The organism is Trichocoleus sp. DQ-U1 (genome assembly GCF_039961925.1).
Classification (GTDB): Bacteria; Cyanobacteriota; Cyanobacteriia; order Cyanobacteriales; family FACHB-T130; genus FACHB-T130.
Genome location: NZ_JAMPKB010000039.1, coordinates 1 through 55,983 on the forward strand (window position 1 = coordinate 1; position 55,983 = coordinate 55,983).

41 protein-coding genes and 2 pseudogenes are annotated in these 55,983 nt (G+C 47.8%); 20 read left to right on the top strand and 23 right to left on the bottom strand.

The genetic code is table 11. From position 1 onward, the window contains the following. Positions 1-415 precede the first annotated feature (415 nt). Positions 416-727, top strand: a complete 312-nt coding sequence (locus NDI34_RS16935; protein WP_190411315.1) for a chromosome segregation ATPase — start codon at positions 416-418, stop codon at positions 725-727. A gap of 68 nt (positions 728-795) precedes the next feature. On the opposite strand, the gene NDI34_RS16940 is transcribed toward NDI34_RS16935, so the two are convergent. Then, a complete protein-coding gene (locus tag NDI34_RS16940; RefSeq protein WP_348233250.1) occupies positions 796-3,936 on the bottom strand; it encodes an MFS transporter in 3,141 nt (1,046 codons plus the stop codon). A gap of 1,232 nt (positions 3,937-5,168) precedes the next feature. Between NDI34_RS16940 and NDI34_RS16945 the strand changes: the two genes are divergently transcribed. Next, the gene (locus NDI34_RS16945) at positions 5,169-5,462 is read left to right on the top strand and encodes a hypothetical protein (protein WP_348233251.1); all 294 of its coding nucleotides are present in this window, start codon (positions 5,169-5,171) and stop codon (positions 5,460-5,462) included. Here NDI34_RS16945 and NDI34_RS16950 read toward each other — a convergent pair. Both NDI34_RS16950 and NDI34_RS16955 read right to left on the bottom strand, forming a co-directional pair. Next, entirely contained in the window at positions 5,423-10,090 is a 4,668-nt protein-coding gene (locus NDI34_RS16950; protein ID WP_348233252.1) for a CHAT domain-containing protein, read from the bottom strand. The genes NDI34_RS16945 and NDI34_RS16950 overlap by 40 nt on opposite strands. 199 nt (positions 10,091-10,289) lie before the next feature. Beyond that, positions 10,290-12,161, bottom strand: a complete 1,872-nt coding sequence (locus tag NDI34_RS16955) for a tetratricopeptide repeat protein (protein ID WP_348233253.1) — start codon at positions 12,159-12,161, stop codon at positions 10,290-10,292. A 481-nt stretch (positions 12,162-12,642) separates the two neighbouring features. Between NDI34_RS16955 and NDI34_RS16960 the strand changes: the two genes are divergently transcribed. Continuing rightward, on the top strand, positions 12,643-13,437 hold the full coding sequence (locus NDI34_RS16960) for a DUF2993 domain-containing protein (RefSeq protein ID WP_348233254.1): 795 nt from the start codon (positions 12,643-12,645) through the stop codon (positions 13,435-13,437). A gap of 185 nt (positions 13,438-13,622) precedes the next feature. After that, positions 13,623-14,915 (top strand): APC family permease, encoded by a 1,293-nt coding sequence (locus tag NDI34_RS16965; protein ID WP_348233255.1) that lies wholly within the window; start codon positions 13,623-13,625, stop codon positions 14,913-14,915. A gap of 36 nt (positions 14,916-14,951) precedes the next feature. On the opposite strand, the gene NDI34_RS16970 is transcribed toward NDI34_RS16965, so the two are convergent. The 3 genes from NDI34_RS16970 to lepA all read right to left on the bottom strand — a co-directional run bounded on the left by NDI34_RS16970 (position 14,952) and on the right by lepA (position 19,515). Beyond that, the gene (locus NDI34_RS16970; protein WP_190411322.1) at positions 14,952-16,343 is read right to left on the bottom strand and encodes a UDP-glucose/GDP-mannose dehydrogenase family protein; all 1,392 of its coding nucleotides are present in this window, start codon (positions 16,341-16,343) and stop codon (positions 14,952-14,954) included. A 108-nt stretch (positions 16,344-16,451) separates the two neighbouring features. Then, a complete protein-coding gene (locus NDI34_RS16975; RefSeq protein ID WP_190526465.1) occupies positions 16,452-17,411 on the bottom strand; it encodes a UDP-glucuronic acid decarboxylase family protein in 960 nt (319 codons plus the stop codon). Positions 17,412-17,703: 292 nt separating this feature from the next. After that, positions 17,704-19,515 (bottom strand): translation elongation factor 4, encoded by a 1,812-nt coding sequence (gene lepA, locus NDI34_RS16980; protein WP_190411324.1) that lies wholly within the window; start codon positions 19,513-19,515, stop codon positions 17,704-17,706. Positions 19,516-20,288: 773 nt separating this feature from the next. Between lepA and NDI34_RS16985 the strand changes: the two genes are divergently transcribed. From NDI34_RS16985 to NDI34_RS17010, 6 genes and pseudogenes are all read left to right on the top strand, one after another. Then, the gene (locus NDI34_RS16985; protein WP_190411356.1) at positions 20,289-20,519 is read left to right on the top strand and encodes a type II toxin-antitoxin system CcdA family antitoxin; all 231 of its coding nucleotides are present in this window, start codon (positions 20,289-20,291) and stop codon (positions 20,517-20,519) included. 188 nt (positions 20,520-20,707) lie between these two features. Beyond that, positions 20,708-21,982: pseudogene (locus NDI34_RS16990) on the top strand (ATP-binding protein); the annotation flags it as partial. 312 nt (positions 21,983-22,294) lie between these two features. Beyond that, positions 22,295-22,474 carry an ATP-binding protein gene (locus tag NDI34_RS16995; RefSeq protein ID WP_199299671.1) on the top strand — a complete coding sequence of 60 codons (180 nt, stop codon included), beginning with the start codon at positions 22,295-22,297 and terminating at the stop codon, positions 22,472-22,474. 153 nt (positions 22,475-22,627) lie between these two features. Continuing rightward, a complete protein-coding gene (locus NDI34_RS17000; protein WP_190436810.1) occupies positions 22,628-23,278 on the top strand; it encodes a DUF3386 domain-containing protein in 651 nt (216 codons plus the stop codon). Positions 23,279-23,408: 130 nt separating this feature from the next. Further along, on the top strand, positions 23,409-23,651 hold the full coding sequence (locus NDI34_RS17005; protein ID WP_190411328.1) for a NifU family protein: 243 nt from the start codon (positions 23,409-23,411) through the stop codon (positions 23,649-23,651). A gap of 150 nt (positions 23,652-23,801) precedes the next feature. Beyond that, entirely contained in the window at positions 23,802-26,033 is a 2,232-nt protein-coding gene (locus NDI34_RS17010; protein ID WP_190526463.1) for a glycoside hydrolase, read from the top strand. 47 nt (positions 26,034-26,080) lie between these two features. Here NDI34_RS17010 and NDI34_RS17015 read toward each other — a convergent pair whose 3' ends face one another. Beyond that, positions 26,081-26,752 carry a GNAT family N-acetyltransferase gene (locus NDI34_RS17015; protein WP_348233256.1) on the bottom strand — a complete coding sequence of 224 codons (672 nt, stop codon included), beginning with the start codon at positions 26,750-26,752 and terminating at the stop codon, positions 26,081-26,083. Positions 26,753-26,878: 126 nt separating this feature from the next. Next, positions 26,879-27,955, bottom strand: coding sequence for an RNA 3'-terminal phosphate cyclase (gene rtcA / locus NDI34_RS17020; protein WP_190526459.1), 1,077 nt, complete (start codon positions 27,953-27,955; stop codon positions 26,879-26,881). A gap of 59 nt (positions 27,956-28,014) precedes the next feature. On the opposite strand from rtcA, the gene NDI34_RS17025 reads away from it, so the two are divergent. From NDI34_RS17025 to NDI34_RS17035, 3 genes are all read left to right on the top strand, one after another. After that, on the top strand, positions 28,015-28,893 hold the full coding sequence (locus NDI34_RS17025; protein ID WP_190411332.1) for a Tab2/Atab2 family RNA-binding protein: 879 nt from the start codon (positions 28,015-28,017) through the stop codon (positions 28,891-28,893). Positions 28,894-29,094: 201 nt separating this feature from the next. After that, positions 29,095-30,411, top strand: coding sequence for a TldD/PmbA family protein (locus tag NDI34_RS17030; RefSeq protein WP_348233257.1), 1,317 nt, complete (start codon positions 29,095-29,097; stop codon positions 30,409-30,411). A gap of 90 nt (positions 30,412-30,501) precedes the next feature. Then, positions 30,502-33,255, top strand: coding sequence for a chloride channel protein (locus NDI34_RS17035; protein WP_190411334.1), 2,754 nt, complete (start codon positions 30,502-30,504; stop codon positions 33,253-33,255). A gap of 31 nt (positions 33,256-33,286) precedes the next feature. Here the strand turns inward: NDI34_RS17035 and ftsE are convergent, their stop codons facing one another. From ftsE to alaS, 7 genes are all read right to left on the bottom strand, one after another. Then, positions 33,287-33,946, bottom strand: a complete 660-nt coding sequence (ftsE, locus tag NDI34_RS17040; protein WP_190411357.1) for a cell division ATP-binding protein FtsE — start codon at positions 33,944-33,946, stop codon at positions 33,287-33,289. Positions 33,947-34,115: 169 nt separating this feature from the next. Next, positions 34,116-34,856: a WecB/TagA/CpsF family glycosyltransferase gene (locus NDI34_RS17045; protein ID WP_190411358.1), complete on the bottom strand. Its 741-nt coding sequence runs from the start codon at positions 34,854-34,856 to the stop codon at positions 34,116-34,118. Between the two features lie 551 nt (positions 34,857-35,407). Beyond that, a complete protein-coding gene (locus NDI34_RS17050; protein ID WP_190677913.1) occupies positions 35,408-35,575 on the bottom strand; it encodes a hypothetical protein in 168 nt (55 codons plus the stop codon). A 42-nt stretch (positions 35,576-35,617) separates the two neighbouring features. Then, a complete protein-coding gene (locus NDI34_RS17055) occupies positions 35,618-35,986 on the bottom strand; it encodes a VanZ family protein (protein ID WP_190432312.1) in 369 nt (122 codons plus the stop codon). Positions 35,987-36,262: 276 nt separating this feature from the next. Further along, entirely contained in the window at positions 36,263-36,523 is a 261-nt protein-coding gene (locus NDI34_RS17060) for a hypothetical protein (RefSeq protein ID WP_190411337.1), read from the bottom strand. A 43-nt stretch (positions 36,524-36,566) separates the two neighbouring features. Next, positions 36,567-38,309, bottom strand: a complete 1,743-nt coding sequence (locus NDI34_RS17065; RefSeq protein ID WP_348233258.1) for an adenylate/guanylate cyclase domain-containing protein — start codon at positions 38,307-38,309, stop codon at positions 36,567-36,569. A gap of 158 nt (positions 38,310-38,467) precedes the next feature. Next, complete coding sequence (gene alaS / locus NDI34_RS17070) at positions 38,468-41,110, bottom strand: alanine--tRNA ligase (RefSeq protein WP_348233259.1); 2,643 nt, start codon at positions 41,108-41,110, stop codon at positions 38,468-38,470. A 702-nt stretch (positions 41,111-41,812) separates the two neighbouring features. Between alaS and NDI34_RS17075 the strand changes: the two genes are divergently transcribed. Together NDI34_RS17075 and NDI34_RS17080 are read left to right on the top strand one after the other, a co-directional pair. Beyond that, positions 41,813-42,016, top strand: coding sequence for a heavy-metal-associated domain-containing protein (locus NDI34_RS17075; protein ID WP_190411340.1), 204 nt, complete (start codon positions 41,813-41,815; stop codon positions 42,014-42,016). 620 nt (positions 42,017-42,636) lie between these two features. Then, a complete protein-coding gene (locus NDI34_RS17080) occupies positions 42,637-43,626 on the top strand; it encodes a diguanylate cyclase (RefSeq protein WP_348233260.1) in 990 nt (329 codons plus the stop codon). Positions 43,627-43,893: 267 nt separating this feature from the next. Here the strand turns inward: NDI34_RS17080 and NDI34_RS17085 are convergent, their stop codons facing one another. After that, the gene (locus tag NDI34_RS17085) at positions 43,894-44,580 is read right to left on the bottom strand and encodes an ATP-dependent Zn protease (protein WP_348233261.1); all 687 of its coding nucleotides are present in this window, start codon (positions 44,578-44,580) and stop codon (positions 43,894-43,896) included. Positions 44,581-44,659: 79 nt separating this feature from the next. Beyond that, positions 44,660-45,493, bottom strand: a complete 834-nt coding sequence (locus NDI34_RS17090) for a M15 family metallopeptidase (RefSeq protein ID WP_348233262.1) — start codon at positions 45,491-45,493, stop codon at positions 44,660-44,662. 240 nt (positions 45,494-45,733) lie between these two features. Here NDI34_RS17090 and NDI34_RS17095 point away from each other — a divergent pair, with 240 nt between their 5' ends. Then, a complete protein-coding gene (locus NDI34_RS17095; RefSeq protein WP_190432292.1) occupies positions 45,734-46,675 on the top strand; it encodes an AEC family transporter in 942 nt (313 codons plus the stop codon). On the opposite strand, the gene NDI34_RS17100 is transcribed toward NDI34_RS17095, so the two are convergent. Continuing rightward, positions 46,661-47,188: a phosphoribosyltransferase gene (locus NDI34_RS17100; protein ID WP_348233263.1), complete on the bottom strand. Its 528-nt coding sequence runs from the start codon at positions 47,186-47,188 to the stop codon at positions 46,661-46,663. The two genes, NDI34_RS17095 and NDI34_RS17100, sit on opposite strands and share 15 nt — an antisense overlap. A gap of 132 nt (positions 47,189-47,320) precedes the next feature. On the opposite strand from NDI34_RS17100, the gene NDI34_RS17105 reads away from it, so the two are divergent. Continuing rightward, positions 47,321-48,769, top strand: coding sequence for an MFS transporter (locus NDI34_RS17105; protein WP_348233264.1), 1,449 nt, complete (start codon positions 47,321-47,323; stop codon positions 48,767-48,769). Positions 48,770-49,444: 675 nt separating this feature from the next. Here the strand turns inward: NDI34_RS17105 and NDI34_RS17110 are convergent. Continuing rightward, a pseudogene (locus NDI34_RS17110) lies at positions 49,445-50,818 on the bottom strand (aminopeptidase P family protein); the annotation flags it as partial. Positions 50,819-50,906: 88 nt separating this feature from the next. Next, the gene (locus tag NDI34_RS17115) at positions 50,907-51,338 is read right to left on the bottom strand and encodes an NUDIX hydrolase (RefSeq protein ID WP_190411757.1); all 432 of its coding nucleotides are present in this window, start codon (positions 51,336-51,338) and stop codon (positions 50,907-50,909) included. Positions 51,339-51,519: 181 nt separating this feature from the next. On the opposite strand from NDI34_RS17115, the gene malQ reads away from it, so the two are divergent. Continuing rightward, the gene (gene malQ / locus NDI34_RS17120) at positions 51,520-53,031 is read left to right on the top strand and encodes a 4-alpha-glucanotransferase (RefSeq protein WP_190411758.1); all 1,512 of its coding nucleotides are present in this window, start codon (positions 51,520-51,522) and stop codon (positions 53,029-53,031) included. On the opposite strand, the gene NDI34_RS17125 is transcribed toward malQ, so the two are convergent. Genes NDI34_RS17125 through NDI34_RS17135 form a run of 3 tightly spaced genes read right to left on the bottom strand, consistent with a single transcriptional unit; the run spans position 52,987 to position 54,790 of the window. Continuing rightward, the gene (locus tag NDI34_RS17125) at positions 52,987-53,202 is read right to left on the bottom strand and encodes a hypothetical protein (RefSeq protein ID WP_348233265.1); all 216 of its coding nucleotides are present in this window, start codon (positions 53,200-53,202) and stop codon (positions 52,987-52,989) included. The genes malQ and NDI34_RS17125 overlap by 45 nt on opposite strands. After that, positions 53,202-54,005 (bottom strand): RodZ domain-containing protein, encoded by an 804-nt coding sequence (locus tag NDI34_RS17130; RefSeq protein WP_190411760.1) that lies wholly within the window; start codon positions 54,003-54,005, stop codon positions 53,202-53,204. The genes NDI34_RS17125 and NDI34_RS17130 overlap by 1 nt, the downstream gene beginning before the upstream one ends. After that, a complete protein-coding gene (locus NDI34_RS17135; RefSeq protein ID WP_348233266.1) occupies positions 54,002-54,790 on the bottom strand; it encodes a pseudouridine synthase in 789 nt (262 codons plus the stop codon). The genes NDI34_RS17130 and NDI34_RS17135 overlap by 4 nt, the downstream gene beginning before the upstream one ends. 176 nt (positions 54,791-54,966) lie before the next feature. Between NDI34_RS17135 and NDI34_RS17140 the strand changes: the two genes are divergently transcribed. Both NDI34_RS17140 and NDI34_RS17145 read left to right on the top strand, forming a co-directional pair. Then, positions 54,967-55,686, top strand: a complete 720-nt coding sequence (locus tag NDI34_RS17140; RefSeq protein ID WP_190526424.1) for a DUF2993 domain-containing protein — start codon at positions 54,967-54,969, stop codon at positions 55,684-55,686. 162 nt (positions 55,687-55,848) lie between these two features. Continuing rightward, a partial coding sequence (locus NDI34_RS17145) for an IS630 transposase-related protein (protein WP_348232470.1) occupies positions 55,849-55,983 on the top strand: 135 nt, incomplete at its 3' end.

Here is a 55,983-nt window from a genome sequence, read left to right on the forward strand (position 1 = left end):
CGGACAGCGATGTCTTTCCGTTTTATGGAGTGGGTGAACGCTAATCGAGATGTATTCTCAGCCTATAAAGCTGCTTTGGGTTTTATTTGGGCTTGAAATCTGTTTAAGTCCCGCTAACGAAAAATTATTTTCATTTATTCCAAGATATTGAAGAAAATGAAGCTTTCCCAGACTCCTGCTACACTATTGTGGGGAATGAAGCTATGAAATATTTTCTGGAGGCTGAATTAGTTACTGACTTGTTAATAATGACTTTCAAAAGTTTTAATGAGTTATTAATTGCCTAAAGCTAATTGAAACCATTTTTATGAATGGTGGAAGCCAGTTTATTCTTCTTAGCGGGGGCACTGCCATGCCGTGTCCCTAGCGCTCCCTCCATCAATTTGCCGTCACCCAATCTCCCTAAATCTATACCGTGCAGAACATACCTCAAGATGATTCACCGAATGTTCCTGTCCAAAGAAATTGGTATTTAGTGACATTAACTCAGGTGTCGAAGCGTGAATTATTTTGCAAGCAAATTTTACACGCGATAGAACAAGAGAAGCTACAAGATGTGATTTTAAGAGTGGAAATGCCAAAAGAATCTGTATATCAGAATTTGGTATTGCTGGAAACAACGAGTTTCAAAGCTCTACGCGATCGCTTGCGACAGCTAGACTACGATCCCAAAATTTCGCCTAAACCTTTAACTTCCGAGCAAGTTAACCGGATGTTGGGCTTATAAAAAAGCAGTAGGGGCAGGAAAACAATCCTGCCCCTACGTTTATGGATTAGCGGAGAAAATCGGTAACTTTAACGACCGGAAACGGCTAAAGCGCCAGCGATCGCGGAAACGATCCCAGACACAGTTGCCGTACCAAACAGCCACCAAGCGGCAGAGGCAGCAGCTTTGCGAGTTTCTTCTGCCTGCCGCTGCGCTTGATACTTCACTTCGTCTAAGCGGCGTTGCGCTTCCTGTTGGAGGCGATCCACCCGTTGCAGGACGCTGTTGCGTGCGCCTTCAATTTGATCGACGAGCCGGTTAGCATCTTCCTCGGAGATGTCCTCGCGGGAAGACATGATGGCAACCAGAGTATTGCGATCGAAATGGGAGAGGCGATCGCGCAACGCATCAAACCCAGCTTGCGGATCGTCAAACAACTTGCGAACATCTTTCTTGATGCTGTCATAGTTGAGTTCTGGGCGATCCAGCGAGTTGAGGTAGTTGCGAATTTGAGCAAAAATCCCGTCAATCGTCTGTTGAATTCGCCGTTGAATGCTGCGAATTTGCTCCACAAATTGATCGCGTACCGAGAGGACTTGATCCACAATTCGGGCAGCTTCTTCCTCAGAGATATCCTGCCGTTGCGACAGCAGAGAGATCATCGTGTCGCGGTCGATGTGAGATAGGCGATCGGTCAGACTCTCAACTCCGGTGCGCGGATCGTGCAGCAACAACTGCAAATCGCGCTTAATTGCTTCTGGGTTGAGTTCGTCTTTGCCAGTATTCCGCAGGTAGTCTTGTAGCGTGCTTTGGAAATCTTGGATTTGTGCCTGCGTCCGGGTGGCAAGGCGACGAGGCGCTCTGACGATGTTTTTGATCGTACCCTGCACCTGATCGATGACCTGATTTACTTGCTCTTCGCTTAGGTCTTGCCGTTGACTCAGTAGCTTCACCAGGGTATCGCGGTCTACTTGAGATAGCCGTTGCCGCAGTGCCGTCGCACCTTCTCTGGGATCGGAGAGCAGCCTGGTCAAATCCCGCTGGATGCCTTCGGGATTCAGTTCGTCTTTACCAGTGTTCCGCAGGTAATCTGCTAGAGCCGTGCTGGTTTTGTCTACCTGCTCTTTGGCTTTATCTACGACCATTTGCGGTGCTTGGACAACGCTGCTCCAAGAATGTTGCACCTGATCGATGATTTGATTTACCTGGTCCTCGCTCAAGTCTTGTCGCTGACTCAGTAGCTGGACTAAGGTATCGCGGTCAAAGCGAGAAGCTCTCGACCGAAGTGCCCACATTCCTGCCTGCGGGTCGTTCAGGAGAGTTTTGATATCTCGCTGGATGCCTTCAGGATTCAGTTCGTCTTTGCCAGTGTTCCGCAGATAGGACTCTAAATTGAGCCACACTGCCTCGGTTTCCGATTGAATTCGGTCTCGGAGGGCTTGGGATTCGATCAGCACCCGATCGCGTGATTGTTCTAAATTCGTAGCGATCGCGTCAGCTTCTGTCTCGCCGATGTCTTCGCGTCCCCGCAGCAATTGCATCAAGGCATAGCGATCGTACAAAGCAAGACGACGCTCAAGGGTGTCATGGTCGGCATCTGCGTCTTCTAGCACCTTTTTGAAATTGTCGTTAACGCCTTCTGCGCTCAGTTCTGTCTTGGGTGCTGTTCGGATATAATCTTCAACTCGGCGGCGCAGGTCTTGCGTCCTTTCTTCTTCTTCAGCTGCCCGCACTGTCACCAAAACTTCTTGCCGGATGCCTTCCAATTGATCGGAAATGTCGTTGATTTTGTCTTGGGTAAAGACGCCCCGTTGTTGCAACAGGTTGGCAAAATATGACTTGTCTAGTTGCTCCAATTCCCGGCGAATTGTCCCCGGATCTCCTTGGGGGTCGTAGATGACTTCTTTGAATTCCCGGTTAAGTCCTGGTCGGGTAATCTGCCAGGAGTACGTGTTGAGCAGGTAGTTGTCTATATCTGCTCGAATGGTGCTGTAGGGGAGTTCTGGTTTAACTCCTGCTTGAGTCGCTAGTTTGTCGGTTTGCTCGGTTACTTTGTCTTTAGCTTTAGAGAGGGAACTTAAGATGGTTTGCACATCTAAATCTGAGAGATCTGTGCGTCCCATTGCTAATCCCATCAGGGTCGTTAAACCCTGCTGAACGCTTAGCTGAATTGGACCAGGAGCTGCGTCGTCGGCTGCTTTTTGATCGGCTTTTTTAGAGTCGCGCGTCTCTGCAATCAGCTGGTCGAGTTTGGCGTTGATATCATCTGACTTCACTTGACCCGGTTGTGCAGACTTGAGATAGTTGAGCAGTTCGCCCATCCGATCGGTTTGTTGTTCTCGCGATCCCACGGCTTGCCGCCATACGCCTTCGAGTTGGTCTACGATGCGGTTAAGGTCTCGTTTCGAGAGGTCTGTGCGATCGCTTACCAAATTTACAAATGTTTGGCGGTCGATGTTGCGAAGATTATCGGTGTTAGCGATCGCTTTTAGTTGCGGGTCGTTGAGCAATCTTTCAAATTCACCCCGAATCTTTTGTATATCGAGTTCAGGGGGACGCAAGGACCCTAAATAATCCTCCAGCGTCTCGCGGATGCTGGCAGGATCGATTCCCGATCCCAGTTCTCGCCGCACAGCTGCTGCTGCTGCCTCTGCGGTTGACACAACTTGATTATTTACAGCTTGTGCGCCGATTGCTGCGGTTGCTGTGCCGACAATTGCTTGGAAGCCGCTGGTTGCAGTATTAACAACTGAACCCACTAACGATCCCACTGTCGTTGAACTTACCCAGAATAGCAGGCAGAAGTAGGTTGCCCAAATTACCAGACCGATAATGGCACCCAAGCCGCCACTGCTAATCAAGCTCAGTTTCACTGCCAGGAAACACGCGATCGCTAACGCAATGGTGACTGTCACCAGCGTCCAAATTCCGACTGCTGTCCCTATTTTGCGAATTGTCCCTCCCAAACTTCCAGATTCATCCCGATCGGAATCTGAATCTGATTGATGACCCAAGTAAGAGATCCCGGCGGCGACTGAGAGGTTGGTTAACAATAATTGCAACGCAAAAGCTAACACTATCCCAGAAATCAGCGCTACAAAAAATTGAGGCCCTGAAAAGACAAGTGCCGCTTCTTCTGGAGTATTCACCGTTGGATCGACTGGTGTAACTTGAGCGAGCCAAAATAGGGTTTTGTACATTCCCATGAGTATTCCCGTACTCTCAAACATGATATTTTCTTCCTCAAAGCAAATCCCGCGCAAATTATAAATTAAGGTATGTTGAGTGGTCAAAATCTGCAAAAAAGACCACACTCTGAAACACCCGTTTGTCAAAAAAACGGGTGATTATCTTTCTGGTTTCTTTGTACTCATCTACTTAAGTAGTAACTCTGTATGTATCGCCTAACTCCTCTCTGTACGCCAGAATCGTCGAATCGGTCACTACAAAGCATCCTCCTGAGGTCTGAAATGTATACCTATGGCAGGATGGAGAGAGTAAGGGAGTAAGCCGCGAGCAATAAAAATACATTTGCAGACCTTTTCCTAAAACACGCTGCTGCTTCTTTCCATAAGCACCTTTATCTAGGCGATCTGCTCCGAAACCATGACGTACAGTTTAACTTAAGGAGTGGAGCAATAACCTTTAATGAAAGTTTATCTTCTATCCAAATTTTAGGAACTGAATCAGAAGCTAGAGATACTTAGCTCAGGGCTTAGACTGAACGAATAAAGTAATATATCAGATGCTTTTATGCAAGCCCCTATCGGTGTAAAATCGTTAAATATCTGAGAAAACACCAGGAATTCATTGTTACAGGATTGTTTCTGATTCGTGAAGTAACCGCCCATTTTCTGAGATTTTTTTGAGAGAAGGTGCAAACGGAGCTTGCAAAAGTAACAGGTATTCTCCATATCTTTAGAACTATAATGCTTGATTCATTCTTATCATAAATATCAAATTTAAATGCAATATGGTCATTAAGTAGAATTCCCTTAAAAGGTATAACTTAATTTTTAAGCTAATTATCCAATATTGCCAGCACCTATATTATCAGTTATTTCGATTTGGTAATTTTAGTAGATGTATTGAAATTTTCAATTGTATTTCTAAATAAAGATTTAACTCTTGTTAGTTTTGATGGTTATAAACGTCAAAATTAACTGATAACCTTGGAACTTAACGAACATTTTAATATCAAAGGAATAATTTTATATTACTTGAAGTAAAAGCTGGTGAGGGGTAATACGGTTTGGTTAGAAAAAGAACGTGAAAAAGTGATATGTCTCTATATCTATAGCGTTTCTCAGATGGCTTGAACATATTGTGGTTCTCATGTTCGGTAGCAGATTTTTGATTGCCATTCCCGTGCCGATGTATCTCGTACCAATTCTCTGTAAAGATGCGCTTAATAATAGAATAATAGAGCTTCAGTGGCAGGCGAGCGATCGGGTGAAGTGGAGTGAGGACTTTGTGGGAGGCATCTCGATGGCAAGCTGTTGACGAGCGCATCGGACTAGTTAGTGCTTGCCAGCCTGTTTTCAGCGTTTGCCTTTGCTCGTTTGCGATCGCTCTTGACACGCAAAACACTATCTATTTATTAAGCGCATCTTTAAAAAGAATTGGTATCACCTCTTTTTTCCTCAGCCCTTTTTTCCTCACCTCTCAGTCCTCAGTCCTCACCTCTCAGCCCTCAGTCATCTCTCCTCCCTTCTCTTACCAAGGGTTGCCAATCAACGTGAAAGCTGCCCAGTAGAAAGGATGCTCAAGACTTCTATTTCCCAGTCCAGCCATTGAGGGTGGCAAGGGAAAGCTGCCATTGAGGGTGCGGAGTTGACCTCCCTCTAAGCGCACTTTGCCCTTGAGCATTGCCACCTGTGCCTGACGCACCGCCTCCGCCTTGATGGGCGCTTTTTTCAATTGTTCGTAGAACTCTGTCATCAACCCCAAAGTCCCTTCATCGCTGACGTACCAGAGACTCGCTAGGGCTGACTTGACGCCTGCCTGCACTGATAACCCGGCAAAGCCTAATTCTGCCTGTTCATCTCCCAAGGCTGTGCGACAGGCACTTAGCACCAGCAATTCTACAGGAGGGTCATTCCAACCTAACTCCCGCAGCTGATCCAATCTCAGCTTGGTGTCCCACAGCTGAATATAGGAATTGCTCGGTTCTCCTGACTTAAATTCCCCATGCGTGCCTAGGTGAACAATTCCGAAAGGTTCTTGCTGACGCTGCGCCTTAAGATTTTTCAGAGTGAAGGCATCGTTGAGGAAAGATTTACCCGACCATAGGGAAGAGGCGATAATGGACAATTCCACGGGCACGGCGGGTAAGGGGTTTTGGTTGGTAAATTTGGCTGCTCCCATTGCCAGGACTTGGGTTTTTTTAATATCCCGGTAACGAGTATCGGTTAGGCTGAGACTCGGCATGAGTCCGACGCTGTATTTTTCCACTAGGAATTGTTGACCGTCATGGAGGGCAGCAACCGGAAGACTCCGCAACCCTGTATCCATGAGGAAAACCAAATTATCGATCTTGCTAGCTTCTAAATCAGCTTTTACGGGTGCTATCAACCACTTATAGAGTTGTTGGGAAGAATTGAGGTAACGGTTTGTTTTAAGCGGCTTAGTGATTTCTGAGCGAAATTCCTGGGCGACTTTGAGAACTTGTCGGCGTGTTACCCCTGTGACTCTCCTGCGAATTGGTGGCTTTTTAGCTGTCACAATGACGAGTTCGAGTTGGTCGTTATCCTGCGGTAGGGGATTGTTTGACGATTGAGCTGGAAGTTGAGCTAGCTGATTTAGGGCTAATCCCTGAGAGTTGAATTGCCAAAGAATATCTAATCGTGGCGCGGGATAAGGGAGTTGACTTTTATCTGCTGCTGTTCCTGGTGTAACTGTTGCAGGCACAAAAGCAACATAAATGAGTGCCGGTTTCACTCCAGTTGCTTTCTCAATTTCGTTAAGAATTTCACGCGCCTCATCCAAGGTTTTTAGGGGAAGATCGGGAGCGAGTCCCAAATATTGCTGGAATTGCCTTGTAAACTCTTGGTCGATTTGAGCAACAACCGGATCGATTTCGACTGAGGCAAGGGTTCTCGTTGCCGGTATTCGTGTCAGTGGCGTCTCCTGCGGTGGTGATAATTCGCTGGAAAGTGGCGTTGGGGAAGGTGTTGGCGTGGAGATTGGCGTGGGGATTGGCGTGGGAATTGGTGTGGGAATTGGTGTGGGAATTGGTGTGGGGATTGGAGTTGGAATTGGCGTGGGAATTGGTGTGGGGATTGGCTCAGCTACATTGATGGTGAGCTGTTGCGGGGCGGAGAAGGAAACTCGATCGCTCGCACTAATTGTAAAGGCATTGAGCAAACCAGTCGCACCCGTTGGCGGTGTGTAAACTAAAACATCGCTCAAAGACAAAATGGTTCCCGGTACGATCACGGTACCATCTTGTTTGGTCAGCGTTCCCCCATTAATGGCATCAATGCGTATTGAGGTAAAATCGCTATTTGCATCGGTTATAGATGGATTTAAACTCGCAACAGTGAATGTAATCGACTGATTTTGTTGAGTATCCGTTAGCAGAGTATTTGCGGTCAAAGTCGGTGCTTGGTTAATAAAGGTTATCTGAATACCATCAACACTAGGATTGCCCACCTCAAAGGTATTGTTATTGGGAATCAGAGTATCGATAGATGGAATGGTTTGTGCAGGAGAAATCAGCTCCCCATTCCCACTACTTCCACCCGTATCAATCGCTCCCGCCGTACCGTTGTTAGTCGCATCGCCGACGATAAATTGAAAGTTATCTTGCCCCCCATCATGTTGGATGATAACAGAGCCTCCTTGGGTCACTCCACTGGTGAGGATGGTTGCTGAAGTGCCGCCAATTATATTCAGTCCCTTAACAACTCCTAGGGAAGATATTGTGACATTACCACCGCTGAGTGAGCCATCGATTCCATCTACTTGTTCTTTAGCTTGGGTATTTATCGTATTAAAGGTAATATTGTCATCTGTTGTTAAGCTAACTAACCCACCTAATGCATTAGTAACCAGATCGGGAAAATCTGGATCGGGAGGGGGGGGATTAACAGTAGCAGAGGAATTAATGTTGCCGGTGATTATATCGTCCTTAGCTGTGAAGTTGACCGCACCCCCTGTAGCAACGATGGGGTCAGTAGCAGAGGAATCAATATCGCCGGTTTGAATACTACCTTGGGCATCTAAGGTAACTGAGCCGCCTATCGCATCGAATAAAGTGGCACCACCACTTGTTTGGCTAACAACAGCAGAGGAATTAATGGCATCTGTTTTAAGATTGCCTCCAGATGTTATCTTGACGTCACCCCCTGTAGCTCCTGGATTATCTCCAAGGAAAAATATGTCAGCTTCTGCAAAAGAATTAATTGTGCCTGTAGTGATGTTACTGCCAGCTTCTAAAGTGACTGCGCCGCCTGTAGATTGAAAATAAGAGGTGGAGGAGGAATTGATATCGCCATTAACTGTAATTGTGCCGGTGTTAGTAGTTAAACTCACCAGACCACCATCATTATTATTATTAGAGGAAGTAATATCACCTGTAAGAATGTTTCCATTAGTGGCATCCAGGATGATACTTCCACTGTTCGCGTATAAGTTAGAGGTGTCTAGATTGCCGGTAGCGATCGCGCCGTTGCTACTGGTGAGTTGAATCTTCCCGAACGGACCAAAACCAGGAGGAGGATCGATCTTAATATTTCCAACAGTGATACTTGCTCCGGAAATTGTTATATCTCTTCCATTGGTTCGGATGGTGTTCGCCGTATTTTGCATCACAAAAGAACCAACCTTATCACCATCAGCGTCTGCCGTAAAAGTGATTGACGTAGCAGGCCCGCCGCCGAAGTTCAGAGTTCCGTCACTTGTAAGATCGTTGATAGTGATGTTGTTAGTCGCTTGCAAAATCACATTGCCAGAGGCGGAGGCATTTTCCAGTTCGGTTTCCGAAATGATGAAATTTGCAGGAGCATCACCCTCAAGAATTGTGCCATCGGCTAATTCAACGTCTTGCGCTCCCGGACCCGCACTTTGATCTGTTACCGTGATATTGAGTGGATCAAGTAGTAAGGTTCCCGCCTTACCTTGTGGCGCTAGCGTATCCACCTTACCTTTGAAAGTTAAGCTTTCCTTGCCTGAAACTTCCACAAATCCGCCGTCGCCGGAATTTTTGCCGCCACGAGCGCTGATATTGCCGTAAAATTCAGTTGCCTTGTCAGACCAAACGATCGCACGACCCCCATTACCGTTGTTCTTGCTATCGACATCGATCGAAGAATCTGGACTGATATATGTTCTAGAGGCATTTGGTACTGTGCCCTTCCCTTGATAATCGCCGCCAATTAGCACCGTTCCGCCGCCAAGACTGCCGGAAGCGTTGATGTTGGCACCCACCAGCCCTACTTTGTCACCCAGAACCTGCACTTTACCGCCAGTCTGACCGGATGCGTTAAGGTTGCCAGCTACAATCGCAGTACCTGTATCGGTGGGGATTGCAACGCCAGATCCCGTGAGTACCACTTGACCTTTACTATTAACAGTGAGTTTAGTCGCATTCCCAATTTTTCCGCCAGTCAGCAGCTGCGGTACGGATTGAGGATTAGGGATAGGGGATTGGGGATTAAAATTCTGAGTTGCGACCTCCAAACTGAGTAGGTTTCCAGGTTGACTAATCCGCACGGATTTTCCGCCGGAAACCGCTGCCACAGTAATATTTCCTTCTGGTGCCAAAAGTTGCCCAGTATTAACGATAGTGCCACCGAGTAAGGTGAGATTTTTCCCCTGTCCTACTGCTAAGTTTCCAGAGTTAACGATGGCACCGGGTTGGGGAGCCGTGAAAGCAAAAGTGCTGGGATTTCCTTCTAAAGCGGCATAATTATTGTTACCGATGGCATTAAACCAATTATTGCCAAAGCCGATACTGTTGGCGGTGGTGGCAGTGAAAGATGCAGGCACATTTAGACTAGCGTTGTTGCCAAATACAATTCCGGCTGGATTCATCAAAAATAAGTTTGAATTGCCGCCAGTGACTTGAATTAAGCCATTAATGACGGAGACATCTCCACCCACAACTCGACCGAGAATATTCTGAATGCTGGGGGTGGATAGGAAGTTGGCAATCTCACCTTGATGGAGATCAAATTGGTTAAAGCTGTGGAAGAGATTCTCACCTTGGCTTGATAGCTTACCGCCAGTGATGTCGAAGCGATCGCCATTGACGTTGACAAGGGTACCAGTGCCATCAGCAGCCGGAATGATGGGTTGTGCCAATGCTTTTTCTAAGCTGATGACTCCTGCTAGAGGCAAGGCTGCCATCACTAGGCTAACTTTTCTCACTAAGGGTTTCATAATTGCTCTCTCTTGCAGATATTAAGAAATATTGAACAACCAATCGCAGTTCTGCTTTGCCGAAGTCACTACGTTTTTGTTTACACGGGTTGTTCCTTTAACCAATCGCTAACTGTGATGTACTTTCTGGACAGTTATTATACTGCTGTTATAACTTATCTCAACCAGGATTGTCTTCAGGAAATAAAAACAACCAAGTCTAAGAAAAAAGTTTTTTTAGAAGAATTTGATGAGACTTATGGATGAGTTTAATTTTATCGGAAAATACTGATATAAAAGCGTCTATCCCCACCTTTGTATTTTGAAAAGTATTTTTTGCAAAAATAAAATCATAATCGTCAAAAATGATCGTGCCGCCTACTTTGACAAGCGCCCAACTTAAAACTGCATCTTCCAGAACATCGCTGGCTAGGTGGGAGCCATCAATGTAAACTAAATCATAAAAATCCAAGGGTAACGAACGCAATATTCGTTGAGATTTACCTACTATTTTCCGCACCTTTTCCGCTGCACCTGTACGATTTATATTAAAGTTAAAACGCTCTTCTATAGAGCTTAAATAGTCACGCTCATATCTTTGATGTTCCAAGCTACCTGCAAAGGTATCTATACAGGTAATTTGGCTAGAACTATCTATCAAAATTTTTTCTAAAAACCAGCAAGTAGATCGTCCCTCCCAACTGCCTATTTCTAAAATATTTAATCCAGGTATTTTAGATAAGGGTTTAACATGCTCATTCAAAATATCAAGGTTGCGGCTAAACCAGTCTGTAGAAAATTGATAACCTTTCAATATTGTCTCAATTTGATAACGAGCTTTTGAAAATTCAGGCTTGATTGTTAAGAGTTTACGGTAATAGCTCATTGCCTCGGCAACTCTACCCTTTTGCTGGAAAATCATGCCTAAATCGTAGTAGGCTTCAGGAAAGTCAGGTTTAACTTCCAGCGCTTTCTGATAACAAGCGATCGCTTGTTCAATCTGTTCTTGCATCCACAATCTTGCTCCCATTTTAAAATAGGCTTCAGCTAAGAGGTTTTGCGATCCCTGGTAGTTACTTATATCCCCTTGAACAGAGAAAAGTTGAGCAGATGTCTGCAAATCGGCGATCGCTTCTGGATAGTTACCCAATTTAGAATGGGCATTTCCCCGGTTATTGTAGGCGGCGGCAAAGTTAGGATTAAGCTGCAATGCCAGAGTATAATCGTCAATCGCTCCTTGACTATCTCCTAAATCGAAGCGTGCGACACCTCGATTAGTGTAAGCTTCAGGAAAATTAGGATTGATATTCAGCGCCTGAGTGTAATCCTCAATTGCTTCTTGACCATCGCCAAGTCTGGAGCAAGTATTACCCCGATTGTAATAAGCAACAGCATCATGGGGATTGAGATACAAGATTTGGCTATATTCCTCGAAAGCTTTTTGATGATAAATTTGCCAAATTCTCTGTACCGTTAAATGTCTTTCCTGGTGGTGATGTCTGTAAGTTTGGGCTTCGTGCTGTCTCCAGATAATCACTTGTTCAGCAACAGAAATCCCGGTTTGACCAGAGAGGAATAAGCTTAAAAATAAAGTGCCAGTTGAGAGATATTCGGTTTGCACTAGGTTGAAGATGCGGGGCAAGTCTTGTACCCAGTCTCCAATCTTGAGGCTGAAGCAGGGAGGGCAGAATTTTAAATTAGCGATCGCTTCTCGAAATAATTCATTTCCCTGGGCTTGGTAAATCGGGGAAGGCACATCCTTGAACCGCCCGATAACTGCTGTATAAGGTAATGCTAAGGATGCATTGAGAAAGCTTGGTAAACTCTCTAGCGCCTCATCATCCCCATCTAGAATAAATACTTGTTTTACATTTTCTCTTTTTGCATCAGTCAGAGCCTGTATCAGCGTAGAAGCTGGCCCTTTATGCTCTAGTCGTCTAATTTGGCATCTACTTTTAACAGCAGCCAAATCAGGAAAAATATTGCTTCCATCATCGTATACAACAATATCAAAATCTCCCTGAATCGAACGGATAGCCCGTTCTAGATAGGGATAGCTAGGATCGTAATATCGAATAATGATCCGTGTCATCGCCGTCAACTTAAGAATACAGAACAGTGTTCATCCCACACCAGTCGCTCAAAATTCCCCTAGTCTGAGTCACGATGCTTTCGTTGCCACACTCCAAGTAATTTTCGTGTATCTGTCATAAGGAGTAGGGAAGCCCTGCCCTTACTGGCATCATAAGACTCTAGAGATTGTGAAATTTAATTGTCTCCAATGATACTTTGCAACTTTTGGCAGTAATCTGGGATCTTTAGCCCAGAGTCTTTGCAGCACCTAGTGATGCTGTAGGCGATCGCGCATCAAGAGGGCGATCTGCTCAAATCTGCGACTCTAATTGTTGTAACTAATTGGAAAATTCAGAAAATTCTATCAATCGCGCCATTTTCCGGCTGATAACCTTAAGCAGTAGGCTCTCTGGGGTTCTCTCTGTCTTAGGTCTTCTTGCTTATTTGTTAATATTTTGTTACAAACAAGAGAGTAAGCACTCTTATGGACGCGAAACATTATGTTAGGCGGCCTTACTGGTTTCACAAACAATACTGGCACTGATTGGGGAGAACGCCTCCTCAATACAGTCGCTAGCAAGACTATTCGCCACATGTTTACCCAGAGTGAGTCTGTGGAAGTTGCTGTTCGCTGCTATCCCTCCAGCAAGCTTTTGCAGGGCAGTATTGACAGCTTCAAAATGAGCGGTAGTGGTCTTGTGATTCGCCGCGAGTTTCGCACCGAGGAGATGTCGTTTGAGACAGACGCCGTCTCGATTGACTTCAGCTGTGTAATGCAAGGTCAGATTCGCCTTAAGCAACCCACCCAGGCAGTTGTACAGGTGACGCTAACCCAGGCAGATATTAACCAATCCTTTCAGGCAGAACTGGTGCAGAAGCGCCTGCAAGATATTTCCACACCAGCTTTGACAGATTTATCTGGCGGTCAGCCCGTTTCCTTTACCGAAGTCCAAGTACAGCTGCTGCCCGAAAACCAAGTGCAAATTTTTGCAAAGGCAGATTTGGGCGAAAAAGGATTGGTGCCACTCAGCATGAAATCAACCTTAAGCGTGGAACGGCGGCGTCGCATTCGGTTTAAAGATCCCCAATTTCAACCAGAGGCGGTTCCAGAAGAATCACGGGAAATTTCTCAGACCTTGACATCGGCGTTTGCGGAAATTTTAGATAACATGGTCGATTTGGATCGCTTTAATCTCGACGGCGTAACCATGCGAATTAACCGCTTGGAAACCCAAGGAGATAAGCTAATTTTCAGTGGCTATGCCCAAATCGAGCGCGTTCCCAATAATCCTTGATTTTAGTCAATCGTCATCGGTTAGTAGGCAATCGCAGGGTCAGAACCGCGTTAAAAGGAACAGGGATAAGGAGCGGTGGTTGAACACCCCTTTTCTATCCTTAATTCCTTAAGGTAAGCGATCGCACAACTGTGTCTTAACCTCTCAGCCTTAGGATAACAGTAGTGTTATCTGGGAGATATCTTGTGACTGCTGGAACCTCACCCCCGCAGCTTCAGAGAGAGTTAGGGGTTTTGGGTGCCACGATGATGGGTTTGGGTTCGATCGTGGGCACGGGCGTGTTTGTCAGCATCGGCATTGCCGCCGGAATCGCAGGACCGGCGGTAATTTTGGCGATCGCGATTGGAGCCGTTGTGGCAACCTGCAACGGTCTCAATAGTGCCCAGTTAGCAGCGAATCACGCCGTCAGTGGTGGCAGCTACGAATATGGCTACAAGTATCTCAATCCGAGTCTGGGTTTTACCGCAGGCTGGATGTTTCTATTGGCAAAGACTGCTTCAGCAGCAACGGCAGCTTTGGGTTTTGCTGGCTACTTGCTGAATGCGACAGGTTTGTATGGGCGGGGATTTCTGATTCCCACGGCGCTAGCTGCGGCAATTTTGATGACTTTAATTGTTTTGAGCGGGATTCGCCGCTCTAATCGCGCCAATATTGCCATCGTCTCGGTGTCGCTGCTCTCTTTAATTTTCTTTGTCCTTATCTGTCTACCCCGCGCCACAGAGGTTGGTACAGAAAATCTCACGCCATTTTTCAAAGGTTCTCCGGCGACGGTACTCCAAGCCAGTGCGCTGATGTTTGTGGCTTACACGGGTTATGGAAGGATTGCCACGTTGGGCGAGGAAGCACGGGAACCCCGAAAGACAATTCCAATCGCGATGATTGTTAGCCTGGGGGTGACAATGCTGCTTTACATGGCAGTGGCAACGGTTGGCATTGGGGCGGTCGGGACAGAAATTTTGGGCAAACCAACCCAGGCACAGGCAGCACCCCTCGAGGTGGCAGTTCGCAGCGTTGCCGGTTCAAGAGGTGCGGCGATTTTATCAATTGGTGCGATTGCGGCGATGCTGGGGGTACTATTAAACTTGATTTTGGGTTTGTCCCGCGTGCTGCTGGCGATGGGAAGACGCCGGGATATGCCCAGAATTTTGGCACGGCTAAATCGGCAAGGAACGACACCCGATTTAGCGGTGGTCGTGGTCGGAATTGCGATCGCCCTTTTAGTTCTGCTTGGCAATGTCAAAACGACTTGGTCATTCAGTGCCTTTAACGTCTTGATTTACTACGCAATTACTAATCTGGCAGCATTAAAAATGCCAGATTCAGAACGGCTCTATCCCAAATGGATAGCCTGGGCAGGTCTAGGATCTTGCCTGTTCCTGGCTTTCTGGGTAGAGCCGCAAATCTGGCAAATGGGTCTGGGATTAATTGTCGCTGGTCTAATCTGGCACCAAGTCAGGCAAAGAGTTAGGGAGTTATGAGTTAATAACTCATAACTCCCTAACTCAAAACTTTTCCTAGCGACCAACACCGATGTATTGGAAACCGGCGCTTTCTATTTCCTTCCGGTTGAGGAAGTTACGACCATCAATCATCACCGCGTTGTTCATCAGCTTAGACATTTTGCTGTAGTCTAGGGTCTGGAACTGCTGCCAGTCTGTCACCAACACAAGGGCGTCACAGCCATCAGCCAGCCGTTCGGGATCGGTTTCCACCATCACGCCGGTTAACCCATGACGCATCCCAGTTGAAGAAACAATTGGATCGTAGGCTTTCACTTTCGCTCCCAGCCGGTTGAGTTGCTCGATGAGATTGAGCGCTGGAGCATCGCGCATATCATCGGTATCGGGTTTGAAAGTCAGACCTAGCAATCCCACCGTTTTGCCTTTGAGGATTTTTAGCGCCTGTTGCAGTTTTTCGATCGCAATCACGCGCTGGCGCTGGTTGACACTCACAGCAGATTTGAGCAGTTGAGCTTCATAGCCGTAGTCGTCCGCGGTATGAATCAAAGCCGAGACATCTTTCGGGAAGCAGGAACCACCCCAGCCAATCCCAGCTTGCAAGAACTTGTTACCAATCCGAGAATCCAAACCGATCCCCTTAGCGACTTGGGTAACATCAGCACCAACGCGATCGCAAATATTGGCAACTTCGTTGATAAAGCTGATTTTGGTTGCGAGGAAGGCATTCGCGGCGTACTTAATCATCTCAGCAGAGTTAATGTCTGTCACCACGACGGGCACTTGCGGTAAGGATTTGTCTTCTGCCACCTGGCGCTCGACGATGGGAGCATAGAGTTCCTGCATCATGGCGATCGCTTTCGGATTGGTGCTACCCAGCACAATCCGATCCGGGTTAAAGGTGTCGTAAACCGCCGAACCTTCGCGCAAAAATTCTGGATTGCTAACAACATCAAACTGAGGAGTTGTTTCTAGTGTCAACTCCTCGGTAACAACGCCACCAGCTCCCACTAGGGACTTTTGGCGTTCCAGAACGCCATCAAGTACAATCATCCGCACCCAGTCCCCAGAACCAATTGGCACTGTGGATTTATTCACAATGACTTTGTAACCACCGTCAAGATGAGCGCCAATTCCACGGGCAACGGCTTCAACATATCTGGTATCGCTTTCACCATTTGCCAAAGCGGGCGTCCCTACTGCGATGAACAAAATTTCTCCATGAGCCACTCCAGCACCCAAATCGGTAGTGAACTCAAGATGCCCTGACTGGGAAGCCGATTGCATAATTTCTGACAGTCCTGGCTCATAAATCGGGGACTGTCCCGCCTTCATCAACTTGACTTTTTCTTCGTTATTGTCAACGCAGATGACATGATGTCCAATATGAGCAAGACTGGCACCCGTGACCAAGCCAACATATCCAGTGCCAATTACGCAAACACGCATAGGAGTAAACCTCAAAAAAATTGGAATGACAGTTCTGGGGGTACGATTCTGTTGGGTAGTCTTTTGTTAAAAGTCATTGATAATTAACTTTTGACAAAGGACTCTAATTCACGAATCGCTGGGGATGCGATTCTCCGGCAGAGAAGCTAAGCGATCGCGAAAATCTTCTATAGTCAGTTGTAACCCTTCTTGCAAGGGTATTGTTGGCTCCCAATCTAGCCAAGTCTTTGCCCGCGTGATATCCGGACGCCGTCGGCGAGGATCGTCTTCTGGCAGTGGCTCAAGCTTAATCTTCGAGTCTGGGTTCACCATTTTTTGGACAGCCTCAGCCAGCTCTAAAATCGTATATTCATCGGGATTCCCTAAATTAATCGGTCCCGTATGCTCGCCATTCATCAGCCGCATCAGCCCTTCCACTAGGTCTGAAACGTAGCAGAAACTTCGGGTTTGCGAACCATCACCATAAACCGTTAGGGCGGTACCCCGCAGAGCTTGCACTACAAAGTTGCTAACCACTCGACCGTCATTTTCTAACATTCGAGGGCCGTAGGTGTTGAAGATTCGCGCGACTCGAATTTCTACATGATTCTGGCGATAATAGTCAAACGCCAGTGTTTCTGCAATTCGCTTGCCTTCGTCATAGCAGGAGCGAATTCCTATCGTATTGACATTACCGCGATATTCTTCAGTCTGGGGGTGGATTTCAGGATCGCCGTACACTTCTGACGTGGAAGCCAAGAGTAATCTTGCCTTCACCCGCTTTGCCAGTCCTAACATATTCAGCGTACCCAGGACATTCGTTTTCACGGTCTTTACTGGGTTGAACTGGTAGTGTACTGGAGAGGCGGGGCAAGCTAGGTGATAAATTTGCTCCACTTCCAAGCGTATCGGTTCGGTGATGTCGTGACGGATGAGTTCAAAATATGGATTATCCAGCCACTTCAGGATGTTGCGTTTGTGTCCGGTATAGAAGTTATCGAGGCAAATGACTTCATGCCCTTGCGTCATTAGCCGGTCGATCAGATGGGAACCGATAAAACCAGCACCACCTGTGACTAAAATTCTCATCTGGCAATTGAGTCTTTTAAGAGTTGGAATCCATCTTAGACTAACCTTGCCATGCGACGGTGTCCAGATGTACCTGGATTTTCAATAAATCTTTGAACATATCGATGAAGATATCGTAAAGATTAGCGATCGCTCCTCGGCATTCATTTCTTCGCCTCAAGTTCGTTCCTTTCCCACTCTCAGCCTGGAATAGCACCCTATGTAAGACACGAAGCTACGAAAATACGCTGGATTCCTAAGCTTAGCTTAAAAATCCAGCGTAAGTCTCAATTCAGTAGTCTCAATCCAAGCGCTACTCTTGATCCAGGCGCAACACCGCCATGAAAGCTGATTGCGGTACATCAACCGTCCCAATCGACTTCATGCGCTTCTTCCCTTTAGCCTGCTTCTGCAACAACTTTTTCTTTCGAGAAATATCACCGCCGTAGCACTTGGCAAGCACATCTTTTCTCAAAGCGGGGATATGTTCGCTGGCGACAATCTTACTGCCAATCGCGGCTTGAATCGGAATTTTGAACTGATGCCTGGGAATCAGTTCCTTCAACTTTTCTGTCAAACCACGTCCTACGTTGTAAGCCTTATCCCGATGCACAATCATCGCTAAGGCATCAACGGGGTCGTTGTTGATTAAAATATCTAGCTTAACCAGGGGATTTTCCTGATAGCCAATCAAATGATATTCCATACTGGCATAGCCGCGAGTTCTGGACTTCATTTGGTCAAAAAAGTCCGTCACCACTTCCGCCAGGGGTAACTCATAAGTCAGCGTAGTTCGCCCCTGCGTTAAATACTTCATATCTTTGAAGACACCACGCCGGTTTTGACATAACTCCATCAAAGTCCCCACATAGACTTCTGGGGTAATCATGTCTACCTTGACATAAGGCTCCTCAATTTTTTCCCGCTCGTTCGGCGGCGGTAGGTGGCTGGGATTATCAATGTAGACTTCCTCTCCCTTATTGGTAATCACCCGATAGACCACCGAAGGAGCGGTGATAATCAAATCTAAATCGTATTCCCGCTCTAGACGCTCTTGGACGATCTCCATGTGCAGCAAGCCCAAGAAGCCGCAGCGGAAGCCAAACCCCATTGCGCTGGACGTTTCCGGTTCGTAGTTCAACGCCGCATCATTTAATTTCAGTTTTTCCAGGGCTTCCCGTAAGTCTGGGTATTGGTCAGCATCGGTAGGGAACAAGCCGCAAAAGACCATCGGCTTCGCTTCGGTGTAACCGGGCAATGCCTCGCTAGCAGGGGCATTCGCTAGGGTAATGGTGTCTCCTACGCGAGCATCTTCCACCGCTTTAATTGCCGCTCCTAGGTAGCCCACTTCTCCGGCGTGCAGTTCGTTCACCGGCTTCTGAGTCGGGGAAAGGATACCCAATTCGTCAATTTCATATTCTTTGCCAGTCGCCATCAGACGAACGCGATCGCCTTTTTTGACCGTACCATCCATCACCCGGAAGTATACAATTACACCCCGATAGCTGTCATAGTAACTATCAAAAATTAAAGCTCTCAGCGGTTGGGACACCGTATCTATCGGCGGCGGGACTAAGTGAACGATCGACTCCAGGATCTCGTCAATCCCAAGCCCTTCTTTCGCAGAAGCGAGAATTGCACCGCTACAATCCAGTCCGATAATTTCTTCAATTTCTCCCTTTACCCGATCTGGCTCAGCTCCAGGGAGATCGATTTTATTTAATACTGGAATAATTTCCAGATTATTCTCAAGGGCGAGATAAACATTGGCAAGCGTTTGCGCTTCCACCCCTTGAGAGGCATCCACTACCAAGAGTGCGCCTTCGCAAGCGGCGAGGGAACGCGACACCTCGTAGGAAAAGTCTACGTGACCAGGTGTATCAATTAGATTTAGAACGTACTGTTGACCATCCTTGGCGGTATAGTTCATTCGGGCAGCTTGCAGCTTAATCGTAATGCCGCGCTCCCGTTCTAAATCCATATTGTCCAGGAACTGTTCCTTCATCTGCCGATCTTGCACCGTGCCCGTAAACTGCAAGAGGCGATCCGCCAGAGTGGATTTTCCGTGGTCAATGTGGGCAATGATCGAGAAATTACGAATGCGAGAAACAGGTACGTCAGTCATAGCCAAACAAAAAGGCACGAACGGCAATTGAAAAGTTCAGCGGACTTCAAATATTGTAATGTTTCCGATGCCCAGGCAGTTAGGACAGCCGCAGATATGTCCCTTCTGTCAACGTGAAACAATTCTTTAACTTTGAGTAGGACAGTTACCGCCTTCGATGACTATACAGTAGAAAATCTGCGCGGTTTACCTAAATCAGAGACAGCGATAAAAATAGATGCAGGACTGAGGACTGAGGGTTGAGTAGGGAGGACTGAGGACTGAGAGTTGAGGAAGGAGGACTGAGGGTTGAGGAAGGAGGACTGAGTAACTGTCAAACAGTCAGTCAAGCGAAGCGATAACCATTTAATTTGGCATGGGAGGGTGATGAGAACACAGCAAAAGGTATTGTGAATCTAAAGACTTAAAAAGAAATCTTGTGTATTCAAGTAGATTAGGGCACATTGGAATTAAATCCATGCAAAAACTGCTCTGATGAAAAACCTTTAAAAAAAGGGTAATTTTCTGATGAGAGAACGACTTCTCTACCGAAAAGTGGCAATGCTTCAGGAGCAGCCGCCCTCACCAGAAAATAGAGCGCTATTGCCAACTAGCAGTTAGCGCCCAGAGAATGTCAGAATGCATACTAGGGATCGGAATTGCAAAATTTTGTTGCCCATTAGGATAGGAGCGGCATTCTACTGACTGCGTTGCTTGCATCAGCAGTTAGCATGGAAAGACGGCGCATCCTCTTCCGCGTTGGTTTTGCTTGGAAATGTCATCACTGCACTGATATGAACGATCGGGCCAGATATTCTCAGGGTTCAGCCGAAAAGGTGGAAATTTCTATCCACCTTGATTCTGAACTGTTAGCACAAATTAAGCACCTGACCAACGATCCGAGTAAGGTCATTGAGACGGCAATTCGGCAGTGGCTTAGAGGTGAACGAGATCGAGATGATGAACTGACTCGGAACCTAGAGAGGAATCCGCCCGTGCCTCCAAGAGGGGAATGGAACGATTAATGCAAAATAAAGAACACTCTAGATGTAGACTTTAGCCGCAGGGCAAGTCTTTTGAGGTTGTATCTATCACAGAAAACGGCTGGTAATCATTAGCTTCTTCTCCTTTTGCAGTTTACAGGTATACTCTGATGGCGGCTCCTGTTAATGTCTCACTGCCAACTTTCGAGTCAACTGTGTCAAGTCCAGATCAGTACCAAAAACTGCTGAGTCAGATTGCTAGGAATATCCGTCGCACGCTCGATCTAGATACCATTTGGCAGCAAACGGTTAGAGGGCTAGGAGAAGCGCTTAACGTTAGTCGCTGCATCATCTGCAACTACGAAAGTTCTAAGCCCAAAGTGCAGGTGGTGGCGGAGTATTGCCAGGAGACGTTTCGGTCGATGCTGGGACAACAGTTACAGCTTGCCGAGCAACCCTACCTAAGGCAAGCACTGGAGACACAAGGCGAGCCAGTTGTGGTAGAACAGGCTGGGGTGAATGCGTTTGGGCAACAATCGGTATTAGTCGTTTCTACCTGCTATCAAAACCAGCCAAATGGCGTCATCGCTTTGCAACAGTGCGATCGCACTCGGCGATGGAACGATGCCGAAGTTGAGTTAGTTAGAGAACTGGCAGATCAGGTGGGAACCGCGATCGCTCACGCCACCCTGTATAAAGAATTAGAAGAAGCCCGCGAACAAGCAGAAGAAGCTTCTCGCCTCAAATCAGAGTTTCTGGCAAATACTTCCCACGAACTTCGGACACCGCTAAACGGCATGATTGGCTCCCTGAAGCTGATCCTAGATGGGACGGTAGACGAGCCAGAAGAGCAACTGGATTTTATCCAAGATGCTTACCGTTCAGCTTTACATCTCCTCAACCTGATCAATGACATTCTCGATGTCGCCAAAATTGAAGCAGGCAAAATGGAGCTGGAACTGGGACAGGTGAAGCTGGAAGAACTATTCGGGGATGTTGAGGAATTTACCCAGAATCAGGCGCAGCAGAAAAACCTGAGCTTATGCATTCAAATGCCATCTACCTACGATGAAATTATCCTGTATGGCAACTACCAGCGGCTGCTCCAGGTGATGTTAAACCTGATAGGGAATGCAATCAAATTTACCCATGAAGGCGGCGTCACGGTCAGTGCCGAGGTCAGTAAAAAGAAACTTAAGTTTGGAGGACAAGAATGTCCAGGCGTCGTGAAAGTCCAAGTCGCCGATACGGGGATTGGCGTCTCCCTTGACAAGCAAGACAAACTATTTCAATCTTTTAGCCAGGTGGATGGCTCTCGCACTAGACAGTACGGTGGTACCGGATTGGGATTGGCAATATCTCAAAGGCTGGTAGAAGCAATGGGTGGGGTCGTAAACTTCTACAGTATGGGCGAAGGTCTGGGTTCAACAGTTACGTTCACCGTGCCTCTGTATCAAGAGCCGGTAATGATTTCAACGCAACAGACAGGTTCGATGGATTGTTAATGTAGGTGCTACTTTCGGGGATTGATGAAATTGGATTGAGTTGGCTCTACCAGTTGAAAGCACAAACAAGCTGCTTGCTGGTAGTTTCAGGCTCTACGATGAAATTTCGAGAAAGCAAGCACGCCAACATAGCCTGCGAGGTCAACAGGATTCTATGACTGAGCCAATTTCCGAACCGTACCAAAACTTTGAACCAAATTGCTAACAGGAGCGATCGCACACTCAATCTAAAAGCGATTTTCAGCAAACGGTTGAAAGTTTGGGAAAAGCACTGGACATAAGCCGGTGCCTTAGTTTCAATTGTTCGGTAAAGTGAATGGCTCTCCCACAACTCCCGACGCGGGTACGGGACTCGGACTAACAATCTCCCAAAAGCTGCTCAAAGCAATGGCTGGCAATATTCATGTTCATCGTTACGGCGAAGGACTCGGCTCAACAGTCATGGTCACTGTACCCCTGTATCAACCTCCAGTAATGATTACTACGCTATAGACGGGTTCAAAAGAGCTATTAATCTAGGTGGGTACAGCGACGCTGTCGGGTTTTTCTGCTAACCCCAGTTTTCAGATAATTGTGTCGCCAAACCGTGTCACTACTCTGCAAACATTTTTACACTAGGAAAGAAGTTGATTAAAGTAAGAGTCTATGACTGAGCAAGCAAATGCTCGTGACTTGTTTCGGGCTGCCTACGAAAACCGCTACACCTGGGATACTAATTTCCCAGGATATAGTGCTGATGTAGAACTCAAGCAAGGTGATGAAGTCTACAAAGGCAAAATTCGCATCAACAGCGACATGACTGTTGAAGTTACCGGCATCGAAGACGAAACGGTGCAAGAGAGCATCTATACTCAGCTCAGGGATATTGTCACCCACCGCAAGCGGGGGTCTTTTGACAAAGCTCACGGCAAGAACGAATTTAACCTGGGGGAAACGGACGCCAGCGGCGCTACGGAAATTCTGGTTAAAGGCGATGCGATGGGATCTAACTACAAAATCCGAGGCACTGAAATTTGCCAGGTGAGTCGGGTAATGGGTCGAATGGCATTTGTCATCGATACTGCTGAAAGTTTAGACACCGGAGAAGGCTACGCCGCCAGTCGCTACGATGTTGTCTTCCAGAATCCTCAGACAGGTGAATTGCTCAGAGAAATGCAATTTGAGGATACCTTCGAGAAAGTCGGCGATTACTACGTGATGACCAAGCAGGTAATTCACGCGAATGAGCAAGGTCAAAAAACGACCACCGAGTTCAACTACGCGAACGTTAAGTTACTGGAACCAGCAGCGGTATAGGCGGTCCGCGTTACGATACCCTCTCGGCTGTCCCCAGTGTTCTCCATTTTCGCGATGAGTTTTTATCTCTGCGTGAACTAGGATCAACATAGCTGCAATAGAAAGAAAGATTCGATAAGGTAAACTAACCATGTCACAAACACTGGCACTGACTTCAGAAAACGTCGAACAAGTTTTGGATGAACTGCGCCCTTACTTAATGTCCGATGGTGGTAACGTTGAGCTGGTAGACATCGACGGTCCAGTCGTGAAGCTACGCCTCCAAGGAGCCTGCGGATCTTGCCCTAGTTCAGCAATGACGCTGAGAATGGGAATTGAGCGCCGCTTGCGTGAATTTATCCCCGAAATTGCCGAAGTTGAGCAAGTCCTTTAAAGGCAAAAGGTAAAAGGCAAAAGGCAAAAGATTTTTTCTGATTTCTTTTGCCTTTTTAGTTTAATTGAACCAGTCTTTTCAAAGCCAAAGGCAAAAGAAATAAAACAGATATTTCTTTTGCCTTTTTAGTTTCTACTATTTACTTTTCCTATGCCCCATCCTCTCTATATCTCTTTCATCTGGCATCAACATCAACCTCTGTACAAAAGCCGCGCAGTCAATCAGTATCGTTTACCGTGGGTGCGGCTGCATGGGACGAAAGATTACCTAGATTTAGTGCTGCTGCTGGCTCGTTATCCGAAGCTGCATCAAACGGTTAATCTCGTGCCATCTTTGATTTTGCAGTTAGAGGATTATGTTGCTGGCACGGCGATGGACCCGTACTTAGCAGCAGCTTTGACGCCGGAACAGCAACTGAGTGATGAACAAAAAAGATTTATTATTGAGCATTTTTTTGATGCCAATCACCATACTTTAATTGACCCTCATCCTCGCTACGGAGAACTGTACGGGCAACGTCAAGAAAAGGGGGAAGAATGGTGTTGGACAAATTGGAATCCGCAAGATTACAGCGATTTGCTCGCTTGGCATAATCTGGCGTGGATCGATCCTTTGTTTTGGGACGATCCAGAGATTGAGGGCTGGTTGAAGCAGGGAAGAAACTTTACTTTAAGCGATCGCCAGCGAATTTTCTCTAAACAACGAGAAATCTTGAGTCGCATCATTCCGCAACACCGGCAGATGCAAGAAGCGGGGCAACTGGAAGTATCGACAACGCCCTACACGCACCCAATTTTGCCCTTACTGAACGATACCAACTCCGGTCGGGTGGCGGTGCCCAACATGACCTTGCCGAAGCAGCGCTTCCAGTGGGCTGAAGATATCCCCAGACATCTCCAAAAAGCTTGGGATATGTATAAAGATCGGTTTGGGCAAGAACCGCGTGGTTTGTGGCCTTCAGAACAATCGGTTAGCCCCGAAATTTTGCCTTATATCGCCAAGCAAGGATATAAGTGGATCTGCTCGGATGAAGCCGTCTTAGGTTGGTCTAAGAAGCAATTTTTCCATCGAGACGGCGCGGGGAATGTCTACGAACCCGAATTACTATATCAACCTTATCGGCTGCAAACCGAGTTCGGCGACTTAGCGATCGTGTTTCGGGATCACCGATTATCAGATTTAATTGGCTTTACTTATGGAGCGATGGAACCGCGCCGCGCCGCCGCCGACTTAGTCGGGCATTTGGAAGCGATCGCTCGCACCCTGAAACACCGCCAGAAAGGAGGCGGTACAGCCCTAGAACAACCGTGGCTGGTCAACATTGCCCTTGATGGCGAAAACTGTTGGGAACACTACCATCTGGATGGTAAGCCCTTCTTAGAAGCTCTTTATCAAACGCTGAGCGACCACTCAGAGCTGAAATTGGTCACGGTTTCGGAATTTCTAGACCAGTTCCCTCCCAAGGCAACCATCCCCGCCGAGCAGCTGCACAGCGGCTCTTGGGTCGATGGCAGCTTTACAACTTGGATTGGCGATCCCGCCAAAAATCGCGCCTGGGATCTCTTAGAAGATGCGCGGAAAGTCTTGGCTAGCCATCCAGAAGCAACCGAGGAAAACAATCCAGAAGTTTGGGAAGCTTTGTACGCCGCAGAAGGTTCCGATTGGTTCTGGTGGTTTGGCGAAGGTCATTCCTCAAACCAAGATGCCATGTTCGACCAGCTGTTCCGGGAACACCTGTGTGCGATTTACCAAGCTTTAAATGAGCCGATCCCGTCGAACTTGCGCCAACCCGTAGAAGCTCACGAAGCGCGGGGAGACCATCGACCCCAAGGCTTTATTCATCCCACCATCGATGGACTGGGTGACGAACAGGATTGGGATCGCGCTGGTCGGATTGATGTGGGCGGATCGCGGGGTACGATGCACAAGAGCAGTGCCATTCAGCGTCTTTGGTACGGCGTGGATCACCTTAACTTCTATCTACGGCTGGACTTCCAGACCGGCATTCAACCGGGTAAAGGCTGTCCGCCAGAGTTGCATTTGCTGTGGTTCTATCCCAACCAAACAATGCACAATAGCCCCATTCCGCTGGAAAATTTACCTGACGAAGCGCCACTGAACTATCTGTTCCACCACCATTTAGGGATTAACTTACTGACTCACACGATTGAGTTTGAGGAGGCTGGGGAACATCTCAAGTGGCATCCTCGGTTTAGCCGCGCTCAAGTGGGTTTAAATAAGTGTTTGGAAGTGGCAGTTCCTTGGGCAGATTTGCAAATCGGTCCAGATTTTCCGCTGCGGATGGTAGCTATCTTAGCGGATGGCGAACGGTTTAGTAGCTATGTGCCTGAAAATGCCTTGATTCCGATTGATGTTCCTTAAGAATTCAATCGCAAAAATCAGGGATTTTTGTAAAATCCCTGATTTTTCTAACTTTGATACCGCATAACTGTCCAAACATTTCCACTAATTAGGGTATCTAGTTGGAAAATGTGAAAACTTGATTTGAGAGGCTGTGAGATTTCTTGCCAAGGAACAATCGTAAAGCCAAGTTGCGAATAAAATCGTACTAATTTAGGCTTACAGACTAAATAGAGGGGGTGGGTCGCTTCTTGAACAAGACGCTTCACTAGATAGGAACCCAGGTGCTGGCTGCGCCAAACAGGTTTCACAAATAAGTAATACAGCATAGAGTGCGTACTGTAGCCGTTTATTTCACCGCAAGCTACTAAGCTTCCATTACATTCAATGACCCAGAACCGCGACCAATTGACAAAAGCGTAGGTAAAAATTGAGAAGAAAAATAGAATAAAGGAAGCTGCTAAACAAAGAGTAACAATAAAAAGAAGTGCAAGGATAAGAAATAAAATAATTCCGAGCAGAAAATTAGAAGCAAGGATTTTAATAATTTGTATGATTGCTAGCATGAAAAAAATCAAGGCAATCAAGATTAGGAAATTGAAAGATAAAACTCTCAGGTCAAATTTTAAGGCTTCAGATTTTGTAAATTCTAATAATAATTGCTGAATTAACCATTTTTCTTCCGCACGGGCTGGTCGGAGAACACACCCTGGTGGCAATGAAGGAGGTAAGTCAGCCATTGGTCTATTTTGTTGCAGCAGTGAACATCAAAGTCTGCGGCGATGAGGGCAATATTAGCAGTATGGGAGCCGTTGTCGTGTTTAAATTAACTGGAAATTTAGAAGCGATCGCCTAACTGTCCCTACTCATCTATCGGGGTTGGGTGTTACCGTCACCCGACGATCGACTTCATCAATCGTTATTGATGCCAACCCAAACTGCTCAATCACCCATGCATTGGTCGTTAGGTGGGTGCTAATCTCCGCCACTCGGTATTGACTCGTCGAGTCAGCTAAAGCCGCTGGCAATAGCAACTGATCCCCCAGGTGTACATCGACGGGTGCGCCAGTGTTATGAAAATCCAGCAACTCCTGACAAGCCATATCGGCAACTTTATCGGCTGGCAGTCCCAGACGTCCCAAAGCACCAAAGAAAGCCTTACTATTCTCGTACTCAGCGGTGAGGAAAATCCCCGCCCCTGGTGCTATACCCCTTTCCCGTAAGGGTTGGACAGTGGCTTTGAGATCTGCCTGATGCAACACATTCTCGGCGCGGCTAGCCATCCGTTGGGGAATGTGGGAAGGAAGTTGTGTCACCACAGCAATCCCCCGCACCTGCTGAAATTCTCCAGGTTCCAGAAGGCTAATCCCTCGCAATGGTTGGATTTCCCTGTTCTTACCCCTAACGCCCCTACCGCTAACGCGAAGTTCCACTTCTCCTTGGCCTTGGGGATACCACCCCCAACTGCGTATCCTCACCTCAGCTTCCACTCCCATCTGACGTAACAGAGGCAAGTAGACTTGCTCGATGTAGGTATAAGCGGGACTATAGGCGACATGGGTGCCGCCGCGCAGCGTCACCTGCGATTCTCCCTGCGCGATCGCTAAAGGCAGCAAAATTGTCTGCAAAACCAAAGTGACAGCACCCGCCGAACCGCCTTCTTGTGCTTCGGTGACATCAAACGTGTATTTTCCCGGTTGGATTGAATCACCCGGAATAAACTCTAAAGCCGTTGAACCTAACGTATCCCCCTGCACTTTCGCTCCGCAGATGGCAGCAGCGGCACGCACAGCCGTTAAGTGTTGGGCAGCGAGTCCGGGCTTTTTGCGTCCCGCCCGAACCTGCCCAATCCGGATCGGATGGCCTGCGATCGCCGCCAGGCTGAGGGAAGTCCGTAAAACTTGTCCGCCGCCTTCTCCGTAGGAACCGTCGATGTAAATCATGAGTAAAAGGATGCTTCAAACGTATTATGAAGGAAGTGACCAGATTTTAACGGCGCGGCATGGGAACAGTTTGGGAATTAGATTTTTATTCGCGTCCAATTTTGGACGAACAACAGAAAAAGATTTGGGAATTATTGGTGTGCGAAAGTCCGTTGGATATCCGCACCAAACCTGAGTCCCTGTTTCGTTACGCCGAGTTTTGCCCCAATAGCACGGTAAATTCGATCTGGCTGCGAACGACGTTGGAAGAAGCGATCGCTAGGGCAGCTGAACCTCCTCAAAAAATCCGCTTCTTCCGCCGCCCGATGACCAAAATGATTGTGAAAGCCTGCGATGAGTTGGGCATTTCCGCTCAGCTGAGCCGCCGAACTTTTACATTGTATCGGTGGCTGCAAGAGCGGATGCAGGACGTTTATCCCCAGCAATCGGGCTACCAAGGAGTTGCCCCGAATCCCTCTGTCCAATACCAACCCCAGCCGCCCCAACCTTTACCGGATGCGCTGGTTGGGCAAAAGTGGGCATTTGTAACCTTGTCAGCGGAAGCCTTTGAGGAAATGCACGAGTGGGACATTGGCTTTCGAGAAGCTTTCCCACTCATTGGATTAGGAGATTTCGCGCCTTTGCCACAGGAGACGCAGATTCCAGGAGTGGTGATTTTCTCTCCCAGAGCAGTGCCAATGGCTGGCTGGATGTCGGGAATTGAACCGGCGTTCCTGAAATTTAATCGGAACACACCCCCTAGATTGCTTTTAGAGACGGGTGAGAGTAATAGCTGGATTTTGGCAAGTATCAAAGATTCAAAAACTTTGACGGAAGCCGAAAACTTTGAGGACGCCAAGCGAAAAGCTGGGATGTTGCATTTTTTAGCGATTCAGTCCGATCCGCAATCAGAATCCTTTGCGGGTTTTTGGCTAATGCAAGAATTGCCTCTGAGTTAAATTGATTCCAAAGTAAATCTTTCGGTTTCGCAACCAGACTGGGAGAATAGAAGACAAAGACATAAAAAAAGGCTCTCAGACAAGCATAAAAGTCGGAGTAAAAGCGCGGATGTTGAGACTGAGCGACAGAATTTCGCACTTTCTACTTTGACTTTATGAGGGCGTCTTGGCGGTTCCATCAATAAATTCCACGGTCAGAATATGGGTTTTAACGATTTACCACAAGAGACGCTAGCAGAGCAGTTATTGGAGTTAGCCACTGGTTCTGGAGCCGAGGCAGCGGAGGTTTATCAAGCGCGATCGCTTTCTCGCCCAGTTTTTTTTGAAGCCAACCGGCTCAAACAACTGGAAAGTGCCCAATCAGAAGGGACGGCGTTGCGGCTGTGGCGAGAAGGGCGTCCGGGTTTAGCCGTTGCTTATGGCCCTGTGGAACCGCAAGCACTGGTAGATCGAGCGATCGCTTTGTCGGCACTCAACGGAGTGGAAACCGTGGAATTGACTGAGGGGCGGGCATCTAAGTATCCCGACTTGGGCGAGTTTATGCCCGTCGAGGAGCTGATATTAATGGGCAAAGAAGCGATCGCCCTCGTCCGAGATGCCTACCCAGAAGTCCTCTGCACCGCTCAATGGGAATGTGAAGCAGAAACGACGCGCCTTGTCAACACCAAAGGATTGGATTGTCGCTATACCGATACGACCCTCAGCTGTTATCTGGCAGCCGAATGGGTGCGGGGGGATGATTTCTTGAGCGTTGGCGATGGACAAACCCAGCGGGATAGCCTCGATCCGGTCGCCTTGGCAAACCAAATTTTGCAGCGGTTAGCGTGGGCGAAAGAAAACATTTCACCCCCCATCGGTCGCGTGCCCGTGTTATTTACCGCCAAAGCAGCGGATATGCTTTGGGGAACCCTCTCAGCTGCACTGAATGGGAAACGAACCCTTGAGGGGGCTTCGCCGTGGAGCGATCGCTTGGGCGAACCCGTGACTTCAAAAGCCCTCACCATTACCCAAAACCCAGAATCTGGGCCGTTTAGCTGTCCTTTTGATGATGAAGGCACGGTCACGCGGAATCTGGAATTTATCAAAGACGGCATTTTGCAGCTGTTTTATACCGACCGCACGACCGGACGCCAGCTGGGTAGCGGGACTACTGGAAACGGGTTTCGTCCCGGTTTAGGTAGTTACCCGACACCGGGGCTATTTAATTTGCTGATTCATCCGGGAACTGGGGATCTGCTGAGCTTAATGCAGCAGATGGGTGATGGGCTGGTAGTAGATCAGATGCTGGGAGGCGGTTCTGGGATTTCGGGGGACTTCTCGATTAACGTTGACCTGGGCTACCGGATCAAGAACGGTCAGGTGGTCGGCAGGGTAAAAGATACGATGGTGGCAGGTAACGTATACGCAGCCCTCAAGCAGCTAGTGGCATTGGGAGGCGACGCCGAGTGGAATGGTTCGGTCTATACCCCATCTCTGATTGTGGAAGGGCTGTCTGTCACCGGCAAAATGCTGAGTTAATCCGAATCGAAGACTGGCTAATTGCCCGTTAGCCGTTAGCCATTAGCCATTAGCCATGAAATGAGTTGAGGGCAAAATGTTGAATGACTTATGAATTATTTGAGAGTGTTAAGTTCTCAAGTTTTGTCTTTACACTCAAGACTCAAATTTCCCAAATCCAAGGTCAAAGCTTTCTTACAACCCAGACGGCGTTTAGCGATCGCTGAAGCTTGTCTAATTGGGTTAGTATCGGGACTCGCCGCAGTTCTGTTCAAAGTCGGCGTCGGGACCTTGGGTGCATGGCGAGTTCATGCTTCCCACTTTCTCCCTGCATGGTTCGCATTACCCGCCATTGGTTTATCCTTTGGACTCCTCTCCGGCTTCCTAGTCGAACGTCTGGCACCAGAAGCAGCGGGGAGCGGCATTCCTTTTGTTAAAGCTGCCCTTTCTCAATTCCCCATCGCCCTGAATTTACGAGTTGCCCTCGTGAAGTTAGCCAGCAGCATTATTGCTCTGGGTTCCGGACTCACCTTGGGGCGTCAAGGGCCAACCGTGCATATCGGTGCAGCCGTTGCTGCTCAATTCAGCCACTGGGTTCCTACTTCGCCCGACCATCGCCGCCAGATGATTGCCGCTGGTGCGGGTGCTGGGTTAGCGGCTGGTTTCAATGCACCGATTGCCGGTGTGCTGTTTATTGTCGAAGAACTCCTCCAAGATTTATCCGACCTCACCTTGGGCACAGCCATTCTCGCATCCTTTATCGGTGCGGTTGTGTCGCGGCTGCTGGGCGGTCGTAGCCTTGACCTCAACCTCGATATTAGCCAATCTCAGACTAGCTTTTTTGCCCAAGAGATTCCTTTTTACCTGTTGTTAGGAGCCTTGGCTGGGGTGCTGGGGGCAATGTTTGGGAAAGGAATTTTTACTTCCCTCGCCTTCTATCGCCGCCTCAAACTTTCTCTACCGCTGCGAATTGGGCTGGCTGGATTAATTTCTGGTATCGTGACCGCCCTTCTCCCCTCAACATTTCGAGACAACACCGGGCTGCGAGAGTCCCTGCTGGCAGGTGGAGTGAGCTGGGAAATGGCAGCGATCGCTTTTGTGGCTCAGTATATACTGACGCTCGTCGCCTGTGGTTCTGGTGCCCCTGGCGGGTTATTCGCGCCTTCCCTGATTCTGGGGTCTGGGCTTGGCTATCTGGTCGGGTTCGTGCAGGAGGTAACCTTGGCAGTGGGTTCACCGACCACCTACGCCCTGGCTGGCATGGGGGCATTTTTCAGTGCCGTCTCCAAAGCGCCCATCACCGCCATTGTCATCGTCTTTGAAATGACAATGGACTTCAATCTCGTTCTGCCACTGATGATTGGGTCTGTTGTTGCTTATTTAGTGTCAGAAAAGATAGTTAGGGGGTCACTCTACGATCGCCTACTGAAGTGGAATGGGATTGAACTAGAGAAAAAGCCAACTACCGATGGACTCTTATCGATGCTGAAGGCGGCAGACGTGATGCAGCGCCGAGTCGAAACCTTAACCAGCAATATGACCCTTGATGAAGCCGTGCAAGCCTTCTCTCGCTCCCATCATCGCGGCTTTCCGGTTGTGTATAAGGAGAAACTGGTTGGGATTATTACCCAAACTGACCTTGCTGGAATTGCCCAACGGGGATTACCAGGGAATGCCCCTTTGAGCAAAATCATGACGCCGAAGCCGATGGCGGTAAACCCTACCGACTCCTTGGGTGATGTTCTCTATTTACTCAATCGCTATCAACTCAGTCGGTTGCCAGTGACGGAAGGGCGCAAGCTGATTGGGATTATTACCCGTGCTGATATTATTCGGGCGCAAGCAGATAAGCTGAACGGTCAATCGGTGAATATTGGCCCGCGTCCGGAGCCTTCTTACTGTGTTTATCAAACTCGTTCTCCGGCAGTGGGAAGCGGACGAATGCTCGTTACCATCGCCAACCCGCAAACCGCACCCGCATTGTTGCAAATGGCAGCGGCAATTGCCCGCGATCGCAACTACGAAATCGAATGTCTTCAGGTTATCTCGGTTCCCCGCAACAGTGCCCCTGCTCAAACGCCCGTCAGCACTACCAAAAGTCGTCGGCTGCTCCGTCATGCCGAAAAACTGGGGCAAGATTGGCAAATTCCCGTCCACACTCAGATCCGCGTGTCTCATGATGTTGCTCCAGCGATTCTGGAAACCATTAACGAGCGTCACATTAATTTGCTGCTGATGGGCTGGAAAGGCACCAGCATCACGCCCGGTCGAGTTTTTGGCGATGTGGTAGACACGATCATCCGGCAGGCTCCCTGCGAGGTGGTGCTGGTGAAAATGGGCGAAGAGACTCCAGGTGTAGAAGAGCCGAGAAGCAGAGGCATCAGGGCGCATATCGCTGCCAATTCTCCCCGGCCGCCCCGCATCCTGGCACCCCGGCATCGCATCGGCACCCACTCACCCACCGTGTCCCTCTGCTTCAATCGCTGGCTGGTTCCGATTGCTGGTGGTCCCAACGCCCAGCAAGCTTTGCAACTCCTACCCGCTTTGATGTGTCTGAGTAAGACACCCGCAATTGAGCTAGCCCAAGTTTTCCATCCTTCCACCCTCTTGCCGGACACCGCCATGTTAGAAAAATCAGCCTTGTTCCTCAGCCGCCAACTGAGTGCAAGCGTGACGGCGATTCCCCTTCGTTCCAGTTCTGTCTCGGATGCCGTGATCGATCTAGCGCAAGCTGACGCCTGCGATGTGGTGATATTGGGTGCTAGTCGGGAAGGGCTATTGCAGCAGGTGATGAAGGGAAATATCCCCGAAGCGATCGCGCGTGGCGTGAAAAGCACCGTGATTTTGGTAAGAAGCGCCCAGTAAAAAATTAAACAGAAGAATTATTCATTTCTGGTTAATTTCTGATTTTGACTTGCCCCTCACGGATTTGCACCACAGGTCGATTCGCCATCCGCAATAAGCGTTCGTCGTGCGTTGTCACCATCACAGTCGCACCGAAGGCGTTGAGTTTCTGGAGAATTCTCAGCACCGATGCCGAGTTATCCGCATCGAGATTTCCAGTGGGTTCATCTGCCAGTAACAGCGGCGGCGTTCCGACAATGGCGCGAGCAAGACTGACGCGCTGTTGCTCTCCACCAGAGAGTTCTTCAGGAAAACAATCCGCTTTATGCTGCAACCCGACTAATTTCAGCGTTGGAGGAAGGCGGCGCTCAATTTCCTTGCGCGTGAAGCCTTGCGCCCACAGTACAAAAGCAATATTTTCCGTTACTGTCCGGCGGGGGATGAGTTTGTAGTCTTGAAAAACAACGCCGATGCGCCGCCGCAGCAAAGACAGGCGATGACCCCGCAACTGCGCCACGTTGCAGTTATCGACCATGACCTCGCCATCCGTGGGGCGTTCTTCCCCATACAACAGCTTTAAGAGTGTTGATTTACCAGAACCAGAAGGCCCGGTAACAAACAAGAAATCCCCTCGCTTAACTTCCAAATTCACATCCAATAACCCACGGCTGCCATTGGAATAAATTTTTGTCACTTCCCGCAATTTCACCATGACTGCTGAGGAGGCTGAGTAATTGGCGTCCCGTGCGTCACTCCGGCGATCTTTGCCAATGCTGGGATGAGCAGAAGCTGTGGTCATATAAAAGTTATCAGTGCGTAATGCTAAGGGCTAATAGCTAATCGCTCATCGTTCATGGCAACTTCAATGAACAATTAACAATTCAAAACTCATAACTTTTTACCACAGCTCGCAAGGCAAATTGCGGTAAAGCCATCATTCTTCGCCAGCGCCAGGGTTCTTGATACAAGCGATAAAGCCATTCCAGATGATTATCCCGCAACCAAGCGGGTGCCCTGGATTTAATTCCAGCCCAAATATCAAAGCTACCGCCGACACCAATCCAAATCGATTCGGGACACAGGTGTCGGTTTTGGGCAATCCATAATTCCTGACGGGGAACGCCTAAACCCACGAATATCAGACGGGGTTGGAGAGTTTGCAGGGTTGTCTTAAATTCTGGTTCTGCTTCGGGTAAGAGGTAGCCGTGTTGACTCCCAGCGATCGCAATTCCCGGCACTCGTTCCTCCCAAACCGCAGCTGCTGCTTGCGCAACTCCCGGTGCCCCACCATAGAAAAAAATCGGGCAAAGCTTCCCCATTTGCCCAGCTTCCTGTAAAAGTGACTCTGCCAACTCAATTCCCGGACAGCGTCTCAGGCGTCTACCCTTTAGCCGCAAATAAAGGACAACCCCAGCTCCATCCGGAATCACCAGTTCAGCCTGCTGGATGATCCCCGCAAGGCTGGGGTTGTCTTCTGCCTGAATCGCCATTTCCGCATTTAGCGTAACGACATGACCGCCTACCTTCTCATGTAGGCGCGAGATTAGCCACTTAGAATAGTCTTCTAACAGATGAACGGGCACTCCCAGGACGGGAAAATGTTCGGGTTTCTCCAATAGCATCGAATTTTGGTTAGGCTTTACACCAGCCATAGCAGCTCTGTCGTTTCAAGACTATGAACGCTAACTTATTCGCTGTATTGTAGAGTATTCCCGAACTTTGGTACAGAATCGGGAAACAGAATTTTTTTATATTTGCAGATCGTATTTTCTCTTCAGATAGCTCTCTTAAGAGAGCCATCTGCGTATAACTCCAGCGGCACCAGTTCAGTTTTTCCGTTTACATTAACCTTTGAGTAGACGATTCTCACAAAGGGAGCTTTATTTTGGTTGTAGCGATAAGACATATTAAACCTCCGCGTGAACCTTGATTTTCTGAATTTTTTAGTTTATTTTATTCCAATGTCTTCTCTTTAGACTTACTTTTTTGCTACACTAAGTCGCTTGAAAGCTCCAGAAGAGAATAGTAAGCTTTCTAATGATTATTTTGTAAAAACTTGGACTGTGTAGAACTATATTTGTATCGTCTAAAGCCATCTAAATTAAGGTTAAATCCACAGGAATTGCCTGTCATTAACCCTTGGACTTAAGTCTGTAGATACACATAAACTGAATTACTTTAAGTGAATACTTCTTGAGATAGAGATCGGTGAAAAGGGAAGTAATCTCTGTTCTCCCATGCTCATGTCAATAACTTCTGCCCAGTCGTCGCGTACCAAGCGTTGAGAAAGCCGCCGAATCATCGCAGCATCGGCGACGCCATCAATCTCTAGTAAATCCAAATGCTCAGGATGTAACCAACTCCAAAAAACGATTCCCAGGCTCTACTTTAACGATGCTAGCCAGTAAAAGAACCAAATTCCGATTAGGTTGGCAGCGAGATCAGACAAGGTGGAGGAACGAAGCGGTGAGAGGGCTTGCAGACTCTCATCAAATAAGGCAAAGATACTAATCAGAATTGGTGATAGTGGTAGGCTTATGGAACGAGACCAAATATTAATCACCCGGTTCCCTAAAGCTTTCTGACCTAAGTAACTGGCAAACCCTAATAAAATGAAATGTCCAATTGTGTCATAAAAAGGAATGGCAGAAATTTTGACTGGCACAATTCCTAAATAAGCAGAAACAAAAATTGTCAGTAAAATTACGAAATAAAGAATAAAACCTAGAACCCAACGCTGATTTGATTTCATACCCATTGCTCCCTGAGGCGCGTGTCACCCCTCAGCGTAAGTTTAGAAAATCTGTTTGCTTTCAATTAAAATAATTTCAATAAATTTAACTGGTTATATTTAATAACAAATTACACAACTATACTGCGATTTGTTTATGGAATTAAAGGAGATTCTTCTTCAAATACGTCCATTAAAACAGATTTTTTAGGGTGGTAGGCGGTCAAGTAGAGACGCGGTTAAGCGCGTCTCTACAACCCATCCATTTTGGCTGACAAGCTAGTGCATTAAACAGCGTTAAGCGTGGCGGTTGACTTCTTGTTGGAGCCACGGATCGACCGGCTGTCCATCTTTACGGCGCAACTCAATATCAATAGCGATCGCTTCTTTGGCTCCCGGCGGCGCGGGTTGCTGATGGAAGAGAATATCATATTCGGCTGGATCGTGATTGCGCTCTCGCAGCCAATCCTGCACCTTCACTGGGGCGAAGATAGATTGCCCGTCTTGGAACATCCGGGTAATCTGCATCTGTAACGTGTAAGGATTTAAGCGACCCATAAAGTTTTGCCTTTCTAAACAGCGATATTTATAAACTTCTAGCTCACACTAGCAGTTTTTCTGTTTTTCTGCCGATGAGTAGATAAGTCATCATTTCTCCCTTTCCTTTCACCTGGATTGCACCCCGCTCTTCCCATTGATATTTGTCCTGTAAAAGCTGGTAAGTGGCGGCGGTAACTTGAATAGAACCTGTGACTCCGTGGGATTCCATGCGACTGGCGGTATTAACTGTATCTCCCCATAAATCATAGATAAACTTTTTCAAACCAATGACTCCAGCAACAACCGGGCCAGTGTTAATGCCAATTCGGATGTTGAACTCTTCGCCATTCACTGCATTGAATCGGTCAATTGCCTTTTGCATATCTAACGCCATTTCGGCAATAGCTTCTGCATGATCCGTGCGAAGGATAGGTAAACCGCCAACCACCATATAGGCGTCGCCAATGGTCTTGATCTTTTCCAAACCATGTTGTTCAGCGAGTTGGTCAAACGCAGAAAATATTTGGTTGAGCAAGTTGACTAGTTCTACTGGTGATGTATGAGCAGCCAGTTGAGTAAAACCAACGATATCTGCAAATAGAACCGTTACTTCGGCAAAGTTATCGGCAATGATAGTATCCTGTTCTTTTTTTAATCGGTCGGCGATCGCTTGGGGCAAAATATTGTGTAGCAGCCTCTCCGCCTTCTTTTGCTCCGCTTTTAGTTCTTTTAAAGATGACTCTAAAGCTTCTAACATCCAGTTAATTGTACGAGCCAGGATCGACAATTCATCTCTGCCAGCAATTAAGACGCGCATTGACAGATCGCCTTTAGTACCAATGCTCCGAACCTCCGTACTGAGATAAGCTAGCCGAGACAGAAGCAATTTTTCTAACAGAAATAAAGTTGCCCCGGTAAACGCGATCCCCACGACCAAAGTAGATATACCCAGCGACACTACCAGATAAGTCAGAAGAAGTTGGCTTTGTTGATAAAATTCTTTGGGCATATCAACTCGCACCAGCATTACGGGTTTGCCGTCAATGTCCCGCAGTAGGGTATATCCCACCATCCCGCTATTGCTGAGCGATCGCACCAGAATCGAAGAAGACTTATCGGGCATTTTGGACAAAGCCGGACGCACCGATTTGAAGTCGGGAGGTAGTTGCGGATCGCTTGCCAAGTACATACTGATGGGCAAATGGGTCAACTCACTCAAAGCCTTGATTTTTTCAGTATTCAGGTAACGCCCTAAGATCAGCGTTCCCCGACTAGGCCCTTTACCCTCGCTAGTGAGAATTGGTCTGGCTGCGATCGCCATTGGCCCTTGGGGCAACAGAACGATGCCAACATAGTGGTCAAGTCGTTCAGAATTCTTTAGCAGGCTTGTGTTAGCCGCTAAGTATGCCTGGATTCCCTTCGGAGTGGGGATTGCTTTGCGCTGCTTCAGGTTGAAGCTTTGACTAAAAACCAGCTGACCAGAGGAATTGATAAATAGGATTAAGTCGGATCTGAGCGATCGCAAGGAAATATCATTCAGATTGCGATCGATATAGCGGCGGTTGCCATCCTTGATGAAGTTATAGGTGTCATCCCACATCGCCCATTGGTCGTTTAGAACGCTGAACTCACTCAGGTAGTTAGAGAAGGCATCCTGAACTCGTTGAACGTTCCGGTAAGCCTCCCGTTCGTGCAATTTGGCGAAGCCTCTCAGCAGGATGGTTGACGAGGTGACATACAAAACCCCTATCAAACTTACGACGGTAACGCCAATCGTCAGCAGTGTTTTTTCGCGTAGTTTCATGCCCCTGAATGCGCTGTCAGCTATGCAGGTACTGACACGCTACACTCACAACTTTATAACTAAAACCAGAGAAAATTTGTAAGCTAAAACAGGCAGAAGCCTCAGTGTAACTGAGGCTTGAGAGTTTTCAAAGGTGGGCAAAAGCCCACCTTACGGGATTACTGCAAACCTTCAAGTAACTGAGTTCTAGCACTTTCTAAGGCTTCTTTCAGCTTACTAGGATCGCGTCCGCCAGCTTGCGCCAGGTTGGGGCGTCCGCCGCCGCCGCCACCGCAGATTTTAGCGATCGCGCCGATGAATTTCCCAGCTTGCAATCCTTTTTTATTGACTTCTGGGCTAAAATTTGCCACAAAACTTAGTTTGTCTGGTTCGGGAATTGATGCCAAGAATACGGCACCATTACCCAGTTTTTGCAGTAATCTTTCAGCCGCATTTTTTAGGGATTCGGCGTCAACATCACCCAATTGGGCAACTAAAATTTTGAACTCGCCCACTGTTTCAGCAGTGCTGAGTAATTGGTCGGATTTCGCGAAAGCAAGTTCTGCTTTTAATGCTTCTAATTGCTTTTGGGATGATTTTAATTCGTTCTGGAGGTTGGTAATTCTGTCGGGAAGTTCTTCGGGTTTGACTTTAAAGCGATCGCTCAAATCCTTAACCACTTTCTCCCGGACATTCAAGTATTCCAGAACCGCTGGCCCTGCCACTGCTTCGATCCGCCGCACCCCAGAGGCGACACCCGCCTCGGAGACTATCTTAAATAGCCCAATTTCAGCAGTATTGTGAACGTGAGTTCCGCCGCACAATTCCATCGAAACGCCAGGGACATCCAGTACCCGCACTTCATCGCCGTATTTTTCGCCAAACATCGCGATCGCGCCTTTCGCTTTGGCTTCCGCGATTGGCAGGATTTCGGTTTCGGCGGGATGCGCTTCCGCGATCCAAGTATTGATTTGCTCTTCGATTTGTTGTACTTGTTCGGATGTCACGGGACGAGGACAGTTGAAATCAAATCGCAGCCGATCGAAGGCGACCAAAGAACCCGCCTGAGTAATCGATTCATCGACAAATTTCCTCAATGCCGCTTGCAGCAGGTGCGTTGCGGTATGATGCGCTTGCACGCGACGGCGACAAGACAAGTCAATTTGGGCAGTTACAGCATCTTCTACCCGCAGCGTACCGCGTTCAATGCGACCGAAATGGACGAAGAAATCGGATTCTTTCTTAACGTCTTCAACTCGTACCAAAACGGAATCGCCGGAGATATAACCGCGATCGCCAATTTGTCCGCCCGATTCTGCGTAGAATGGCGTCTTATTCAGGACAATCTGCACTTGTGTTCCCGCTTCCGCCGCTTCGACAGATTTGCCTTCTACAAGAATCACTTCTACTTGCGATTGGCTGGAAGGCTGGGTATAACCCAGAAACTCGGTGCTATGAATGTGTTCGGCTAGCTTATCTAGGGAACCTTGTAGGGTGAGATCGATGGTTTCGTGGGCGGACTGCGATCGCGTTTGCTGTTCCTCCATCGCCGCATTGAAGCCTGACTCGTCTACGGTGAGTCCTTCTTCCTCTGCAACTTCCTGAGTGAGTTCTACAGGGAAGCCGTAGGTGTCATAGAGAGTAAAGGCGTCTCGTCCGCCAATTTGAGTTTTGCCTTCCTGTTTCACCCGCTGGATAATTTCATCCAACAGTTTCTCACCTCGTTCCAGTGTCTTGAGGAAGCGAGATTCTTCCCGTTGCAGTTCCGCTTTGATTTGTGCTTCTCGAACCCGGACGATCGGATAAGCGGATTCGGAAAGCGCGATCGCAGTCTCCGCCACTTGCGGCGTAAATTCCCCTTGAATGCCAATCAGTCGTCCGTGACGCACCACGCGCCGAATCAAGCGCCGCAGCACATAACCCCGCCCAATATTCGATGCGCGAATTTCATCGGCAATCATGTGGACGACGGAACGCACGTGATCCCCAATGACCTTCAGGGAAACTTTCGTCTTCTCGTCGCTGCTAGCGTAATCAATTCCGGCGATTTCAGATGCAGTTTTGACGATCGGGAAAATCAGGTCAGTTTCGTAATTGTTGGGTACCTGCTGGAGGATTTGCGCCATCCGTTCCAGTCCCATCCCCGTGTCGATGTTCTTATTTTGCAGCGGCGTTAGGTTGCCTTCTGCATCCCGGTTGTATTGCATGAACACCAGGTTGTAGAACTCGATGAACCGGGTGTCATCTTCTAAATCAATCTTGTCATCACCGCGTTCTGGGTGGAAATCATAGTAAATTTCCGAACAAGGACCGCAAGGACCAGTGGGACCAGATACCCAGAAGTTATCCGCTTCTCCCATGCGTTGGATTCTGGCTTCGGGAACGCCAATTTTATCTCGCCAAATCGTATAAGCTTCCTCATCTTCCCGGAAGACACTGACAACAAGGCGTTCTGGGGGTAAACCAAAAACTTGTGTTGACAGTTCCCAACCCCACGCGATCGCTTGTTCTTTGAAATAATCCCCAAAACTGAAATTACCCAGCATCTCAAAAAAGGTGTGGTGTCGGGCAGTCCGTCCTACATTCTCAATATCATTGGTGCGGATGCACTTTTGAGAAGTCGTGGCGCGGGGAAATTCAGGCGATCGCTGTCCTAGAAATATCGGCTTAAAAGGCAGCATCCCGGCGATCGTTAGCAGTACGGTGGGATCTTCTGGCACTAAGGAAGCACTCGGCAAAATTTGATGTCCTCGCTGGGCATAGAAGTCGAGGAATTTTTGCCGAATTTCGCTACCGCTAAGGAACTGGGAGGAACAAGACATGGGAATTTACAAGGGCTTGGTATCGGTCAACTTTATCTATTTTTACATTTGTTTATGCCTTGTTGTAGCCCTTCTCGTTCAGGCATTGCAAGGCAGGGGAATTGTTTCTCTTTACTAACGCTTATTTGCTGTATTTAAAGACTTGTCAAGTTTGGTAAAATCGGGGATTTTGTCTGGAAATGGGGTGCTAATTTAATAGTGGACACCAGGAAGTTAGAAAAACAAGGAGGCAGATGAAAAACGGAATGGGAAACATAGACGCGGTGTCCCCGGTCTGTTACCCAAGTGCAGCAAGAACCAACCAAGCATAGACTGTAGTGGTAAAAAGCACTGGAGGGGCAAAAAGCCAAGCTGGTGCAAAGCCAAACCAAAGTCTGGGAAGACTGGACTATGCTGGAACACTAAAGGTAAAGGTGAAGCTGCCAAACTTGTCCACCCTAGTTGTTGAAGTTCATTTTTTGAGAAAACCAATCCTTTCGATCTAACGGGCTTAGTCGCACTCGACTAAGCCCAAAAATGTTTTTAGGGGAATTTTTATCGAGGATGCGAATTGACAAGTCAGCGCTAGACTAACGCGAGCGCGCCCGAATGCGAAATCTGCATTATCGCTCAGCAGGCTGATTTATCCAGCACTGTGACAACGGTAAAATAAAGGCTTCTCGAATCGCATCCTTGCAAACTTAATTGACTTGAATTGAATTTATGGCACTCCAACTAAAAGTTCCCACTATCGCCTGTAATGGCTGTGCAGAAACAATTACCGACACGATCCATACGATGGAACCCGACGCCAAGGTGGACGTGGATGTAAAAGCCAAGACGGTGACAGTGGAAGCTCAAGCTTCGGAAGAAACAATCAAACAAGCGATCGTGGCGGCAGGTCACACGATTGAAGGTTATCAATAACCATACTCTGCATTATTAGGGTTAATTTTGAGCCAGTTGGGTAATCACCTAACTGGCTTTTGTCTGGTTACTGACTTCGTAGTGAATCAACAGACGAGAGATGAATCGGCTGCAAAAAGGCGCGATCGCGTAGCGTCTCCAAAGGAGAATCCCTCTGTTCTTGACAAATGGGGATGCGATCGCTCGCTTTACGCTTCCTTTCTCAAGAGTGGTAACATATACCGATTATCTGCCAGCATAAAGAAGAATCTGCTCGCAGGTTGTTCAAGCATTTGGGTAGTGTGGCAGTTTTATGAAGATTTTGTAAAATTCTCTACCGCCAACGGAATACCCATCTCTAATACTTGTAGCAAACTGAGAATGTAACAGAGTGTGTCGGTGCCAACGATCGGGTTAGAGTTTGGTAGTGCTACCCGGTTCAATGGCATAGCAGCCAGAAGCCTCGTATAGCGGCATCCGCTAGAGCGATCGCTTCTTCGCCCCACAATCTACACGCTCATCCAGTCTAGGGTCATCTATCCATTCGTCTCCTTCGTTGCTCCATAAAAACTCTAGTGGTAGAAATTCTCACGTTTCGTCAACAGGGAAAGAGCCTTGATTCTTCCGGAATACCTACGCTAATGGATGCTTTTGTTCTAGTTGTTGGAACTGATGCATTTCTGGCAACATTTCTGACGCGAATTGCTGCTTTAGTCGGTGGCGCAGTTGAAGCTGCCTCCCAGCTAGATGAAGTCATCCCACTGCTGGAAAAGCGACTGCCCTATATCTTAATTTTGCAGGCAAGTCTGGAGGGCAGTTTGGAATTCTGTTATCAGCTCAAACAACATAACCAATTAGCGGGGATTTACTGCATCTTGATAGAAGACCGACCGGAACTTGCCCACGAGCAAACACTTTCCGATCGACACCGGAAGTTGGCACTCATGGCAGAAGCTTTAGAAAAAGGAGCAGATGCTTACTTGCAAATTGCCCCAGTCAGAAGAAGGAGTGCTGCCCTTGCACAAGAGGAGATTGGGTTGCAAGATCGCTTACTGGCAGCACAAATTCAGATGGGATTACGCAAGGTGCAGAACTATCGCCAATTGATGCGAACTAATGATTTATTGTCAACAATGGCGCTATCTGACCCGCTAACAGAATTGAATAATCGTCGTGCCTTGGAATGGGAATTGCCCCGGCAGATTCAAAATGCTCGGAGTCGCTCAATACCGTTGAGTTTAGTGATGTTGGATGTGGACTTTTTCAAGTCTATTAACGACACCTACGGGCATCTTATCGGCGATCTCGTCCTGCAACTACTCTCCGCTCGTCTGCAACACAACCTGCGATTTCAAGACACTCTCTTCCGCTACGGGGGCGAGGAATTTGTTGTAATTCTCAGCAACACAGATGTTCAAGAGGCTCCAGTGGTAGCCCACCGTCTGTGTCGCCTGATCTGCGAACAACCCTTCAGAATTAATCCCACCCTGTCACTCACAATTACGATCAGTTTGGGGACAGGCACCCTGAATGCGACGGACGATATTAAAGGAGTAAACTTGCTACAACGTGCTGACCAAAACCTTCTGCAAGCCAAATCTGATGGTCGCAATCGAGTTGTTAGTGAATAATTGCGAATTGCGGAAGAGGTAGAAATTCTCCCCTCAATTTTTACCTCTTAAAAACAACGAGAAGTGTATTGGAAATTACTACTTGTTTGAGCTAAAAAGAGTATAGTTAAATAATAGAAATCTGCCTAAAAATTTTATTGTAGCTTAGTTCTTCCTTGTCAAAGTTATTATATCAAAAAAAGTAGGTGAAGTCTAGGATACAGAGGCAACAACTTCCCATTAATTCTATAAATTGGTAATTGATTAATGACTACTAATTAGGAACGACTAACTTCTAAAAGTATGTTGCTGAAGCACCTGATAACACTCCTCAACTGAAGCACGTTGTTCCATCCTCGCCACCAGGGCTTCGTAGGCGGGATAGTTTTCCTCAATCAGGGTACGTGCTTGCAGCGCACTGGCACGCTCTTTCTGCTGAGCGCCGCTTTCCTGCCGTCCTAACTGTGTCAGCGCCTCTCTAATTTTATGCCGGTCTTCTGCGCCTCCCTCGGCGCTACCGTATGCCAAAATCTCGGCGGCGATGCCTGCCATCCAGACGGTGCAGAATCGATCCAGGATGACTTGCATCTCCCAAGGGCTTGTCATTTCTTGCTGCAATTTTTGGGTATCAAATATTACTCCACCTTGCCCAGGATTTCCTTGTCTAACGGTTTCCCAGGCGCTGAGCGTGTAGCCGGTGATGGGAATTTCAAGTAAGTAGGCGACGAGGAAATGACCGGCTTCATGCCGCAATACGCGATCGCGGTATTTGGAGTCAGCACCTGCAAACAACTCCAAAAGGATTGCAATCCCTTTGCCTTGGAAGCTCAGGGTGTCTAAGGTTGCCAGTCCCAGAATGCTAATCGTTGCGATCGCGGGGATTGTCGGTGATATGTTCAACATTGGCCCCAACAAGCTAGAAAGCGTCATTGCAAAGACGCCAATGGCAATTAGATTTAGGGCAGTTTGTTGCATGATATTGAAGTCTAAGGTAGATGAATTAAAAATTAAAACTGGTGCTTTAAATTTTGCATTTTTAATTTTTAATTACTGGCTAGGGTAAAGTATTGGGGTTGGGATTGGTCGGGGACACGACAGAGCGATCGCCCGATGGCTGTGCCCCACCTCCGAATTGTTTGGCTTTATAAAATGTTTCCAGACTATCGCGATCGCCCACATAGCGCCAGTGCCACGGTTCATAACTAACGCCTTGGGGATTGTTGCGGGGAAACGATATCTCAAAGCTATAGTAAGGGGCGTTCTTCTGAAGCCACTTAAAAGCCGCAGTCTTCTCAAAGTTAGGACTGAGATTCGTTGCGGGGACTCTTCCATCACCCACGTCTATCGCGTACCCAGTATGATGTTCGCTGTGACCGGGAGGCGCACTCACTTTTGCCCGTTCGGCGGCTGACTGTCCGCGCTGCGCCTTAGTGTCAAAATATAAATGCTGCTGCTCACTAATCGAGCGAAATCCTGAAATTGGCACGATGATAACGCCGGAAGCTCGCGCCGCTGCTACCATCGCTATATATTGTCTGGCGGCAGTTTTACGCATTTTCAAGCGACCATCCGCTGTAATCGCCTCTAATTCGGACTGTGGTGCTTCTTGGTAGGGAAAGTGTCCAAAGAGGGTATTAACTTCTGGTGTAGCGGAAGGCGTTTGAATGCCTGGAATCTGATTTTGGACAGGCGTTGATGCATCCGATTCGGATACAGGACGGGGGACTAAGATACCGATAATCAGCGCGATCGCTCCCAATCCCAACAAACCGCCAAACAGGAGAATCGGCTGCCAATGTCGCTGGCGTCGTCCGAGGTACGGCGTATCCCGCAACGCCTCCGGAATATCGTCTATCGGCAGTGCCGACTTGGGTGGTTTTTCAGGCATACCCGCGTTTTCCAAAAGAGCCACTCCTGTTGTTTTTGTGGTTAGTTATCAATTCTTAGATATCCAACAACGGCACTGAGACTCAACACCTAACTTTACAAGTATTTTAGACTGAGCGAATCTCAACAGCCGCCGTGTATTCCCAGATGCCTCGTCATCAACCCTGATGCTTAACATGAATAGAGGCTGACATATCGTACAGGTGTCAGTCTAAACCTTCTGCTGACAACCCATAAGACGATGCCTAATATAGGAATTCAACTGCTGGAACTCTATTTCCGGCTAGGTGGTGGCATTTTGCTGGGATGGGTTTTGGGTCGCCAACTGCCCAAAGTAGTTCCCACCTATTTAGGCAAGTTTCTCTTTTGGATTGGAGTCCCGCTTGGCATTGTGGCGTTTCTGCGTCACGCCGACTTATCTGGGCCAATTTGGATTGCACCCGTCGCCGCTTGGGTGGCAATTTTGGTGGGAGCCGGATTAGCCTGGTTTTGGATGGGAAGACAAGCCTCGCAATTCCCTAAAAAAGCTTGGAGTAAATCCACTCAAGGAAGTTTTCTATTAGCCTCAATGGTCGGGAACACCGGCTACTTAGGTTATCCCGTTACCCTCGCTCTCGTCGGGCAGCAGTACTTTGGGTGGGCGCTATTTTATGACCTGATGGGCACCACGCTGGGAGCCTACGGCTTGGGCGTTGTCTTGGCGGCTCGTTTTGGGGTTGGGGCAGAGAAGGGCGTCTTCCCGTCCCTACAGGCAGTGCTGATCAATCCAGCGCTGTGGAGTTTTGGCTTTGGGCTGGTTTTTCGCAACTTCCCCCTGCCCGAACCCGCTGAACAATTGCTGCAAATGATTGCTTGGAGTGGAGTGGCGCTGGCTTTGGTGCTAATCGGTATGCGCCTCAGCCAGCTTTCTTCCTGGGGTAGCCTCCCTTCGGCATCTGTGAGCTTGGGGATTAAAATGCTGCTAGTTCCGCTGGTACTGGGCGTTGGGGTTGGGCTGCTGGGTGTGAGTGGGGCACCCCATCTAGTCATTGTTTTACAGATGGCAATGCCTCCAGCGTTTGCCACCCTCATCTTGGCAGAAACCTACAATCTCGACCGAGATTTAACCGTGACGGCACTGGTTGTCGGGACGATAGGACTCCTATTGACTCTGCCGGTTTGGTTGGTGTTATTTGGTCGCTGAAACAGCAGCATAGCGTTGGGCTAACTCTGAGGGATCGACCTGTTCGTATTTTTCAAAGGGTTGGTGAATCCAGGGGTTTTCCGGGAGATAGTCCACATAGTAGTCAGGCGCGATGACGGAGCAAGCTTTGTACCAGATGACAGCGGATCGAATCTGCTCGACATCAGCAGCATAATGATGTTTCAGCCAAGGGATAGCTTCCCGGAGGGTGATGCCAGAATCCACTAAGTCATCCACCAGGAGAATGCGGCTACCCAGATGAGGGGTCGTCATGGTGAGGTCGCGGGCAAAGGCGAGAGAACCTCGAAAGCGATCGCCTGTGCCACCGTAAGAAGTGGCAGCTAAAATTGCCAACGGTTTGTGGTAAATTCGCGATAAAATATCACCCACCCGTAGACCGCCCCTGGCAAGGCAGACAATCTGGTTAAACTCCCAGCCGGATTGATAGATGATTGCCGCCAACTGTTCGATTTTTTGGTGGTACTCTGACCATGACACGTAAAGCTCTGGCATAACAGGCACAATTGAACAGGTTTAGAGAACAGTACAAATGCTATAGAACAAATGCTATAAAATTCCCGCTCTTGGGAGACAGATGCGATACTTTTTTGAAATTTTCAATCCCCCTGCCATCAGCCAACTGCCATGAGTGATTCCTCTTCTGAGCATTCCCCCGCGACACCCGACAGCGAAAAGCTAAAGTTAAGTACGAAACTGGCTTATGGTGCCGGTGATGTAGGTGCTGCTATCACCGCAAATATTGGGGTGTTTTATACCGCCTATTTTCTGACCGATGTCGCTGGAATCGCCGCTGGACTAGCGACTTGGATTCTCCTGATTGGCAAGGTTTGGGATGCGGTGAACGATCCGGTTGTCGGGGTGCTTAGCGACAGAACAAACTCGCCACGCTGGGGGCGTCGGCTTCCCTGGATGTTATATGGGGCGATTCCGTTTGGAATCACGTTCTTTTTGCAGTGGCTAGTTCCTCGATTTAGCGCCAATGACTCTGCAAATCAATGGGGATTGTTCTGGTATTACATAGTCATTTCGATTTTGTTTAATTCGTTTTACACCGCTGTTAATTTACCCTACACTGCCCTAACTCCAGAACTGACTCAGGACTACAACGAACGCACTAATCTCAACAGCTATCGGTTTGCTTTCTCGATTGGGGGAAGTATCGTATCTGTGATTGTGTTCGGAATCATCGCCGCTTTGATTCCTAATGACCGCATCCAGCAATATTTGGTGATGGGCGTCGTTTGTGCAATCTTGTCGGTCTTACCGATTTATTGGTGTATTTGGGGGACACGCGATCGCATTTTGGCAAGGGCGGCACAAAATCCCACCTTTGAACAACCTGTCTCCCTCCCAATTTTGGAACAAGTACGGATTGTTTTGAGCAACCGTCCCTTTTTATATGTTGTTGGAATTTATCTGTGTTCCTGGTTAGCTGTCCAGGTCACAGCGGCTATTATTCCTTATTTTGTTCTCAGTTGGATGCGCTTAAGCGATGCAGTCGTTGCCCAAGTTATTCTAGCGGTGCAGGGAACAGCATTGTTGATGCTGTTTATCTGGAGTAAGCTTAGCCAGAGATACGGTAAAAAAGCCGTCTATTTTATGGGGATGAGCGTGTGGATTATTGCCCAGGCAGGATTATTTTTCTTACAGCCCGGTCAAATTGCTTTCATGTACGTGTTAGGAGTGATGGCAGGTTTTGGCGTTTCTACAGCTTATTTGATCCCGTGGTCGATGCTGCCAGATGTAATTGAATTAGATGAACTAAAAACCGGACAGCGGCGGGAAGGGATTTTTTACAGCTTCATGGTGTTCCTACAAAAAGTCAGTTTAGCTGTTGCCGTGGCTCTAGTCTTGAAAAGTCTGGAGTGGAATCAATATATTCGGTCTACCCCAGAGAACTTAGCCCCAATTCAACCGGATTCTGCACTTTTAGCGATTCGCATCGCCATCGGACCTCTACCAACAATTGCCCTAATTGGTGGATTAATCCTGGCATACTTTTATCCTCTGACTCGTGAGGTTCATGCCGATATCTTACTGAAACTGAAAGAACGGAAATTAAAGGCTCAATAGCTCTTATCAATGAACTTTTCGGTTTGAATGGGTGGGTTAGAAATTCACCCATTCAAAAAAGTTTTTTTCTGAATATTATAGACTTTATTGATTTTTTTTGGTAAACTGAAATTGATAAGGAAGAACTGACTAGTAATATTTTTTTGAGGATATATTTTCATTATTTAAGAATACCTTTTCAACGCATAGCTAGTAGTTGTTTGCAATACATTCTTCAAAAATTTTTTAAAAAAATTTTGAATCATTGCATAGAATACCAGCATCATTCATTTAGCTAATCGCTAATTTAAGCATAAGAATCGCTACAACACGTCCAAAATCAAGCCAACCAATCTTTTAAGAAAAAAACAAATGGGGAAAAGGTAAAATTTTATTTACCCTTTCCCTAAAGGATTTCTTACCGGCACGAACTTATTTAAGCAGTTGTAAAGTAGAAATTAACCCATCCGGGTATTTCTCAAGCGCCTTTTGTTTGGCAACCTTGTGATCTACATCCAGAAAATACTCACCGCTATCTGCCTCAATCGCGATAAACCAGTCAGGATAATCCTTCATCAATTGGGGACTAACTTGTTCAAAAATTGCGCGACAACGCTTAATAAAAGTGGGAATACCGGCGGGTGCTTTTCCAGTCATTGGTTGCCCGGTTCCGAAGAAAACGCGGGATTCCTTCTTAACCAAAGACTCAATTACATCGGCATCGGTTGGCAATGCTGCTGTAAGAACTTCGCTGCCTGATTGGGTGACTAGAACATCATCTTCTATGCGAATCCCGCGCACATCTTCAAAGTGAGAGAGGCGATCCCAATTCACCACATCCTGATATTTTGCTCGGAAATTGGGGTCATTTAAAATTGCCGGAACTTGATAGAATCCTGGCTCAATGGTGACTAACATCCCAGCGCGTAAGGGGCGATCGAGCCGCAGGTAAGCTAAACCAAAGCGATCGCTTCGAGTTCTCCCCTCTTCATACCCCGCCAAATCCCCCAAATCTTCCATATCGTGGACATCCAAACCCACTAAATGACCGATTCCGTGAGGGAAAAACAAGGCATGAGCATCCATTTCTACCAAATCTTCCGCACTGCCCCGCAGAATGCCTAAATCCACCAACCCTTGGGCGATCGCAGTCGCTGCCAGTAGATGAATCTCCCGATACTCCACATCCGGGCGGATTTTGGCAATACAAGCATCGTGAGCCGCCAAAACCAAATTATAGATTTCTCTTTGGGTAGAAGAGAACCTACCCGATACAGGCCAAGTGCGCGTGACATCTGCTGCCCAGCCCATTGATGTTTCAGCGCCCACATCCGCCAGCAGCAAGTCTCCCGATTGCAGGGGGTGCCAATACTGCTGATTGTGGAGAACCTCCCCGTGAACCGTGACGATACTGGGGTAAGCGCAGCTCATATTCTGTGAGATGATGACACTCTCCATTGCCGCACGCACACCTGCCTCCAACTTGGCGCTGGATGTGGCAGCCATTCCCGCTAAGTGAGCTTCCACGGTGACAGATGCAGCTTGTCGTAATTCTGCCAAAGCACCTGCATCGTGGCTGAGTCGCAAAAATATAATGGCTCGTGCTAACTCCCCGTCAATTCCCTGAGATGCATTTGCGGATGCGATCGCACGATGCATTATCTGAGCTTGTTGCTGCCTAGTTGCGGCATCCTGCACCGAGATAGTCGCGGCATCCGCTGAGCGTGACTCCAATTCTGCCATCGAAAATGCCGCATCCGCTCCAATCGCCTGGGCAATTTCCTCACGTTTCGGCATTTCTCCATGCCAGAGGGCACTGGTAGGAGACTCATCATCCATAAACAATTCTAATTTCCCAGCTTCGAGTCGGATCGCCGTATTTTCCAGAGGTACCCCCGCAAAATAGAGGAAATGACTGCTGGCGCGAAATGGGAAAGTATTGGCTGGATAATTTCGGGAACTACTACGCCCAGACCAGAGAATAACTGGAAAATCAATTAACTCGGCAAGTCGCTGCCGCCGGTGAAGCAGAGTAGCGGCAAACGTGCGATTTCTCTGAAGTTGCATCATAGCGAGTAGCGGCAGTTTATGGCTTATCCCTTTTGTATTTAAGTTTAACCTGAGCTAAAAAGCCATTACCCATTGGCTATAGACCGCCTCAAGATAATTGAGGGCGTATCCCGTAATGCCGATAGCGCCAATAATCATGCAGGATTTTGCCGTGATCGAAGCATAAATCCGTGGGAATTCGCCAAGATTCAAAAATTCCAACCGCCTTGGCATCATCAGCAGCTTGAGGTTCGCCCGTTGCCGTTGCGATAAACACAACGCTCATCGTGTGACTTCGCGGATCGCGGCTGGGATCGGAATATACCTGGAATTGTTCAATTAACTCCACCTGTAAGCTAATTTCTTCCTGCGCTTCACGCCGCGCCGCCGCTTCTGCTTTCTCCCCGTAATCAATAAACCCACCCGGAATTGCCCAACCATAAGGTGGATTTTGGCGTTCAATTAATACAATCGGTCGATGCGGTCGATCGATCAGTTCAATAATGATATCGACAGTCGGAGCAGGGTTTCGGTAAGTCATTCTGAATATATTGCCCCCCAATGAGCGGGATCGAGGGAAAAAAGGCTGAATTTATTCTGCCGCGATCGCTGTCATTTATGACGGTTGAATTACCGAATGCAACCCGCCCTAGGAGTGAGTGTCAAACTTCTGCGTACCGTGATAATGTCAAATCGTTTGCATCCTCTCCATCAGGTTATTTATGCCGTTTCCTAGATCTAGTGGCATTTTGCTACACCCCACTTGTTTTCCTAGCCGGTTTGGCATCGGCGATCTCGGTTTAGAAGCTTATCGCTTTATTGATTTTTTGGTGGAGAGTTCCCAGCAATTTTGGCAGGTTTTGCCATTAGGACCAACCGGCTATGGCAATTCTCCCTATATGTGCTATTCAGCATTGGCGGGAAATCCCTTACTGATTAGTCCTGAGAAGCTGCGCGACGAGGGGTTACTTACCGAGGATGATTTTTCTGGATTGCCAGAATTTTCCCTAGACAGGGTGGATTTTGAGCGGGCGATCCAGACCAAAATGCCTTTGCTCGCTAAAGCCTGCGAAAACTTTAAAAACCAGGCATCAACCTTACAGCAAAAGGAATTTGCAAGTTTTTGCAAGGCGGCTCATTGGCTTGATGACTATGCCTTATTTATGGCGATCCGGGAAGCTCAGGGACACGCTAGTTGGTATAACTGGGAACCGGAAATTGCTAAACGCCAACCGGAAGCCTTAGAACAGTGGCGGCAGCGGCTGAATGATGAGATTTATTACCACAAATACTTGCAGTTTGAGTTTTTCCGGCAATGGACTCAACTGAAAAGCTATGCCAACTTGGGCAGTATTGAGATTATTGGCGATATTCCAATTTATGTGGCTCACGATAGTGCCGATGTCTGGTCGCATCCAGATATCTTTTGCTTGGATGAACAGACGGGGGAACCAGCGCTGATGGCTGGAGTTCCACCGGACTACTTCAGCGCCACAGGCCAGCTATGGGGCAATCCAGTCTATAACTGGGAAAAGTTGCAGCAGCAAAACTTTAAGTGGTGGATACAGCGCTTTGAATCTTTGTTAGATTACATTGACATTATTCGGATTGACCACTTCCGAGGGTTCCAAGCCTACTGGGCAGTTAAGCAGGGCGAAACGACTGCTATGAATGGGGAGTGGATTGAGGCTCCTGGAGAAGCTTTCTTTAAGCTACTGAACGACAAATTAGGTAAGCTTCCTATCCTGGCAGAGGATTTGGGCGTGATTACCCCAGAGGTAGAGGCGCTGCGTGATAAGTTTGAGTTTCCGGGGATGAAGATTTTACAGTTTGCCTTTGGTTCGGATTCTGGCAACGGCTTTTTGCCTTTTAACTATCCGCGCAACTGTGTGGTTTACACCGGCACCCATGATAATGACACCACGGTAGGCTGGTTCTATCAACTTTCAGACTATGAAAGGGAGAATCTCCTGCGTTATGTGGGTTGCATCAGTTCCGACGGCATCCACTGGGATGCGATCCGGCTGGCGATGGCTTCGGTGGCAAATCAGGCAATTATTCCTTTTCAGGATCTTTTGGGATTGGGGGGCGATGCCCGAATGAATTTTCCCGGCAAAGCAGAGGGAAATTGGGAGTGGCGGTATCGACCTGAAGCCGTGAACCAAGAGATCGGCTATCGTCTCAAAACTCTAACTGAAACTTTCGGTCGCGCCCCAATTAAGAATCAGGACTGAGGGGTGAGGGATGAGCAGTGAGGACTGAGGACTGAGGGCTGAGGGATCGGGGTTGAGAGGTAAGGACTGAGGGGTGAGGACTTGGGCGATCGCTTGCGTCACTGGTGTATATCGCGTGTCTTTGAAGAAAAGCGCGATCGCGTCTCGACCCTCACAGTTCTCAGCACTCATTAAGACCCAGGAGGATTAGCGGCAAAGGTTACTTCTCGAACTTTACCGGGGGCACCCAGTTTCTTTGCCTTTTCATCATTAAAAGCGACTAAGATACCACCCGCATTACCAGCTTTTACAATCAGTGTCTCCTCTGCAACCCAGATGCGCTGAGTGCCTTGGGGGAGCGTTCCCTCAAACTGCGTCTTGCCATCCACCACTACCCGAATCCATGATGGGGTTTTGACGGTTACGCCAACCCGTACCGGCTTACCCGTTTGACTGGTATTGCTGCTGAATACTGCTGGGGTAAACGGCCCTAGTTTTTCTTGCAAGTCTGTATTGGCTGCATTAGCTTTGGCGAGAGACTCTCTAGGCGATCGCTCTTGAGTCCCGCCCTTTCCTACTTCTAAAGCCGGACGATTCACCACGTAAGACAGACCGTTCACTGCACCAATCACCAGAAACACATAGATCAAGTAAAGGTGAATCGGTCGCAGCTGAGCTGATGGCAAATAATACCGCCAGGTCGGCTTAATGAGCTGGAAAATCGGCCCACTGGGAAAAGTGTCAGAATACTCTACCCCATCTAATCCCAGTGCATCAGCATACCGCTTGATAAACCCTTGAATATAGACGGGTTCAGGCAAGATTTCGCGCCTACCTTCCTCAATTGCCTTGAGCAGACGAACTTGAATCCTGGTTTTGTCGCCAACTTCCTCTAGGGACAGAGATTGTTCCTCACGCACCTGGCGGAGGCGAGACCCCAGTTCTTTTAGCTTCTCAATTTGTTGCTGTTGAAGATGAAGTGGATTCTCCTTCATACACGGCGCTCCTTGATGTCTGCTGGCACTTCTATTGATGTTAGATTGACTTGGTTTTGTAGAAAACTGATTTCAAAATCTTCAAGAAAACGATAAGTACCAGGGAACATAGGCTCCCCTGTTCGTTTTAAACAAATGGGACCAATCGCGGCACGGTGTAGATGAATGACGGGATAGCCCAGTTGCTCGGCAATGCGTCGAATTTGTCGGTTTCTCCCTTCTGTAAGAATCACTTCCAAGCAGGTTTGAGAACCCCGCACATCCAAAACGCGAACTTGAGCAGGCAATGTCTTTTTCCCTGACAGTAGAATACCCTGACGCCAGGATTTTAGTACCTCTTCTGGGGGATGACCCTGAATCCAAACTTGGTAAGTTTTAGGAAGATGATATCGCGGATGGGTCAAGCGTAGCGTCATTTCACCGTCATTTGTGACCAATAACGCGCCGGTGGATTCGGCATCTAGACGTCCAACTGGATGCAATCCCTGACCTTCTCGGAGTGCAGGAGGCAGTAAATCAAGAATCGTGCGGCGCTTTTGAGGATCGCGGCACGTAGAAACTACCCCAGCAGGTTTGTAAAGCAAGATATAGAGCATTTGAGGACGATGAGCTGGGAGTACAAGTTTGCCATCAACTTCAATCCGGTCTTGTTCTGGATTTGCTGTTTGCCCCAGATGCACAACAGTACCATTGACCTGCACGCGCCCTGCTTCAATCATTTTTTCAGCTTGGCGGCGGGAGGCAATACCCCATTGGGAAAGAATTTTTTGTAGCCTTTCGGCCATAGGCGAAATCGAGCGACGAATGAATAAAGGTTAGGGCTTAGCTTGTTGAGGCAGTGCCTCGGCTAGACTATTAGGGATTTTTGATCTTAGATTTAGGATTTTGAAGGAATCGCCAGTCTAAAACCCAAAATTGACCTCTAATTAGACTATGTACAAATATTACAGGAAGAAAGCCATTGACATCTAAGCAAGGGAGCAGGATTATCAGCACAACATTATCACCAGCGTTGCGGCTGTGGTTGCGATCGCAAGTTTCGCAAGTTGAAAACCTCCAGTTTAAAATTTCCGGAGGCGATCGCCAAATCCTTACAGGTTATATCCCTCAAGTTTTTATTGCCGCCAACCATGCAGTGTATCAAGGACTGCATCTGTCACGCATTCAGTTAACCGGAGAAAACATTCGCATCAACCTGGGTCAAGTTCTTAGAGGTAAACCTTTACGCCTTCTCGAACCCATCCCCGTTTCCGGTGAGCTAATACTAGAGGAGACAGACCTTAAGGCATCTCTCCAGGCACCCTTATTCGCCACTGCTTTAACTGATTTACTGGGGACACTACTCCAAGCAGTTCCAACGCACCCAGCTGACATCTTAAAAGACCAGCAAATCAGTTGGCAACAGATTACCATCGATCCGGAAAGTTTGAAACTCAGCGGCACTTTAACAGACCCATCGGGTAAAGCCACACCTCTAGTGCTGCGGACAGGCCTAAAGTTAGCTAGCCCTCACGAACTGCTTCTAGAGTCCCCCTGTATCGAGACGCAACAGGAACTGCTCCGAGGCAATTTGGATGAATTCAAGATAGATTTAGGCCCAGAAGTAGATATTCAGGAATTAACTGTGATTCCGGGTCAGTTAGTTTGTCGCGGACGGATTAATGTCATTCCAGCCGAATAAAAATAGGACTTAGGAGTTAGGACTGAGGGCTGAGGACTGAGGAGTTAGGACGGAGGGTTGGCTAGGACTGAGGTACAAAAAAGAGGCAGATATAGCAACCGCCAAGATAGTTAGGACGTAGAGTAGAGATCACCTGTGGTCCTGAAGTTATTCAAGCTGCTCATGGCAAACCCCTATAGTTATGACCTGCGTCAGAAGGTGATCCAAGCGATCGAGTTAGACGGCATGAAGAAAAGTGAAGCCGCACAGGTGTTCCAAATTAGTCGCAATACGATTGACCTATGGCTGAAGCGGCGA

Excerpts from the sequence above, each read along its gene's own strand:
- NDI34_RS17090 (WP_348233262.1), bottom strand. The coding sequence starts at position 45,493 with ATGCCTGAAAAACCACCCAAGTCGGCACTGCCGATAGACGATATTCCG.
- NDI34_RS17000 (WP_190436810.1), top strand. The coding sequence starts at position 22,628 with ATGACTGAGCAAGCAAATGCTCGTGACTTGTTTCGGGCTGCCTACGAA.
- NDI34_RS17115 (WP_190411757.1), bottom strand. The coding sequence starts at position 51,338 with ATGACTTACCGAAACCCTGCTCCGACTGTCGATATCATTATTGAACTG.
- NDI34_RS17080 (WP_348233260.1), top strand. The coding sequence starts at position 42,637 with ATGGATGCTTTTGTTCTAGTTGTTGGAACTGATGCATTTCTGGCAACA.
- NDI34_RS17100 (WP_348233263.1), bottom strand. The coding sequence starts at position 47,188 with ATGCCAGAGCTTTACGTGTCATGGTCAGAGTACCACCAAAAAATCGAA.
- NDI34_RS17075 (WP_190411340.1), top strand. The coding sequence starts at position 41,813 with ATGGCACTCCAACTAAAAGTTCCCACTATCGCCTGTAATGGCTGTGCA.
- NDI34_RS16970 (WP_190411322.1), bottom strand. The coding sequence starts at position 16,343 with ATGCGTGTTTGCGTAATTGGCACTGGATATGTTGGCTTGGTCACGGGT.
- NDI34_RS17010 (WP_190526463.1), top strand. The coding sequence starts at position 23,802 with ATGCCCCATCCTCTCTATATCTCTTTCATCTGGCATCAACATCAACCT.
- NDI34_RS17125 (WP_348233265.1), bottom strand. The coding sequence starts at position 53,202 with ATGAGTGCTGAGAACTGTGAGGGTCGAGACGCGATCGCGCTTTTCTTC.
- NDI34_RS17005 (WP_190411328.1), top strand. The coding sequence starts at position 23,409 with ATGTCACAAACACTGGCACTGACTTCAGAAAACGTCGAACAAGTTTTG.
- NDI34_RS16975 (WP_190526465.1), bottom strand. The coding sequence starts at position 17,411 with ATGAGAATTTTAGTCACAGGTGGTGCTGGTTTTATCGGTTCCCATCTG.
- NDI34_RS16940 (WP_348233250.1), bottom strand. The coding sequence starts at position 3,936 with ATGTTTGAGAGTACGGGAATACTCATGGGAATGTACAAAACCCTATTT.
- NDI34_RS17030 (WP_348233257.1), top strand. The coding sequence starts at position 29,095 with ATGGGTTTTAACGATTTACCACAAGAGACGCTAGCAGAGCAGTTATTG.
- NDI34_RS17095 (WP_190432292.1), top strand. The coding sequence starts at position 45,734 with ATGCCTAATATAGGAATTCAACTGCTGGAACTCTATTTCCGGCTAGGT.
- ftsE (WP_190411357.1), bottom strand. The coding sequence starts at position 33,946 with ATGGTGAAATTGCGGGAAGTGACAAAAATTTATTCCAATGGCAGCCGT.
- alaS (WP_348233259.1), bottom strand. The coding sequence starts at position 41,110 with ATGTCTTGTTCCTCCCAGTTCCTTAGCGGTAGCGAAATTCGGCAAAAA.
- malQ (WP_190411758.1), top strand. The coding sequence starts at position 51,520 with ATGCCGTTTCCTAGATCTAGTGGCATTTTGCTACACCCCACTTGTTTT.
- rtcA (WP_190526459.1), bottom strand. The coding sequence starts at position 27,955 with ATGATTTACATCGACGGTTCCTACGGAGAAGGCGGCGGACAAGTTTTA.
- lepA (WP_190411324.1), bottom strand. The coding sequence starts at position 19,515 with ATGACTGACGTACCTGTTTCTCGCATTCGTAATTTCTCGATCATTGCC.
- NDI34_RS17105 (WP_348233264.1), top strand. The coding sequence starts at position 47,321 with ATGAGTGATTCCTCTTCTGAGCATTCCCCCGCGACACCCGACAGCGAA.
- NDI34_RS17015 (WP_348233256.1), bottom strand. The coding sequence starts at position 26,752 with ATGGCTGACTTACCTCCTTCATTGCCACCAGGGTGTGTTCTCCGACCA.
- NDI34_RS17065 (WP_348233258.1), bottom strand. The coding sequence starts at position 38,309 with ATGAAACTACGCGAAAAAACACTGCTGACGATTGGCGTTACCGTCGTA.
- NDI34_RS16955 (WP_348233253.1), bottom strand. The coding sequence starts at position 12,161 with ATGACACGGATCATTATTCGATATTACGATCCTAGCTATCCCTATCTA.
- NDI34_RS17025 (WP_190411332.1), top strand. The coding sequence starts at position 28,015 with ATGGGAACAGTTTGGGAATTAGATTTTTATTCGCGTCCAATTTTGGAC.
- NDI34_RS17035 (WP_190411334.1), top strand. The coding sequence starts at position 30,502 with ATGAATTATTTGAGAGTGTTAAGTTCTCAAGTTTTGTCTTTACACTCA.
- NDI34_RS16985 (WP_190411356.1), top strand. The coding sequence starts at position 20,289 with ATGAACGATCGGGCCAGATATTCTCAGGGTTCAGCCGAAAAGGTGGAA.
- NDI34_RS17060 (WP_190411337.1), bottom strand. The coding sequence starts at position 36,523 with ATGGGTCGCTTAAATCCTTACACGTTACAGATGCAGATTACCCGGATG.
- NDI34_RS16960 (WP_348233254.1), top strand. The coding sequence starts at position 12,643 with ATGTTAGGCGGCCTTACTGGTTTCACAAACAATACTGGCACTGATTGG.
- NDI34_RS16950 (WP_348233252.1), bottom strand. The coding sequence starts at position 10,090 with ATGAAACCCTTAGTGAGAAAAGTTAGCCTAGTGATGGCAGCCTTGCCT.
- NDI34_RS17055 (WP_190432312.1), bottom strand. The coding sequence starts at position 35,986 with ATGAAATCAAATCAGCGTTGGGTTCTAGGTTTTATTCTTTATTTCGTA.
- NDI34_RS17045 (WP_190411358.1), bottom strand. The coding sequence starts at position 34,856 with ATGCTATTGGAGAAACCCGAACATTTTCCCGTCCTGGGAGTGCCCGTT.
- NDI34_RS17130 (WP_190411760.1), bottom strand. The coding sequence starts at position 54,005 with ATGAAGGAGAATCCACTTCATCTTCAACAGCAACAAATTGAGAAGCTA.
- NDI34_RS17135 (WP_348233266.1), bottom strand. The coding sequence starts at position 54,790 with ATGGCCGAAAGGCTACAAAAAATTCTTTCCCAATGGGGTATTGCCTCC.
- NDI34_RS17085 (WP_348233261.1), bottom strand. The coding sequence starts at position 44,580 with ATGCAACAAACTGCCCTAAATCTAATTGCCATTGGCGTCTTTGCAATG.